Source organism: Citrobacter sp. CK180, from assembly GCF_030333655.1.
GTDB classification, from domain to species: Bacteria; Pseudomonadota; Gammaproteobacteria; order Enterobacterales; family Enterobacteriaceae; genus Citrobacter_B; species Citrobacter_B koseri.
Map to the genome: position 1 here is coordinate 115,344 of NZ_JAOWFM010000055.1, position 48,183 is coordinate 163,526.

General features: G+C 56.5%; 53 protein-coding genes (1 of these 53 cut by a window edge). 32 read left to right on the forward strand and 21 right to left on the reverse strand.

What is annotated here, in order from left to right; translation table 11 throughout:
• From tssD to OGV50_RS19420, 4 genes are all read left to right on the forward strand, one after another.
• Positions 1 to 458, forward strand: partial view of a type VI secretion system tube protein TssD gene (gene tssD / locus OGV50_RS19405; RefSeq protein ID WP_112001445.1) — the 3' end only. The gene continues 796 nt to the left of window position 1, outside the view; the window shows 458 of its 1,254 coding nt (coding positions 797–1,254); its start codon lies off the left edge, out of view; it ends in the stop codon at positions 456 to 458.
• A 1-nt stretch (position 459) separates the two neighbouring features.
• Positions 460 to 717, forward strand: a complete 258-nt coding sequence (locus OGV50_RS19410) for a hypothetical protein (protein ID WP_012135548.1) — start codon at positions 460 to 462, stop codon at positions 715 to 717.
• A gap of 41 nt (positions 718 to 758) precedes the next feature.
• A complete protein-coding gene (locus OGV50_RS19415; protein ID WP_112001444.1) occupies positions 759 to 983 on the forward strand; it encodes a YrhB domain-containing protein in 225 nt (74 codons plus the stop codon).
• Positions 984 to 1,059: 76 nt separating this feature from the next.
• Positions 1,060 to 1,320: a hypothetical protein gene (locus OGV50_RS19420; protein ID WP_012135551.1), complete on the forward strand. Its 261-nt coding sequence runs from the start codon at positions 1,060 to 1,062 to the stop codon at positions 1,318 to 1,320.
• A gap of 87 nt (positions 1,321 to 1,407) precedes the next feature.
• On the opposite strand, the gene ggt is transcribed toward OGV50_RS19420, so the two are convergent.
• Positions 1,408 to 3,153, reverse strand: a complete 1,746-nt coding sequence (gene ggt, locus OGV50_RS19425; RefSeq protein ID WP_049009224.1) for a gamma-glutamyltransferase — start codon at positions 3,151 to 3,153, stop codon at positions 1,408 to 1,410.
• A gap of 120 nt (positions 3,154 to 3,273) precedes the next feature.
• Between ggt and OGV50_RS19430 the strand changes: the two genes are divergently transcribed.
• Positions 3,274 to 3,654: a DUF2756 family protein gene (locus tag OGV50_RS19430; protein WP_012135554.1), complete on the forward strand. Its 381-nt coding sequence runs from the start codon at positions 3,274 to 3,276 to the stop codon at positions 3,652 to 3,654.
• On the opposite strand, the gene ugpQ is transcribed toward OGV50_RS19430, so the two are convergent.
• The 10 genes from ugpQ to livK form a co-directional block, all read right to left on the reverse strand.
• On the reverse strand, positions 3,635 to 4,384 hold the full coding sequence (ugpQ, locus tag OGV50_RS19435) for a glycerophosphodiester phosphodiesterase (RefSeq protein ID WP_200093158.1): 750 nt from the start codon (positions 4,382 to 4,384) through the stop codon (positions 3,635 to 3,637). The two genes, OGV50_RS19430 and ugpQ, sit on opposite strands and share 20 nt — an antisense overlap.
• The gene (locus tag OGV50_RS19440; protein WP_012135556.1) at positions 4,381 to 5,451 is read right to left on the reverse strand and encodes a sn-glycerol-3-phosphate import ATP-binding protein UgpC; all 1,071 of its coding nucleotides are present in this window, start codon (positions 5,449 to 5,451) and stop codon (positions 4,381 to 4,383) included. Before OGV50_RS19440 ends, ugpQ begins: the two co-directional genes overlap by 4 nt.
• 8 nt (positions 5,452 to 5,459) lie before the next feature.
• Positions 5,460 to 6,305 carry a sn-glycerol-3-phosphate ABC transporter permease UgpE gene (ugpE, locus tag OGV50_RS19445; protein ID WP_200093157.1) on the reverse strand — a complete coding sequence of 282 codons (846 nt, stop codon included), beginning with the start codon at positions 6,303 to 6,305 and terminating at the stop codon, positions 5,460 to 5,462.
• Positions 6,302 to 7,189 carry a sn-glycerol-3-phosphate ABC transporter permease UgpA gene (gene ugpA / locus OGV50_RS19450; protein ID WP_024131024.1) on the reverse strand — a complete coding sequence of 296 codons (888 nt, stop codon included), beginning with the start codon at positions 7,187 to 7,189 and terminating at the stop codon, positions 6,302 to 6,304. Before ugpA ends, ugpE begins: the two co-directional genes overlap by 4 nt.
• 100 nt (positions 7,190 to 7,289) lie before the next feature.
• The gene (gene ugpB / locus OGV50_RS19455) at positions 7,290 to 8,606 is read right to left on the reverse strand and encodes a sn-glycerol-3-phosphate ABC transporter substrate-binding protein UgpB (protein WP_024131025.1); all 1,317 of its coding nucleotides are present in this window, start codon (positions 8,604 to 8,606) and stop codon (positions 7,290 to 7,292) included.
• 260 nt (positions 8,607 to 8,866) lie between these two features.
• Positions 8,867 to 9,580, reverse strand: coding sequence for a high-affinity branched-chain amino acid ABC transporter ATP-binding protein LivF (gene livF, locus OGV50_RS19460; RefSeq protein WP_047463875.1), 714 nt, complete (start codon positions 9,578 to 9,580; stop codon positions 8,867 to 8,869).
• Between the two features lie 17 nt (positions 9,581 to 9,597).
• The gene (livG, locus tag OGV50_RS19465) at positions 9,598 to 10,365 is read right to left on the reverse strand and encodes a high-affinity branched-chain amino acid ABC transporter ATP-binding protein LivG (RefSeq protein ID WP_047460588.1); all 768 of its coding nucleotides are present in this window, start codon (positions 10,363 to 10,365) and stop codon (positions 9,598 to 9,600) included.
• Positions 10,362 to 11,639 (reverse strand): branched chain amino acid ABC transporter permease LivM, encoded by a 1,278-nt coding sequence (livM, locus tag OGV50_RS19470; RefSeq protein WP_012135563.1) that lies wholly within the window; start codon positions 11,637 to 11,639, stop codon positions 10,362 to 10,364. The genes livG and livM overlap by 4 nt, the downstream gene beginning before the upstream one ends.
• A complete protein-coding gene (gene livH / locus OGV50_RS19475; RefSeq protein ID WP_012135564.1) occupies positions 11,636 to 12,562 on the reverse strand; it encodes a high-affinity branched-chain amino acid ABC transporter permease LivH in 927 nt (308 codons plus the stop codon). The genes livM and livH overlap by 4 nt, the downstream gene beginning before the upstream one ends.
• Positions 12,563 to 12,623: 61 nt before the next feature.
• On the reverse strand, positions 12,624 to 13,733 hold the full coding sequence (gene livK / locus OGV50_RS19480) for a high-affinity branched-chain amino acid ABC transporter substrate-binding protein LivK (protein WP_012135565.1): 1,110 nt from the start codon (positions 13,731 to 13,733) through the stop codon (positions 12,624 to 12,626).
• Positions 13,734 to 14,278: 545 nt separating this feature from the next.
• Between livK and panM the strand changes: the two genes are divergently transcribed.
• The gene (gene panM, locus OGV50_RS19485) at positions 14,279 to 14,662 is read left to right on the forward strand and encodes an aspartate 1-decarboxylase autocleavage activator PanM (RefSeq protein WP_024131029.1); all 384 of its coding nucleotides are present in this window, start codon (positions 14,279 to 14,281) and stop codon (positions 14,660 to 14,662) included.
• Positions 14,663 to 14,762: 100 nt separating this feature from the next.
• On the opposite strand, the gene livJ is transcribed toward panM, so the two are convergent.
• From livJ to ftsY, 6 genes are all read right to left on the reverse strand, one after another.
• Entirely contained in the window at positions 14,763 to 15,866 is a 1,104-nt protein-coding gene (gene livJ / locus OGV50_RS19490) for a branched chain amino acid ABC transporter substrate-binding protein LivJ (RefSeq protein ID WP_024131030.1), read from the reverse strand.
• Positions 15,867 to 16,072: 206 nt separating this feature from the next.
• Positions 16,073 to 17,338, reverse strand: coding sequence for a 4-aminobutyrate--2-oxoglutarate transaminase (locus tag OGV50_RS19495; protein ID WP_071259330.1), 1,266 nt, complete (start codon positions 17,336 to 17,338; stop codon positions 16,073 to 16,075).
• A 224-nt stretch (positions 17,339 to 17,562) separates the two neighbouring features.
• A complete protein-coding gene (rpoH, locus tag OGV50_RS19500) occupies positions 17,563 to 18,417 on the reverse strand; it encodes an RNA polymerase sigma factor RpoH (protein ID WP_012135571.1) in 855 nt (284 codons plus the stop codon).
• 258 nt (positions 18,418 to 18,675) lie between these two features.
• Positions 18,676 to 19,734, reverse strand: coding sequence for a permease-like cell division protein FtsX (gene ftsX / locus OGV50_RS19505; protein WP_024131031.1), 1,059 nt, complete (start codon positions 19,732 to 19,734; stop codon positions 18,676 to 18,678).
• Positions 19,727 to 20,395 carry a cell division ATP-binding protein FtsE gene (ftsE, locus tag OGV50_RS19510; RefSeq protein ID WP_012135575.1) on the reverse strand — a complete coding sequence of 223 codons (669 nt, stop codon included), beginning with the start codon at positions 20,393 to 20,395 and terminating at the stop codon, positions 19,727 to 19,729. Before ftsE ends, ftsX begins: the two co-directional genes overlap by 8 nt.
• Positions 20,396 to 20,397: 2 nt before the next feature.
• The gene (ftsY, locus tag OGV50_RS19515; protein WP_200093155.1) at positions 20,398 to 21,900 is read right to left on the reverse strand and encodes a signal recognition particle-docking protein FtsY; all 1,503 of its coding nucleotides are present in this window, start codon (positions 21,898 to 21,900) and stop codon (positions 20,398 to 20,400) included.
• Between the two features lie 136 nt (positions 21,901 to 22,036).
• Here ftsY and rsmD point away from each other — a divergent pair, with 136 nt between their 5' ends.
• Both rsmD and OGV50_RS19525 read left to right on the forward strand, forming a co-directional pair.
• Positions 22,037 to 22,633 carry a 16S rRNA (guanine(966)-N(2))-methyltransferase gene (gene rsmD / locus OGV50_RS19520; protein WP_071259325.1) on the forward strand — a complete coding sequence of 199 codons (597 nt, stop codon included), beginning with the start codon at positions 22,037 to 22,039 and terminating at the stop codon, positions 22,631 to 22,633.
• Positions 22,623 to 22,892 (forward strand): DUF1145 family protein, encoded by a 270-nt coding sequence (locus OGV50_RS19525; RefSeq protein ID WP_012135579.1) that lies wholly within the window; start codon positions 22,623 to 22,625, stop codon positions 22,890 to 22,892. Before rsmD ends, OGV50_RS19525 begins: the two co-directional genes overlap by 11 nt.
• A gap of 88 nt (positions 22,893 to 22,980) precedes the next feature.
• Here OGV50_RS19525 and OGV50_RS19530 read toward each other — a convergent pair whose 3' ends face one another.
• Positions 22,981 to 23,340 carry a DUF2500 domain-containing protein gene (locus tag OGV50_RS19530; protein ID WP_200093194.1) on the reverse strand — a complete coding sequence of 120 codons (360 nt, stop codon included), beginning with the start codon at positions 23,338 to 23,340 and terminating at the stop codon, positions 22,981 to 22,983.
• Positions 23,341 to 23,481: 141 nt separating this feature from the next.
• Between OGV50_RS19530 and OGV50_RS19535 the strand changes: the two genes are divergently transcribed.
• Both OGV50_RS19535 and zntA read left to right on the forward strand, forming a co-directional pair.
• On the forward strand, positions 23,482 to 24,108 hold the full coding sequence (locus tag OGV50_RS19535) for a lysoplasmalogenase (protein ID WP_012135582.1): 627 nt from the start codon (positions 23,482 to 23,484) through the stop codon (positions 24,106 to 24,108).
• A gap of 76 nt (positions 24,109 to 24,184) precedes the next feature.
• The gene (gene zntA / locus OGV50_RS19540) at positions 24,185 to 26,383 is read left to right on the forward strand and encodes a Zn(II)/Cd(II)/Pb(II) translocating P-type ATPase ZntA (RefSeq protein ID WP_286488716.1); all 2,199 of its coding nucleotides are present in this window, start codon (positions 24,185 to 24,187) and stop codon (positions 26,381 to 26,383) included.
• A 90-nt stretch (positions 26,384 to 26,473) separates the two neighbouring features.
• On the opposite strand, the gene OGV50_RS19545 is transcribed toward zntA, so the two are convergent.
• Together OGV50_RS19545 and tusA are read right to left on the reverse strand one after the other, a co-directional pair.
• Positions 26,474 to 27,457 carry a TRAP transporter substrate-binding protein gene (locus tag OGV50_RS19545; protein ID WP_012135584.1) on the reverse strand — a complete coding sequence of 328 codons (984 nt, stop codon included), beginning with the start codon at positions 27,455 to 27,457 and terminating at the stop codon, positions 26,474 to 26,476.
• A gap of 176 nt (positions 27,458 to 27,633) precedes the next feature.
• Entirely contained in the window at positions 27,634 to 27,879 is a 246-nt protein-coding gene (tusA, locus tag OGV50_RS19550) for a sulfurtransferase TusA (protein ID WP_012135585.1), read from the reverse strand.
• A 170-nt stretch (positions 27,880 to 28,049) separates the two neighbouring features.
• On the opposite strand from tusA, the gene OGV50_RS19555 reads away from it, so the two are divergent.
• Entirely contained in the window at positions 28,050 to 28,715 is a 666-nt protein-coding gene (locus OGV50_RS19555; protein ID WP_012135586.1) for a 7-cyano-7-deazaguanine/7-aminomethyl-7-deazaguanine transporter, read from the forward strand.
• Positions 28,716 to 28,787: 72 nt separating this feature from the next.
• Entirely contained in the window at positions 28,788 to 29,345 is a 558-nt protein-coding gene (locus OGV50_RS19560) for a DcrB family lipoprotein (protein ID WP_024131033.1), read from the forward strand.
• A 3-nt stretch (positions 29,346 to 29,348) separates the two neighbouring features.
• Here the strand turns inward: OGV50_RS19560 and OGV50_RS19565 are convergent, their stop codons facing one another.
• On the reverse strand, positions 29,349 to 30,566 hold the full coding sequence (locus OGV50_RS19565; RefSeq protein WP_012135588.1) for an MFS transporter: 1,218 nt from the start codon (positions 30,564 to 30,566) through the stop codon (positions 29,349 to 29,351).
• 131 nt (positions 30,567 to 30,697) lie between these two features.
• Between OGV50_RS19565 and OGV50_RS19570 the strand changes: the two genes are divergently transcribed.
• The 20 genes from OGV50_RS19570 to acpT all read left to right on the forward strand — a co-directional run bounded on the left by OGV50_RS19570 (position 30,698) and on the right by acpT (position 47,906).
• Entirely contained in the window at positions 30,698 to 31,747 is a 1,050-nt protein-coding gene (locus OGV50_RS19570; RefSeq protein ID WP_012135589.1) for an AI-2E family transporter, read from the forward strand.
• Positions 31,748 to 32,071: 324 nt separating this feature from the next.
• Positions 32,072 to 32,449, forward strand: coding sequence for a hypothetical protein (locus tag OGV50_RS19575; RefSeq protein ID WP_125337100.1), 378 nt, complete (start codon positions 32,072 to 32,074; stop codon positions 32,447 to 32,449).
• 151 nt (positions 32,450 to 32,600) lie between these two features.
• Positions 32,601 to 33,662, forward strand: a complete 1,062-nt coding sequence (locus tag OGV50_RS19580) for a class I SAM-dependent methyltransferase (RefSeq protein WP_114848076.1) — start codon at positions 32,601 to 32,603, stop codon at positions 33,660 to 33,662.
• Positions 33,663 to 33,719: 57 nt separating this feature from the next.
• Positions 33,720 to 34,442: a beta-ketoacyl synthase chain length factor gene (locus OGV50_RS19585; RefSeq protein WP_200093151.1), complete on the forward strand. Its 723-nt coding sequence runs from the start codon at positions 33,720 to 33,722 to the stop codon at positions 34,440 to 34,442.
• Between the two features lie 41 nt (positions 34,443 to 34,483).
• Complete coding sequence (locus OGV50_RS19590; protein WP_228096617.1) at positions 34,484 to 35,254, forward strand: lysophospholipid acyltransferase family protein; 771 nt, start codon at positions 34,484 to 34,486, stop codon at positions 35,252 to 35,254.
• Positions 35,235 to 35,492, forward strand: coding sequence for a phosphopantetheine-binding protein (locus tag OGV50_RS19595; protein WP_024131035.1), 258 nt, complete (start codon positions 35,235 to 35,237; stop codon positions 35,490 to 35,492). The genes OGV50_RS19590 and OGV50_RS19595 overlap by 20 nt, the downstream gene beginning before the upstream one ends.
• A 12-nt stretch (positions 35,493 to 35,504) precedes the next feature.
• Positions 35,505 to 35,756 carry an acyl carrier protein gene (locus OGV50_RS19600; RefSeq protein WP_012135597.1) on the forward strand — a complete coding sequence of 84 codons (252 nt, stop codon included), beginning with the start codon at positions 35,505 to 35,507 and terminating at the stop codon, positions 35,754 to 35,756.
• 6 nt (positions 35,757 to 35,762) lie between these two features.
• Positions 35,763 to 36,344, forward strand: a complete 582-nt coding sequence (locus OGV50_RS19605; protein ID WP_199972306.1) for a COG4648 family protein — start codon at positions 35,763 to 35,765, stop codon at positions 36,342 to 36,344.
• On the forward strand, positions 36,341 to 37,702 hold the full coding sequence (locus OGV50_RS19610; protein WP_200093150.1) for a class I adenylate-forming enzyme family protein: 1,362 nt from the start codon (positions 36,341 to 36,343) through the stop codon (positions 37,700 to 37,702). Before OGV50_RS19605 ends, OGV50_RS19610 begins: the two co-directional genes overlap by 4 nt.
• A complete protein-coding gene (locus tag OGV50_RS19615) occupies positions 37,689 to 38,042 on the forward strand; it encodes an ApeI family dehydratase (RefSeq protein WP_049011356.1) in 354 nt (117 codons plus the stop codon). Before OGV50_RS19610 ends, OGV50_RS19615 begins: the two co-directional genes overlap by 14 nt.
• Positions 38,033 to 39,724 carry a glycosyltransferase family 2 protein gene (locus OGV50_RS19620; protein WP_200093149.1) on the forward strand — a complete coding sequence of 564 codons (1,692 nt, stop codon included), beginning with the start codon at positions 38,033 to 38,035 and terminating at the stop codon, positions 39,722 to 39,724. The genes OGV50_RS19615 and OGV50_RS19620 overlap by 10 nt, the downstream gene beginning before the upstream one ends.
• A 3-nt stretch (positions 39,725 to 39,727) precedes the next feature.
• Positions 39,728 to 40,150, forward strand: coding sequence for an acyl-CoA thioesterase (locus OGV50_RS19625; protein ID WP_012135602.1), 423 nt, complete (start codon positions 39,728 to 39,730; stop codon positions 40,148 to 40,150).
• Positions 40,147 to 40,752: a LolA family protein gene (locus OGV50_RS19630; protein ID WP_047460500.1), complete on the forward strand. Its 606-nt coding sequence runs from the start codon at positions 40,147 to 40,149 to the stop codon at positions 40,750 to 40,752. The genes OGV50_RS19625 and OGV50_RS19630 overlap by 4 nt, the downstream gene beginning before the upstream one ends.
• Positions 40,721 to 43,045: an MMPL family transporter gene (locus OGV50_RS19635; RefSeq protein WP_200093148.1), complete on the forward strand. Its 2,325-nt coding sequence runs from the start codon at positions 40,721 to 40,723 to the stop codon at positions 43,043 to 43,045. The genes OGV50_RS19630 and OGV50_RS19635 overlap by 32 nt, the downstream gene beginning before the upstream one ends.
• Positions 43,046 to 43,167: 122 nt before the next feature.
• On the forward strand, positions 43,168 to 43,719 hold the full coding sequence (locus OGV50_RS19640) for a DUF3261 domain-containing protein (protein WP_198448740.1): 552 nt from the start codon (positions 43,168 to 43,170) through the stop codon (positions 43,717 to 43,719).
• 1 nt (position 43,720) lies between these two features.
• On the forward strand, positions 43,721 to 44,890 hold the full coding sequence (locus OGV50_RS19645) for a beta-ketoacyl-[acyl-carrier-protein] synthase family protein (RefSeq protein ID WP_200093147.1): 1,170 nt from the start codon (positions 43,721 to 43,723) through the stop codon (positions 44,888 to 44,890).
• Positions 44,887 to 45,363: a hotdog family protein gene (locus OGV50_RS19650; protein WP_200024246.1), complete on the forward strand. Its 477-nt coding sequence runs from the start codon at positions 44,887 to 44,889 to the stop codon at positions 45,361 to 45,363. The genes OGV50_RS19645 and OGV50_RS19650 overlap by 4 nt, the downstream gene beginning before the upstream one ends.
• Positions 45,360 to 46,091, forward strand: coding sequence for a 3-ketoacyl-ACP reductase FabG2 (locus OGV50_RS19655; RefSeq protein ID WP_012135608.1), 732 nt, complete (start codon positions 45,360 to 45,362; stop codon positions 46,089 to 46,091). Before OGV50_RS19650 ends, OGV50_RS19655 begins: the two co-directional genes overlap by 4 nt.
• Positions 46,088 to 47,317 carry a beta-ketoacyl-ACP synthase gene (locus tag OGV50_RS19660; RefSeq protein WP_200093146.1) on the forward strand — a complete coding sequence of 410 codons (1,230 nt, stop codon included), beginning with the start codon at positions 46,088 to 46,090 and terminating at the stop codon, positions 47,315 to 47,317. Before OGV50_RS19655 ends, OGV50_RS19660 begins: the two co-directional genes overlap by 4 nt.
• A 1-nt stretch (position 47,318) precedes the next feature.
• Positions 47,319 to 47,906, forward strand: a complete 588-nt coding sequence (gene acpT / locus OGV50_RS19665; RefSeq protein ID WP_012135610.1) for a 4'-phosphopantetheinyl transferase AcpT — start codon at positions 47,319 to 47,321, stop codon at positions 47,904 to 47,906.
• The last annotated feature ends 277 nt before the right edge of the window (positions 47,907 to 48,183 follow it).

Genomic DNA, 48,183 nt, shown 5'->3' on the forward strand with positions numbered 1-48,183 from the left:
CCATTGCAACAACAGGACAAAATTACCGCGCAATTGCCGCTGGTGCTGAAGACTTGAGTGTTGCACAAACAAAAACGCTGACACAATTGCCCAAAATGGGCTCAAGAATTATTGTAACCAAAGGCTTTGGGCAGAATGATTTAGCAGCGCTTAGTGCAGCTACAGGTGACGAGTTTGCAATGTTTACAACAGGTGGTAGAAGATTGATTATTCGCGGAAATGCAACCGGAGTACCAATAGGTATTGTTGAAGCTGAAGAGCTTGCTGCTAAAGGTTGGCGATGGTCCAGCCATGTTCATCCAGATGGAACATTAAGATCTTCTCTTGGTGATAGAGCGATTTTGAAGATATTTAAGGATCACAATTTGAATAGTAAGAGTTCTATATCTGATCCTTATGGACGCAGGTTCAACTTTTCACCTGATGGCGATTTAATTAGCCCAGAATGGAGACCATAGAATGAAAAAAATACCTTTAGACATTTTAGAACGAAAAGCAAAAGAAATTAGCAGAAAGACATTGGGTGATTATATATTGCCAGACAATATATTTTCACAATTGGCTTCAGGAGTAATTATTGATGGTGACGACAGAGTTTTTGTGCTGTTCATTCCTAAAGAGCTAGCAAAAGATACAATAGATATACTTAGAATAAGAATGAATATTTATTCAGGAGAAGGTTTTGTAGAATATATTGGGCTTGAGCGGAAAAAGTAGAAATCCAGATAATAAAGTTATGCGCTTTAAGGGGAATGCTAATGATCACTTACAAAGAAGCCATAAACAAAGCCAATAAGTATCTTCACGATGCAGATACTCCTGTCGTCATCACACTCCACGGAAGATTTACAGAAGGTTGGTTTTTTTGTTTCGAATCAATGGAGTATCTCAAAACCGGAGACAACGCTTCCCGTCTGGCAGGAAACACTCCTTTCATCATCGATAAAGATAGCGGTGAAATCTTTGATTTAGGTACTACCTAGCCGCTGGAGAAATATTTAAAAGACTACGAAGAGAGCAAAAAAGCACGAAGCTAAGCTTACCCGGATACAATTAACTATGATAACTGAAACTGAACTTAACGTACTAAAAGTTATGGCCGAAAAAGATATTAACTGGAACTGGATGAATCTGGATCGCACGCTTTCCATGAAAAGAATCCCGGGGTTCAGCAATGTCGTTAATATTGTGAATAAATTGGCTAGCGAGTGTCTGGTAAATATTGAAGATAGTGGGCATAAGTCCATGCCTTACTATCGCGTATCTGAAAAAGGATACAGGCTAATCAAGAATACTGATACTGACAATAACGTACCATAACCGCCGTGCAGAATAATGCTGTTGAAAAACAAGGTCACAGCCAGAACTCCCTGATAAGCCCCCTTCCACCGAAGAGGGCCGTTATCCTTAGTATCCCGCCGTTAAATCATCGACTGAGCGCGGGTCAGATGCGCCGTACAGCGAACCATCCGGCCCGACCATGATGCTCTGGGTGCTGCCCATCGCTTCTTTCAGCGCGACTTTTTGCCCACGCTGTTCCAGGAGTTTCAGCGTATCCGGGCTAAAGCCCTTTTCCACGCGCAGCTCATCCGGCAGCCACTGATGATGGAAACGCGGTGCGTTGGTCGCCTCAGCGACATTCATCCCGAAATCGATGCTGTTGACCACCATTTGCAGCACGGTAGTGATAATACGACTTCCGCCAGGGCTGCCTGTCACCAGCCAGGTTTTGCCGTCTTTCACCACAATGGTCGGCGACATTGACGACAGCGGACGTTTCTTCGGCCCTACAGCGTTAGCATCGCCGCCCACCAGACCGTAAACGTTTGGTACGCCAGGTTTCGCGGAGAAGTCATCCATCTCATTGTTGAGCAGAATTCCGGTGTTTCCCGCCACAATCCCGGTACCAAACGTGGTGTTCAGGGTGTAGGTGACGGCCACCGCGTTGCCGTCTTTATCCACCACCGAGAAATGGGTGGTCTGATTGCTTTCGTACGGCGCCAGTTTACCGGGGCGAATCTCGCTGGACGGTTTGGCTTTATTAATATCTATCTGATCGGCAATGGATTTCGCATACGCTTTACTGGTCAGCGCCTGCCACGGCACCTTCACAAAATCCGGGTCGCCGAGATACTCCGACCGATCGGCATAGGCATATTTCTCCGCTTCAGCCATTATCTGCATGGCATCGGCGCTGCCAAACCCGTATTTCTTCATGTCGAAGTTTTCAAGGATATTGAGGATCTGCACGATATGAATGCCGCCGGAGGACGGAGGCGGCATCGAAAAGACCTGATACCCGCGATAGTCGCCGCTAATCGGCGTGCGTTCTACCGCTTTGTAAGCCGCCAGATCCTCTTTGGTGATAAGCCCCCCGTTCTTCTGCATCTCCTGTGCGATCTGGTCGGCTATTGCCCCTTTGTAGAAGGCATCCGGGCCATTCTCAGCAATCATCTCCAGACTTTTCGCCAGGTTTTTCTGCACCAGCTTGTCGCCCTTCTTCAGCGGTTCGCCGTCTTTCCAGAAAATGGCCTTGCTGTTTTCATAATTCGGCAGCACCTCACTACCGTAGGTTTTCAGGTCATCCGCCAGCGCATCGTTGACGACGAATCCCTCATCCGCAAGTTTCATCGCCGGGCGTATCACTTTGTTGAGCGGCAGGGTGCCGTATTTCTCCAGCGCCAGCGAGAATCCGGCCACGGTGCCCGGCGTACCGGTCGCCAGGTGCGACGTCAGCGATTTTTTACTGTCAGGATTGCCCTGATCGTCCAGGAACATATCGCGGGTGGCATTGGCTGGCGCCATTTCGCGGAAGTCGATCGCCGTGGTGTTCCCGTCTTTGGTGCGCAGCAGCATAAAACCCCCGCCGCCGAGGTTCCCTGCCTGCGGATGCGTCACCGCCAGCGCATAGCCAACGGCAACCGCCGCATCGACGGCATTTCCCCCTTGCTTAAGGATATCGACGCCAACCTGGGTCGCCATCGCATCCACGGATGCCACCATCCCCTGCTTCGCACGAACAGGGTGGAAAACATCCTCTTCAACACCGTATGACACCGGAGGTGGCGCAGGCGGCGCGGCAACAACACTAAAACAACTTCCTGAGAGCAGAGCAGCAATGGCTACCCGGCGCAAAAACGTCGGTTTCATCATCGTTATTCTCCAGAGATACGGGGTCAGCCCCCCACTAAGCCTGGTGCATAACTCTGAAATAATCATCGTTGCGGCGGGAAAGGAGTAAACTTAATAGATCCCCCCAGAGGAGGAAAGACGATGAAACGACTCTTAATTTTAGCGGCGCTACTGCCGTTTTCCGGCTTTGCGCAGCCCATCAACACCATGAATAACCCGAATCAGCCGGGGTATCAGATCCCGAGTCAACAGCGGATGCAAACCCAAATGCAGACGCAGCAGACCCAGCAGAAAGGGATGCTTAACCAGCAGTTAAAAACGCAGACCCAGCTTCAGCAACAGCATCTGCAAACGCAGATGAACAATAACGCGCAGCGGGTCCAGCAGGGCCAGGTGCGTGAGCAGGTTTTACCAAACAACAATGGCGGTATGTTAAGCGGTGGAACCCGCCAGAGCAGCGGTCAGCAACATCTGCTGCCCCAGCGACAGAGTGGCGATATGCTCAATAACTCGCCGCAGTAAAATCCGGCCCAATCACATCAATGGCATCGGTACAGATGCAGTCCACGCCCCAGCGCAGCAGTTCCGCCGCGCGCTGGGGTTTGTTGACGGTGTAAACCAGAATGCGCAGTCCCGCCGCCTTGAGCACTTTTACCCGCGCTTCATCAAGCAATTTATGGTTGAGATGAACAGAGACGCAGCCCAGCCGGGTCGTCAGCGTATGCCAGTCGTCACGCCAGTCATCCAGCAGTAAACCGCGCGGTAGCTCTGGCGCCGCCTGTTGCGCCGCTTCCAGCGCATCAATTTCAAACGATGAAAGTAAAGGCGCGGTCATTCCAGACCACAGCTCCCGCGCAGCCAGCGCCACCACTCTCCCCGTCAATGGCCCGGTGCCGGTCGTCGGTTTAATTTCAATATTCGCCATCATGCCGTGCTCGCGGCAGCGTTCCGCTACCTGAGACAACAGCGGCAACGGCTCGCCTTTAAACTTGCCGCTAAACCAGCTCCCGGCATCAACGCGCAGCAGATCCTGCCAGTTGACTTCCCCCGCCACGCCCCAGCCGTTACTGGTGCGCTCCAGGTTGTCGTCATGCAGCAGAAAGATCTCGCCGTCTTTCGACAGCTTCACGTCAAACTCAATCATCGTGTGTCCGCACCGCGCCCCCACGTCAATCGCCGCCAGCGTGTTTTCCGGTGCGAGTTTTCCGCCGCCGCGATGCGCGACGATGTGGGGATAAGGCCAGTTACTCATACTCGTTGTCCTGTTTCGCCATCGAAAAGATGCAGATGATTTTCCGGCAAATGCAGCCATAGCGTGCCGCCTGCCGTCGGGCGTTGCTGATGCGCCAGCCGCACGACCATTTTTTGATCGCCCCAGCGTCCGTGCGCCAGGTTATCCGCCCCCAGCATCTCCAGCGTGTCCATCACCAGCGGTACGCCGCCTTCCGCCTGCGAGCTTAGCGCAATATGCTCAGGACGGATACCCAGCGTCATTTTCCGCCCGGCATAGCGGCGATAGTTCCAGTTAACGGGCAGCGCCATCCCGCTCTCCAGCTCAAAATGGGTGCCTGCGGCGCTGATGCGCCCCTCCAGCAGGTTCATCGCCGGGCTGCCGATAAAGCTCGCCACAAAGCGGCTGGCAGGCTTCTCATACACCTCTACCGGCGTACCGATTTGCTCCGCCACGCCTTTGTTCATCACCATCACCCGCTGGGCGAGCGTCATCGCTTCGACCTGATCGTGCGTCACGTACAGCGAGGTGGTTTTCAGGCGGCGATGCAGATGTTGTAACTCAAGGCGCATCTGGACGCGCAATTTAGCGTCAAGGTTAGACAGCGGCTCATCAAACAGGAAGACGGCCGGATCGCGCACAATCGCACGCCCCATTGCCACACGCTGGCGCTGGCCGCCGGAAAGCTCGCGTGGACGGCGTTTGAGCAAACCGTCCAGCTCCAGAATCCGCGCCGCCTCTTTCACCCGTTCAGCAATATGCCCTTTGCCCATGCCGCGAATCTTCAGCCCCCACGCCATGTTCTCCTCTACGCTCATGTGTGGGTAGAGCGCGTAGTTCTGGAACACCATCGCAATGCCCCTGTCTTTCGGCTCCATCTCCGTAACGCGCTGGCGGTCAATCCAGATATCGCCGCTCGTTACCCGCTCAAGCCCGGCCACCATACGCAGCAGCGTCGATTTACCGCAGCCGGACGGCCCAACCATCACAATAAACTCGCCATCCGCCACATCCAGCGTTAACGGCTGTATGACCTGGGTTTTGCCGTCCCAGCTTTTGGTTACTGCCTGTAATTTCAAACCAGCCATAAAATTTCCTACTTCTCACTGTCCACCAGGCCGCGTACAAACGCGCGCTGCATGGCTAAAACGATAACGACGGGGGGAATCAGGGTCAGCAGCATCGCCGCCATCACCTGATTCCACTGAGTAGTGCCTTCCCCGGTGGCGATCATGCCTTTAATCCCCGCAACGGCAGTGCCGAGATCAACGTCGGTAATAATCAGCAACGGCCACAGGTACTGGTTCCAGCCGTAGATGAAGGTGATGACGAACAGCGCCGCGAGATTGGTTTTCGACAGCGGCAGCACGATGTCGCGGAAAAAGCGCATCGGTGAAGCACCGTCGATGCGCGCCGCTTCGATCAGCTCGTCCGGCAGCGTCATAAAGAACTGGCGAAACAGAAAGGTGGCGGTCGCTGAAGCCATCAGCGGCAGGGTCAGACCCGCGTAGCTGTCGAGCATTTTCAGATTGGCAATCACTTCCACCGTCGGGAAAATACGCACCTCAACCGGCAGCATCAGGGTGATAAAGATCATCCAGAAAAACAGATTACGCAGCGGAAAACGAAACCAGACAATGGCAAACGCTGACAGCATAGAAACGGTAATTTTCCCCACCGTAATGCTAAAAGCCATGATGAAACTGTTAAGCATCATCAGCCAGAACGGCGCGCTGTTCACGCCCACGCCGTTAACCCAGATCGTTGCCATGTTTTCCAGCAGATGCGTTCCGGGAATGAGCGTCATCGGCGTATCGAACACCGCGCTGTTGTCCAGCGTCGCCGCCACAAAGGCGACATACAAGGGAAACAGGATCACCACAATCCCCAGAATCAACATAGTGTGGCTGAATATCGTCAGCCCGCGACGGTTCTCAATCATTGGTAACGCACCTTACTTTCCACATAGCGGAACTGGATAACCGTCAGAATGATGACGAGGAACATCAGCACCACCGACTGTGCGGCAGAGGCGGAGAGATCCAGTCCGGCAAAGCCTTCGCGGTAAATCTTATAAATCAGCGTGGTCGTCGCCTGTACCGGTCCGCCTGCGGTAGCGGCGTCGATCACCGGGAAGGTGTCGAAGAAGGCATACACCAGATTGACCACCAGCAGGAAGAAACTAACCGGCGCAATCAGCGGTAGCGAAAGTTTAAAGAAGCGCCGAACCGGACCCGCCCCATCAATCGCTGCCGCTTCCGTCAGCGAGCGGGGAATGGATTGCAACGCGGCAAAAAAGAACAGGAAGTTGTAACTAATCTGCTTCCAGACTGAAGCGAACACCACCAGAAACATGGCCTGGCCGCTGTGTTGCGCATGGTTCCAGTCATAGCCGAACCCGGCAAGAAAATGGGTGATTAGCCCGCGCCCAGGGTTGAACAGGAAGATCCACAGTACGGCGGCCACCGCTGGCGCAACGGCGTAAGGCAGCAGCATCAGCGTTTGATACAGGCGGCTTGCGCGTACCACGTAATCCACCAGCGCGGCGAAAAACAGTGAGACCAACAGGCCGCTTACCGTCACCAGCGCACTGAATTTCATCGTCGTCCAGAAGGAGTCGAGGTAGTAGCTGTCATGGAATAAGGCGACAAAGTTATCCAGACCGACAAACTGGCTGGACAGCCCAAACGGATCGACGCTTTGCAGCGAATACCACAGCGCTTCGCCCGCAGGCCAGATAAAGAAAATGACGGTGATCGCCAGTTGCGGCGCAACCAGCAAATACGGCAGCCAACGCGAGCGAAACACCGGACGGGATGATGACATGAAGATTTGATTCCTGAACAGTGCCGGGTGGCGGCTTCGCCTTACCCGGCCTACGGTCTTGTAGGCCCGGTAAGCGCAGCGCCTCCGGGCATATCATGCGTTACGATTTCGTTGACTGCTCAAAGCGACGCAGCAGCTGATTACCACGCTCAACGGCGGCATCCAGCGCCTGCTGCGGGGATTTCTTCCCGGTCCACACGCTTTCCAGCTCCTCATCCACAATGGTGCGGATCTGCGGCATGTTGCCCAGACGCAGACCTTTGGTGAACGGCAACGGCGGCTTGTTCAGCATCTGGCGCGTGGCAATATCCGCGCCGGGGTTCTTATCATAGAATCCCTGCTCGCGGGTCAGGTCGTAAGCCGCTTTGGTGATCGGCAGATAGCCGGTTTTCTGATGCCATTCAGCGGCATTTTCCGGCTTCGCCAGGAAGTCGAGGAATTTCGCCACGCCGGTGTAGGTCTCTTTGTCTTTACCCTGCATCACCCACAGGCTCGCCCCGCCGATAATGGCGTTTTGCGGCGCATCTTTGGCATCCGCGTCATAAGGCATCATGCCTACGCCGTAATTAAATTTGGCATAGTGGCGGATATCCGCCAGAGAACCGGAAGAGGCGGTGGTGATGGCGCAATCGCCGTTGTAGAACTTCTCAGTGGATTCGTCTTTACGCCCGAAGTAGCTGAAATCACCCTTCTTGTTCAGTTCTTCCAGCAGCGCGATATGTTTCACCTGCTCCGGCTTGTTAAATTCCAGCACCGCGTCAGTACCGTCAAAGCCGTTATTTTGAGTGGCGACCGGCAGACCATGCCAGGCGCTGAAGTTTTCAATCTGAATCCAGCCCTGCCAGCCGCTGGCGTAGCCGCACTTCATTCCCGCCGCCTTCAGCTTCGCGGTGTACTCCGCCAGATCCTGCCAGGTTTTCGGCGGCTGCTCTGGATCTAAACCGGCCTTTTTGAAAGCGTCTTTGTTGTAGTACAGCACCGGCGTGGAGCTGTTAAACGGCTGGGACAACAGATGTCCGCTTTTGGAATCGGTGTAGTAACCGGACACCGTCGGTACAAACTGCGACTCATCGAAACTGATGCCCGCGTCGCTGAACACTTCATAGACCGGTTTAATCGCTTTCGACGCCATCATAGTCGCGGTGCCGACTTCATAAACCTGCAACAGCGCCGGAGCGTTGCCGGTACGAAACGCGGCGATACCCGCGCTCAGGCTCTGTTCATAGTTGCCCTTATACACCGGCACAATCTTGTAATCAGGATTGGCCGCATTGAAACGTTGCGCCAGAGAATCAACCTCTTTCCCCAGCTCGCCTTCCATAGAATGCCAGAATGGAATGGTGGTAACGGCCATGGCGTTTCCCACGAATGCCAGGCTTAACGCCAGTCCTAACGCTGTATGTCGTAACGATGTCATTCGCTTATCTCTCTTGTTGTGCCGGATGCGCGATATCACGCGTTTTATGCTCGCGAGGTAACATGACATGCGCGAATGACAGAAAAATAACTTTTTAGTTACAAATAAATGACAGCCAAACGTCAGCAGGATGATAAGAAGATGATGGAATGGTGAAGATAATATGGAAGAAACAAAAAGCCGGGTGGCGGCTTCGCCTTACCCGGCCTACAGGATCGAGTAGGCCCGGTAAGCGTAGCGCCACCGGGCACACAGACGGTTTAGCCTCCGAGGTATGCGCTGCGCACCGCTTCGTTGGCCAGCAACGCATCGCCGGTATCTTCCAGCACCACATGACCGTTTTCCAGCACGTAGCCGCGATCCGCCAGCTTCAGCGCCTGATTCGCGTTCTGCTCGACGAGGAAGATGGTCATTCCCTGCTCGCGCAGCTGTTCGATGGTATCGAAAATCTGCTGGATAATGATCGGCGCCAGACCCAGGGACGGCTCATCCAGCAGCAGCAAACGCGGCTGGCTCATCAATGCGCGGCCAATCGCCAGCATCTGCTGTTCACCGCCGGACATGGTGCCCGCACGCTGGATACGACGCTCATGCAAGCGCGGGAACAGCGCGTAAACCCACTTAATGCGCTCCTGAAACTGGTCGCGCTCGGCGAAAAAACCGCCCATCGCCAGGTTCTCTTCTACCGTCATACGGGAAAAGACGCGACGCCCTTCCGGGACAATCGCCACCGCTTCACGCATGATTTTCGCCGTCTGCCAGTCGGTAATGTCTTTGCCATCAAACACAATCCGACCACTGGTGGCGCGCGGATCGCCGCATAACGTGCCGAGCAGCGTGGTTTTACCCGCGCCGTTGGCGCCAATCAGGGTGACGATTTCTCCCTGACGAATATGCAGGCTCACCTCGTGCAGCGCCTGGATTTTGCCGTAGTGGGCACTGACTTTGTCAAAGGACAACATGACTTTTTCCATCTTATGCGTCACCACCATTATGCTTCACCTAAATAGGCGCGGATCACGTCCGGGTTGTTGCGAACTTCTTCCGGCGTCCCGTTCGCCAGCGGCGTTCCCTGGTTCACCACGTAAATGCGATCGGAAATCCCCATCACCAGCTTCATATCATGCTCAATCAGCAGAATGGTGGTGTTGTGATGATTACGCAGCTCCGCAATTAATTCGTCCAGCTCTTTGGTCTCTTTCGGGTTCAGACCCGCCGCCGGTTCATCCAGCATCAGGATCTCCGGCTGCGTCACCATGCAGCGGGCGATCTCCAGACGACGCTGGTCGCCGTAGGCCAGGTTGCTGGCCTGGCGGTTGGCGTGCTCCAGCAGGCCGATACGCTCCAGCCAGGTGGCGGCGCGATCGAGCGCTTCACTCTGCGCCCGACGGAACGCCGGAGTCTTCAACAGACCCGAAAAGACGCCGGTTTTCAACTGCTGATGTTGCGCCACCAGCAGGTTTTCAATCACCGTCATCTCACGGAACAGGCGGACGTGCTGGAAGGTACGCACCACGCCCATACGGGCAATCTGCTGACCCGGCAGCCCTTCCAGATGCTGATCGCGCAGCATAATGGTGCCGCCGGTCGGTTTATAGAAACCGGTCAGGCAGTTAAAGACCGTGGTTTTCCCGGCGCCGTTTGGCCCGATCAATGAGACGATTTCGCGTGGATGCAGCTCCAGTTCAACGTTGTTTACCGCCAGCAGACCGCCAAAGCGCATCATCAGGCCGTTAACGGATAATAATGGCTGACTCATGCCTGCTCTCCTTTCGCTTCCCCGTTTTTCAGTTTCAACTGCGGACGGGTCATCGGCAGCAAGCCCTGCGGACGCCAGATCATCATCAGTACCATCAAACCACCGAGCATCAACATGCTGTATTCGTTGAAGTCACGCATCAGCTCGCGCGATACCACCAGCAGGATGGCGGCGAGAATAACCGCGAACTGCGAACCCATGCCGCCAAGCACCACAATCGCCAGTACAAAAGCGGATTCGGCAAAGGTGAACGACTCCGGGCTGACAAAGCCCTGGCGCGCGGCGAACAGCGTTCCGGCGAACCCCGCAAACGCGGCGCTGATGGTAAACGCCGTCAGCTTAATGCGCGTCGGGCTTAAGCCTAATGAACGGCAGGCAATTTCATCTTCACGCAGCGCTTCCCATGCCCGCCCCAGCGGCATACGCAGCAGACGGTTGATCACAAACAGCGAGAAGACGACCAGCAGCAACGCCACCAGGTAAAGCCAAATCACGCGGTCGGATGGATCGTATTTCACGCCGAAGAAGTTGCTGAAGGTATCCCAGCCGCCTTCACGGGCGGTACGGCTGAACTCCAGACCGAAGAATGTCGGTTTCGGGATCTGGCTGATACCGTTCGGCCCGCCGGTCACTTCGGTGTTATTGAGCAGCAGGATGCGCACAATCTCGCCAAAGCCTAAGGTCACAATCGCCAGGTAGTCGCCGCGCAGGCGCAATACCGGGAAGCCGAGCAGGAAGCCCGCCGCCGCCGCAACCAGCCCCGCCAGCGGCAGGCAGGTCCAGAACCCCAGACCGTAATAGTGGTTCAGCAACGCGAAGGTATACGCGCCAATGGCGTAGAAACCGCCGTAGCCCAGTACCAGCAGACCAGACAGCCCCACCACCACGTTCAGCCCAAGACCGAGGATGATATAAATCATGGTCAGCGTGGCGATATCAACGGTGCCGCGCGACACCATAAACGGCCACACAACGGCGATGACCAGCAGCGCAATCAGGAACAGCTTCTGCTTCACGGTTGAGCCATCAATCGCTGGCAGAACAAATTTAGGCCCGGAAATGCCCTTCAGGCTTTTCTGGAAAATCGGTCGCAGCAACTGGAAGAAAAAGACCACGGCAGTACCGATAAACACCCACTGCCAGCGAATATCCGCAGCAGTCCCCACCACCAGTTTGGTGCCATCGAGTTCCAGTTGAACGCCCATAAAGACGCCCGCCAGCACGAAGAACATGGCGGCAGAGAGCAGCGCCATCGCAAAATGCATCGGTTTCATACTTTCTCTACCTCCGGGCGGCCCAGGATACCGGTCGGCATGACCAGCAGCACCAGAATCAGCAGCGCAAACGACACCACATCTTTATATTCGGTACTCAGGTACGCAGAGGAGAGCGCTTCGGCGACGCCCAGAATCAGGCCGCCAATCATCGCGCCAGGAATGCTGCCGATGCCGCCAAGCACCGCGGCGGTGAAGGCCTTCATCCCGGCCATAAAGCCAATATACGGGTTGATAACGCCATAGAACTGACCGAGCAGCACGCCCGCCACCGCCGCCATCGCCGCGCCAATCACAAAGGTCAGCGCAATCACGCGGTCGGTATTAATGCCCAGCAGACTCGCCATTTTCAGGTCTTCCGCACAGGCGCGGCAGGCGCGTCCCATACGGGAGTAACGGATGAACAGCGTCAGCGCCAGCATCGCCAGGAAAGTGACAATCCAGATGACCAACTGCATGGTGGTAATGCTGGCGGCGAAGTTCTCGCTGCTGCCGATAATCCACTGGCCGTTAAACAAACTGGGGAGCGCCACGTCACGCGAACCTTCGGTAAGACTGACGTAGTTTTGCAGGAAAATAGACATCCCGATCGCGGAGATGAGCGCAATCAGTCGCTTGGAACTGCGCACTGGCCGATAGGCCACCCGTTCAATACTCCAGCCATAGGCGCTGGCGATAATGATAGCCCCGACGAATCCGGCGGCGACCAGCAGCCAGCTGGTATCAATGCCCATCATCATCAGCGCGGCGATGATCATGAAAGAGACATAGCTGCCGATCATATAGACCTCGCCGTGGGCGAAGTTGATCATGCCGATAATGCCGTAAACCATCGTATAGCCGATAGCGATCAGCGCATAGGTGCTTCCCAGCGTGACGCCGTTAAACATCTGCTGCAAGAAATAGAGAAACTGCTCGGACATAAGGTAACCTTTCTCAACCCGCCCGTTTTGCGCGGGCGGAGGGATAACTTGTCTTCAGGCGTTATTTGGCAACGGTCGATGAGCCGTCGGCATGCCACTGGAAGACACCAAACTCAAATCCCTTCAGATCGCCTTTTTCATCCCAGTTCAGCGGCCCAATCACGGTATCAGCCCCGTGTGCTTTCAGATCTTTCACCAGATCGAGCGGCGCTTTGCTGCCGGTACGATCCATTGCGGTTGCCAGCGACTGCACCGCAGCGTAGGTGATCCACACGTAAGGGCCGGTAGGATCTTTTTTGTCGGCTTTAAGGGCATCGACAATGCCTTTGTTCGCCGGGTCCTGGTCATAGCGTTTTGGCATCGTCACCAGCATGCCTTCTGCCGCCGCGCCAGCAATGTTGGACAGTGAGGCATTGCCCACGCCCTCTGGCCCCATAAACTGGGTTTTCAGGCCGATAGCGCGCGCCTGGCGCAGCATCTGGCCCATTTCCGGGTAGTAACCGCCGTAATAAACGAAGTCGATATTCTCTTTTTGCAGGCGGGCAATCAGCGCGGAAAAGTCTTTCTCGCCAGCGGTAATCCCGTCAAAGAACACGATATTGGCGTTGCCCGCTTTCAGGCTGTCCTGTACGGAACGCGCCAGACCTTCGCCGTACTGCTGCTTATCATGAATAATGGCGATACGCTGCGGCTTCACTTTCTCAAGAATGTATTTCGCCGCCGTTGGCCCCTGGGAGGAGTCCAGGCCCGCCGTACGCATGATGTGTTCGTAGCCGCGCTGCGTCAGTTCCGGGTTTGTGGCGCCCGGGGAGATCATCAGGATGCCTTCATCTTCATAGATATCAGACGCGGGCTGTGTGGAAGAGGAGCACAGGTGGCCGATAACGTACTGAATGCCGTCGTTGACGATTTTGTTCGCCACCGCGACAGCCTGTTTCGGGTCACAGGCGTCGTCATACTCAACGCCCACCAGCTTATCGCCTTTGATGCCGCCTTTGGCGTTGATGTCTTTAATGGCCTGACGCGCGCCGTTAAATTCCATATCGCCCCACTGCGCTACCGGGCCGGACATCGCCCCGACAACGGCGACTTTAATATCGTCCGCCATTGCCGTATGCGACATCGCCAGTGCAACCACTCCTGCGATGATCGTTTTCGCATTCCGTTTCATTTACTGAATCCCCATTCGTGACGTTATTACACTTCATCCTTCACGCTGCCCCGGTGTTGGCTACGTGCGTTCACCCCAGTCACTAACTTATGTAAGCACCTGGGGATTCACGCTCTTGCCGCCTTGATGCACCTTGAATGATTTTGTGTATATATTTTGTATTTATGTGGTTAAAAAGCAGACTGTGCTTTTTTTGAACTATGCTATTTTTACCTGTTGCATTAATGGTTTAGCACAGCTTTTTATGCAAAATCAGAGCAAACACTCTATTTTTCAGTCGATTAAGAAAAGATAATATTCTGATTTCAGCTATAGATAAACAAAAAAAAGCGCACTTGTCAGCATAAAATAACGGCACAAAGAGCGGAATAAAACGCTGCCTCCCAGGGGATTATCCTGCCTGTTTTTCATTCTCTGATGTTTCAAACTGTACTTATCGTTGCCAAAAAACTAATCGCCTGGTAAATGAAATAAAAAAGAGAAAGTGTCGGAACACATTATTTCGGTACACTGGTTCTCTCTTTGGTGATTTGGACATGCTGTCGATGAAGCTGACCATCGTTCGTTTAGAAAACTTTAGCGCCCAGGATCTCATCGATCTGGGTAAAATCTGGCCGGAATACTCCGCCTCGTCTTTAAGCGTAGATGATACTCACCGGATCTACGCGGCGCGTTTCAATGAGCGTCTGTTGGGCGCTGTGCGGGTAACGCTAAGCGGTACGCAAGGCGCGCTGGACTCATTGCGGGTTCGCGAGATCACGCGTCGTCGCGGCGTGGGGCAGTATCTGGTGGAAGAGGTGATCCGCAATAATCCGGGCGTTTCAGCCTGGTGGATGGCAGATGTCGGCGTCGAAGAGCGAGGCGTAATGGCGGCGTTTATGCAGGCATTAGGGTTTACGGCGCAGGCGGACGGCTGGGAAAAACGGTAATAAAAAAGCCGGATGGCGCTAACGCTTATCCGGCCTACGTGTTTCGCAACTCTCACGCAATTTTCCAGGGGGTAAGGCGAAGCCGCCACCCGGCACTCAATTACCTGGCGTCGGTTGCCGTACCGTCGGCATGCCAGGTAAAGACGCCGAACTCAAAGCCTTTCAGATCGCCCTTCTCATCCCAGGACAACGGCCCCATAACGGTTTCCACGGTATTCGCTTTCAGGTATTTGGCGATTTCAGCCGGATCGTCGGACTGATTCAGACCCGCCTGCAATGACTGCAACGCCGCGTAGGTGGTCCACACAAACGCGCCGCTTGGGTCCTGTTTCTTCGCTTTGATAGCGTCTACGATCGGTTTGTTCGCCGGAACCTGATCGTAGTTCTTCGGCTTGGTGACCAGCATCCCCTCGGCAGACTCACCGGCAATGTTAGACAGCGACACGTTCGCTACCCCTTCCGGCCCCATAAACTTCGTTTTCAGGCCAGCAGCGCGAGCCTGGCGCAGGATCTGCCCCATCTCAGGGTGGTAGCCGCCGTAATACACAAAATCGATGTTCTCTTTCTTCAGGCGCGCCACCAGGGTGGAGAAATCTTTCTCGCCGGCGGTAATCCCGTCGAAGAACACCACGTTGGCGTTGCCTTTTTTCAGGCCATCCTGCACCGCGCGCGCCAGGCCTTCACCGTACTGCTGCTTATCGTGAATAATGGCGATGCGCTGCGGCTTCACGCTTTCCAGAATATATTTCGCCGCCGTCGGCCCCTGATCGGAGTCCAGACCGGTGGTGCGCAGGATCAGCTGATAACCGCGCGCGGTCAGTTCCGGTGCGGTCGCAGCCGGAGTAATCATCAGAATGCCTTCGTCTTCATAGATATCAGACGCAGGCTGCGTGGATGAGGAGCACAGGTGGCCGATAACATATTTAATGCCGTCGTTGACCACTTTGTTGGCTACGGCTACCGCTTGTTTCGGGTCGCAGGCATCATCATATTTCACGGCAACCAGCTTATCGCCCTTGATGCCGCCTTTCGCGTTGATATCGGCAATCGCCTGCTCCGCGCCGGTAAATTCCTGATCGCCGTACTGCGCTACCGGACCAGACATCGCGCCGACAACGGCCACTTTGATATCCTTAGCAAACGCCATATTGCTCAAAGACAGGGCGATACATCCTGCCAATAACGCTTTACCCTTCATATTCATCCTGAGAATCCCCATTATTGTGGTTATTACGTATGTTGTGATGTTGTTGTTCAGCACTTTATTTCAATTAATGGTAAGCCACCCGTGCTTTAGCAGCATACTCTGCTAAAACATACCCGATTTTTATGATTTTGGAATAGCTAATTTGACAGTCAGATAACAAGTTGATGACAAAACGGGGCGCCGCCGCAACGGGCGGCGTCGGTTTATCGTGTCAGCGAACGCGTAATGATCTCCAGCGCTTTACGGAACTGCGCATCGGGGATCGTCAGCGGATAGAGGAAGCGGATCACGTTGCCGTAAACACCGCAGCTGAGTAGCAGCAGACCCTCCTGCAACGCGCGATCCTGCACCTGCCGGGTAAATTCCGGGGACGGCTGACCGGTTTGCGGATCGGTAAACTCTACCGCCACCATCGAGCCCTGCGCGCGGATCTCAGCAATGGACGGGCAGGCGGCTTTCGCTTTGTTCAACACCTCAACCAGATGCTGACCAAGCTGCGTGGCGCGAGTGCAGAGATCGTCTTCTTCAATCACATCAAGCACCGCATGCGCGGCGGCCACCGCCAGCGGGTTTCCGGCGTAGGTGCCGCCAAGACCGCCCGGCGCTGGCGCATCCATCACCTCGGCGCGACCGGATACCGCCGACAGCGGCATACCGCCGGCCAGACTTTTGGCCATCGTGATGAGATCCGGCTGAACGCCGTGGTGCTCCATCGCAAACAGTTTGCCTGTACGGGCAAAACCAGTCTGCACTTCATCAGCGATCAGCAAGATGCCGTGGGTATCGCATAACGTACGCAGCGCCTGCATGAAATCCGTTGGCGCGACGTTAAAGCCCCCTTCCCCCTGCACCGGTTCCAGGATAATGGCCGCCACCTGGTCCGGCGCGATATCGGCTTTAAAAATCCGTTCGAGACTGTTCAGCGCATCCGCCGTGGTAACGCCATGCAAAGGATTCGGATATTGCGCGTGATAGACCGATCCCGGGAACGGTCCAAAGCCAATTTTGTAGGGCGCGACCTTACCGGTGAGCGCCATCGTCATAAAGGTTCGCCCGTGAAACGCGCCGCCAAAGGTAATCAGCCCCGGTCGTCGGGTACAGGCACGCGCAATTTTCACCGCGTTTTCGACCGCCTCCGCACCGGTAGAGAAGAAAGCCGTTTTCGCCGGGCCGTTGACCGGCACGCGCTCGTTAATACGCTCGGCAAGCGTAACGTAGCTTGCATAAGGCACGATTTGATACGCGGTATGGGTAAATGACTGGAGCTGTTTTTCAATTGCCGCGATGACTTTTGGATGGCGGTGCCCGGTGTTCAACACGGCAATTCCGGCGGCGAAATCAATCACCTCATTGCCTTCAATATCCCACAGCGTGGCGTTTTCCGCTCTGTCGGCATAGAAACCGCACATCACCCCGATGCCGCGCGGCGTCGCCTGCAACCGTCTTTCATTCAGTTCGTTATTTTTCACCTTCTCCCCCTAAGATGCGCACAACCCATCGGTAAGTGTTTGCCAGGGGGGAAGAATTCGCCAGAGTGGGGGAGAAAAAAAGCGTTATCCCCGTAGCCCGATAAGCGAAGCGCCATCGGGCATTTATGTCGGCCTGTTTGCCGGATGGCGGCGGTGCCTTATTCGGCCTGGAAAACAAAAAACCCCGGATTCTCATCCAGGGTTTTTCGGGCACTTCGCGGAAATTACGCTTCGATAGCGGCGCGCAGTTTCTTCATCGCGTTCTTTTCAAGCTGACGTACACGTTCAGCAGAAACGCCATAGCGGTCGGCCAGCTCCTGTAGCGTGGACTTATTGTCTTCGTCCAGCCAACGGGCGCGAATGATGTCCTGGCTACGCTCGTCCAGACCTTCCATTGCGTGGGTCAGTTTGTTTGCCGCCTGATCTTCCCAGTTATCCTCTTCAATGCCGTCGGCAAAGTTAGAGGTTTTATCCTGCAAATACAGCACTGGCGCCATCGGCTGGCTGTCAGACTCGTCGTCCGAAGACATGTCAAACGTCATGTCCTGCGCCGCCATACGGGATTCCATCTCGCGGACGTCTTTGCTGGTTACGCCCAGTTCGCGCGCCACCATTTCCACTTCATCCTGATTAAACCAGCCCAGACGCTGCTTGGTTTTACGCAGGTTAAAGAACAGCTTACGCTGTGCTTTGGTGGTTGCGACTTTAACGATACGCCAGTTACGCAATACGTATTCGTGGATCTCCGCTTTGATCCAGTGCACGGCGAAAGAAACCAGGCGCACACCCACTTCCGGGTTAAAACGGCGCACGGCTTTCATCAGGCCGATGTTACCTTCCTGAATCAGATCCGCCTGCGGCAGGCCATAGCCCGCATAGTTACGAGCAACATGAACAACAAAGCGCAGGTGAGACAGAATCAGCGTCTTAGCTGCTTCCAGATCGCCCTGGTAATGCAGCTTTTCAGCCAGTGCCCGTTCTTCGTCAGCCGATAACATCGGCCACGCGTTTGCAGCCCGGATGTAAGATTCCAGGTTACCAACAGGGGCTAAAGCTAAATTTTGCATTTCTTTGGTCATTCAAATCCTCTCAATTTATATCGTCTGGCACTGCAAATGAGCAACAAACGTGCCAGCGTTTATGAGCAACGAGAATAGCACTCACTCTTTTATCAGACAGTGATTTTATCCACAAGTTCAATGCAACGTTGTGAATAAATTACGCACAAAATGTGACACCGCTATGAAAAAACACTGTGGGCAGGGGAATGAGATGTTTTGAAGCTCTTTCCCTGCGAACGGGAACTCATTGCAGGGAAAGAGTATACCACGCTTTTATTAATCGGGAGTAAAGTGACGTAAATGTTGCACAGTGGCAAGCCACGCCGCAACCCAGCCGATCATCGAGCACACCAGCAGCAGCAACAGGCACTCATCGAACGATAAGCCATTGATATCAAACTTCGTTCCGAAAACCTGCGCCACTTCCGTCACCGCTGACGACAAGCGCATCACCAAAATTTCTGACAAAATCAGTGAAAGAAATGCCCCTGAAAAACCGAGCAGCGCGCCGCCGTACAGGAACGGTCGCAGGATAAATCCATCCGTCGCGCCAATCAGTTTCTGCACGTTGATGGTGTCGCGGCGGGCGAAAATGCTCAGACGCACGCTGTTGCCGATGACGAGGAACACCGCCGCCACCATCAGCACGCCGATCATCGCGGAAACGCGCCCTACCAGCCCGGTCAGCGCCGCCAGACGGGCAAACCAGCTGTCATCCATACGCACTTCATCAATGCCGTTAATCTGCGAGATGCGATCGCGTAGCGTATTCAGCGACTCCGTTCCCTGGAAATCCAGTTTCGGGATCACCACCGCCACTGCCGGAAGCGGATTCTCTTCCAGCATGTCCAGCGCGCCGCCAAAGCCGGACCAGTTGCGGAACTCGCCAAGCGCATCGTCGCGGGAGAGATAGTTGACCTTCTCCACCCCCTGCTCGGCCTGGAGCTGTGCGACCACCCCGGCGGCCGCGTCATCATCCAGCGTCTTTTGCAGGTAAACGGTGATCTGCGGGGACGGATAGTACTGCGTCGCCGCCTGGTTGACGTTCTTATAGACCATGTAGCAAACGCTTGGCAGCGTCAGAGAGATGGCAATCACCATCACCGTCAGAAACGTCGCCAGCGGCTTGCTTTTCAGATCCTGTAACGCGCCCTGGAACGCATAGCGCACCTGCTCGTTAAAGACGTTGGTTTTACGCGAGTTCGGCTTTGGCGAGGGTTTTGCGCGTCTCGGCGCATTGCGGCCGCCGTCGCCGGACGAACCGCCAGATTTACGAAAACGATCCAGTCTGCCGCCAAACTGCCTGATTTGGTTGATAGCGTCACGCTTATTCACTGACCAGGCCTCCATGCAAATGACCTTCGCTCAGGGTGAGCATACGGTACGAACGACGGGAGATAAGCCCGATGTCGTGCGTCGCCATCAATACCGTCACCCCAACGCGGTTAAACTCTTCAAACAGACGTAAAATCCCTTCCGATAAGGCATCATCCAGGTTCCCGGTCGGTTCATCCGCCAGCAGCACCGCAGGCTTGTTCACCACCGCACGGGCAATCCCCACGCGCTGCTGCTCACCGCCAGAGAGTTGAATGGGAAAATTCCTCGCTTTGTCCAGCAGCCCGACTTTATCCAGCGCCGCCGACACACGACGACGGATGTCGTCCCCGCTGGCGCCAGCGATAATCAACGGGATCGCCACGTTGTCATAGACCGTACGATCCATCAGCAGGTGGTGATCCTGGAAAATCATTCCGATCTGACGACGCAGAAACGGCACTTCACGGTTTTTCAGGCGCGTAATGTCATGCCCGCTGAAGAAGATTTTCCCGGCGCTCGGCCGTTCAATCCCACAGATAAGCTTCAGCAGGGTACTTTTCCCCGCGCCTGAGTGACCGGTCAGAAACGCCATCTCGCCTGGCTGCATGTGGAATGTGACTCCTTGCAGCGCTTGTCTCCCACCGAGATAGGCCTTGCTGACATGTTCAAAGCGAATCATTGTTAATCCTCTCGGGCAAAAAGTGCCTCTATAAAATCGTCCGCCTTAAACGGACGTAAATCCTCGATACGTTCGCCCACACCAATATAGCGGATAGGAATGCCAAACTGATCGGCAACCGAGAAGATAACCCCACCCTTCGCCGTGCCATCCAGCTTGGTCAGGGTGATACCGGTCAGGCCAACCGCTTCATGGAACAGTTTGGCCTGGCTTATCGCATTCTGCCCGGTGCTGGCGTCGATGGTCAGCATCACTTCATGCGGCGCATCTTCGTCGAGTTTCTTCATCACGCGAACGATTTTTTTCAGTTCTTCCATCAGGTGCGCTTTGTTCTGCAAGCGACCTGCGGTATCGGCAATCAGCACATCCACATTACGCGCTTTCGCCGCCTGGATGGCGTCAAAGATAACGGAAGCGGAATCCGCGCCGGTATGCTGGGCGATAACCGGAATGTTGTTACGCTGGCCCCAGACCTGCAACTGCTCTACCGCCGCCGCACGGAAGGTATCCCCCGCCGCCAGCATCACGGATTTGCCCTGCTGCTCGAACTGACGCGCCAGCTTACCGATCGTGGTGGTTTTCCCCACGCCGTTAACGCCAACCATCAGAATAACAAACGGCGTTTTGCCTTCAATATTAAGCGGTTCGTCAACTTTTGCGAGGATATCGCCCATCTCGTCTTTCAGCAGGCCATACAGCGCTTCGGCGTCATGCAGCTGTTTACGGCTGGCGCCCTCTGTCAGGTTAGCGATGATCTTGCGGGTGGTTTCCACGCCCACATCGGCAATCAGTAACTGCTCTTCCAGTTCTTCAAACAGATCATCGTCGATTTTCTTACCACGGAACAGACTGATAAATCCTGAACCGAGATTTTCTTTTGTTTTCAGAAGACTACGTTTCAGGCGCGCAAAGAAACCCTCTTTTGTCGGCTTCTCTTGCTCCTGAATCACCTCCTCAACCGGCGTCTCTTCTTCTGCCGCCGGCACGACAACCACCGCGTCTTCCGCCGCTTCCGTCGCCAGCGCCTGCGCTTCCCGTTCTTCGTCGGTCAGTTGCGGTTCGTTTTGCGCCTCTTCTTCTACCGCCTCCACGATCTCTACCGTTTCCGCTTCGGCCTGCCACTCTTCAGGCGACGTCTCTTCGACGTTCACCTCCTCCGGCAGCGGCAGTTCTTCATGTTCCACCACCGCCTGCGGCTCAACGATGTCTTCTTCAACCACGGGGTCAACAACAGGCTCTACGACAGGCTCTGGCTCAACCGGCTGCGGTTTTTCGCTTTCCTGAACCTGTTCGGTGACGTTCACCACGGCTTCGGCGAAAGCGTCGGTCTCCGCCTTGCCGTGGGCGTGCGTTTCCGCGTCGGCCTCTGCCGCCGTCTCAACCGGCGTTTCTGGCGCTAACGGTTCTTCAACACGCTGTTGTTCTTCGGTTTTTTGTTCCTGTTCCTGCTCTTTTTCACCAAAGCCCAGCCAGGAAAAGAAGCCACGTTTTTTCTGTTTTGCCATCTGCGACTGTACTCCTCGCGGTTAATATCTGGCGCTATATACATGGAAGCTAAAAAAATGATGAAATAGTCTACCACTTAACTTAATTCACATCACCGCCTGGAATGACACGTCAGCAGCGGATTGAGCAATAGAAATGAAAAAACCGAATCACTCTGGCAGCGGTCAAATCCGCATTATTGGCGGACAATGGCGGGGCCGTAAACTTCCGGTTCCCGACAGCCCAGGGCTGCGCCCGACAACCGACCGGGTTCGCGAGACGCTGTTTAACTGGCTGGCGCCGGTCATGGTAGACGCCCACTGTCTGGATTGTTTCGCCGGAAGCGGCGCGCTGGGGCTGGAAGCGCTTTCCCGCTATGCGGCGGGCGCGACGTTGCTGGAGATGGATCGCGCCGTGTCACAGCAGTTACAAAAGAATCTTGCTACGCTAAAGGCAGGCAACGCCCGCGTGGTCAACGCCAATACGCTGGCCTTTCTGGCGCAGACCGGTACGCCGCACAGCGTGGTGTTTGTCGATCCCCCGTTTCGCAAAGGGCTGCTGGAAGAGACGTTAAGCCTGCTGGAAACGCACGGCTGGCTGGCTGATGACGCGTATATTTACGTCGAAAGCGAAGTCGAAAACGGTCTGCCGCCCGTCCCGGCAAACTGGTCGTTGTATCGTGAAAAAGTGGCCGGGCAGGTCGCATACCGCCTGTATCAACGGGAAGCACAAGGAGAAAGCGATGCTGATTAATCTGGGACGTCTGCTGATGCTGTGCGTCTGGGCATTTTTACTACTGAATATTTTCCAACCCTTTCCACGCCCGCTGAATATTTTCGTCAACGTCGCGCTGGTCTTTATGGTGCTGATGCACGGTATGCAGCTGGCGCTGTTAAAAAGCACCATGCCTAAAGATGGCCCGCAGATGACCACCGGCGAGAAAATCCGTATTTTTCTGTTCGGCGTCTTTGAGCTGCTGGTGTGGCAGAAGAAATTTAACGTTAAAAAATAACCTTTTGCCGGATGTCGGCTGCGCCTTATCCGACCTACAACCCCCTCAGACCGTAGGCCCGATAAGCAACACGCCATCGGGCGAAATCTTATGGCTGGGCGACAAAATCGACAAACCGCGAACCTTTGTAGCTCAGCGTGCCTTTATCCCCGACCGTTAACGCATGGTACTGTTGGGCATCCAGCCGGAACGTCTGCTCAAGCCCGCCGCGCTGCGGTTTAAAGCTGGCTTCATAACGCATACTGGTGCCCGCTGGCGCCACCTGCTGCTGACGCGAGCGCCGATCGTTGATCGGCTTTTCGCGCTTATTGCTCACCACCACCTGCTTTTGCTGCAATGGCGCGGCATCGTTATCGGCTTTTTCTCGCCGCTGCGAAACAAAGCGAAACGACGCGGCGATAACAATCAAGCCAATGATAACAATGAAAAAAAGTGGTGGTTTACTCATCATTTTAACCCATCAGAAAATGCGGAAATAAGCATACCCTGCCCGTTATGGTGTTGTCATCTGCCTGCGCCGACCTCTACACTGGACAACAGGGCCGTGAGCATACCGCTCGCGAAAAAATAACGAATTCAAGGAACTAAGATGCTTTGGTCGTTTATCGCTGTCTGTCTTTCCGCATGGCTATTTGTGGACGCATCGTATCGTGGGCCAGCGTGGCAGCGCTGGGTCTTTAAACCTCTCACCCTGATTCTCCTTCTTTTACTCGCCTGGCAAGCGCCGATGTTCGACGCGATCAGCTACCTTGTGCTGGCGGGCCTGTGCGCCTCGTTGCTGGGCGATGCGTTGACGCTGTTGCCGCGCCAACGTCTGCTGTACGCCATTGGCGCATTCTTCCTGTCGCACCTGCTGTACACCCTCTATTTCGCCAGCCAGATGACGCTGTCGTTCTTCTGGCCATTGCCGTTAGTGCTGCTGGTGTTGGGCGGGTTGCTGATTGCAGTGATCTGGACGCGTCTGGAAGAGCTGCGCTGGCCGATATGCACCTTTATCGCCATGACGCTCATGATGGTCTGGCTGGCCGGTGAACTGTGGTTCTTCCGCCCGACCGCCCCGGCGCTCTCTGCTTTTATGGGCGCATCGTTGTTATTCCTCGGCAACATCGTCTGGCTGGGCAGCCATTACCGCTGCCGCTTCCGCGCGGATAACGCTATTTCCGCCGCCTGCTACTTTGCCGGGCACTTCCTGATTGTCCGCTCACTTTATCTTTAATAACGCTTGACTCTGGAGTCGACTCCAGAGTGTATCCTCCGGTTAATGAGAAAATTATCATCAACCGGAGGATGCCATGTTGACACCCGATACTGATGGCAAAAAAGTCCCACAATTTTCATCCTTCAAACTGGCGCCAGCCCCCCGGAAGGTAGATGACTGCTGCTGTGAGGGCGCCTGCGCAACGGAGGCTCTCATCCCCGACACCATCGAAGGGACGCGTTACACCTGGAAAGTCGCCGGTATGGACTGCGCCGCCTGCGCCCGTAAAGTCGAAAACGCCGTGCGCCAGGTCGGGGGCGTCAATCAGGTACAGGTGCTGTTCGCCACCGAGAAACTGGTGGTGGATGCGAATGCCGATATCCGCCAACACGTTGAACGCGCCGTACAAAAGGCGGGCTATACCCTGCGTGATGAACAGGCCACAGCAGAGGCGCGCGAATCCCGGCTGCAAGAAAACCTGCCGCTGATCACGCTCATCATTATGATGGCGATTAGCTGGGGGCTGGAGCAATTCAACCATCCGTTCGGCCAACTGGCGTTTATCGCCACCACGCTGGTCGGCCTGTATCCCATTGCCCGTCAGGCGCTGCGTCTGATGAAAACCGGTAGCTGGTTCGCCATCGAAACGCTGATGAGCGTGGCGGCGATTGGCGCGCTGTTTATTGGCGCGACGGCGGAAGCGGCGATGGTGCTGCTGTTATTTCTGATCGGCGAACGCCTCGAAGGGTGGGCTGCCAGCCGCGCCCGCAGGGGGGTCAGCGCGCTGATGGCCCTCAAACCGGAAACCGCCACGCGCCTGTGCGATGGCGTGCGCGAAGAGGTGGCGATCAACACCCTGCAACCCGGCGACATTATCGAAGTGGCGGCAGGTGGGCGCTTACCCGCCGACGGCAGGCTGGTCTCCGGTTTCGCCAGTTTTGATGAGAGCGCGCTCACCGGCGAGTCGATTCCGGTCGAGCGCTCAACGGGCGAGAAAGTCCCCGCCGGCGCCACCAGCGTGGATCGGCTCGTCACACTGGAGGTGCTGTCAGAACCGGGCGCCAGCGCGATTGACCGCATCCTGAAGCTGATTGAAGAAGCCGAGGAACGCCGCGCGCCCATTGAGCGTTTTATTGACCGCTTCAGCCGGATTTACACCCCGGTGATTATGGCCGTCGCGCTGCTGGTCACGCTGGTGCCGCCGCTGCTGTTTGCCGCGTCCTGGCAAGAGTGGATTTATAAGGGACTCACGCTGTTACTGATTGGCTGCCCGTGTGCGCTGGTCATTTCCACCCCGGCGGCCATCACCTCCGGGCTGGCGGCGGCGGCACGTCGCGGGGCGTTGATTAAAGGCGGCGCAGCGCTGGAGCAGCTAGGCCGAGTCACTCAGGTGGCGTTCGATAAAACCGGTACCCTGACCGTAGGGAAACCGCGCGTCACCGCCATCCATCCGGCAAGCGGGATCGGCGAAGCAGAGCTGCTGGCGCTGGCGGCGGCGGTGGAACAAGGCGCGACGCACCCACTGGCGCAGGCCATTGTGCGTGAAGCGCAGACGCGTGAACTGACCATTCCGCCAGCGCTGGAGCAGCGCGCGCTGGTCGGTTCGGGTATCGAAGCTCAGGTTAATGGCGAGCGCATCCTGATTTGCGCCGCAGGCAAACGCCCGGCGGAAGCCTTTGCCGGGCAAATCAGCGAACTGGAAAGCGCCGGACAGACGGTCGTGCTGGTGCTGCGCAACGACGACGTACTCGGCGTGCTCGCCCTACAGGATACGCTGCGCGATGACGCCCGCACCGCGATCGGCGAACTTAATCAGTTAGGGGTGAAAGGCGTGATCCTGACCGGCGATAACCCACGCGCGGCTGCGGCCATTGCCGGAGAGCTGGGCCTGACGTTTAAAGCGGGCCTGCTACCAGAAGATAAAGTCCGGGCGGTGACGGCGCTCAATCAGCACGCCCCGCTGGCGATGGTGGGTGACGGCATTAACGACGCCCCCGCAATGAAAGCCGCCGCGATAGGTATTGCGATGGGAAGCGGAACGGATGTCGCGCTGGAAACGGCAGACGCCGCCCTGACGCATAACCGCCTGCGCGGGCTGGTACAGATGATCCAGCTGGCGCGCGCCACCCACGCCAATATTCGTCAGAACATCGCGATTGCCCTGGGGCTGAAAGGGATCTTCCTCATCACCACGCTGCTCGGCATAACCGGCCTGTGGCTGGCCGTGCTGGCGGATACCGGGGCGACAGTGCTGGTGACCGCCAACGCGCTGCGGCTGTTGCGTAAAGGGTAGATTGTCGCCTGATGGCGCCAGGCTTATCAGGCCTACGGGGATCATGGCACGAACCCACGCAGGCCTGCTCATCCGGCGAAGCGAAGGCGCTTACTGCACGTCGGCAATCGCCTTCATCAACGCCTGGTGTTTTTCGCCATACTGCGCGCGTACCGGCTCGGTGGCCTTCACGAAATACGCTTTATCAATTTCGTGGAACTGCACGCCGCCAGCCTTCATCTTCGCTAATGCCTCCTGGTTGTAGGCATCCCACAATTTACGCTGCTCAAACTGCGCTTCGCGCGCCAGCGTCAGGATCTTCTGCTGCTCATCCGCAGTCAGCTTGTCCCACTTCACTTTGGAATAGAGCAGCATTTCCGGGGTGATAAAGTGCCCGCTGAGGGTGTAATTCTTCGCAACCGGCATGTAGTTATGCGCGACAAAAGTCGGCGGGTTGTTTTCCGCACCGTCAATCACGCCGGTCTGCATACCGCTAAACACCTCGCTCACCCCCATCGCCACCGAGTTCGCCCCCATGTCTTTCAGCGTATCCAGCGCCACCGGGCTTCCCTGCACGCGAATCTTCATACCGTGGAGATCTTCCGGCTTTTCCACCGGGTTTTTGGTAATCAGGTTGCGCGTCCCGGAGTCCATCCAGCCAAGAAACACCAGACGTGATTTCGGGTTGTTCGTCAGCTTATCGCCAATGCTTTTCCCGATATCGCCATCAATAATTTTGTGCATGTGGTCTTCGTCGCGGAACACATAGGGCAGCGTAAAGACTTCGATATCCGGCAGAATAGCCGCCACCGGCGCCATCGATACGCGAATCATATCAATCGCGCCGATTTGCGCCTGTTCAATCATCTGTTTCTCATCGCCCAGCACGCCGCCCGGGAACACTTTAATTTCCAGCTTACCGTCGGTTTGTTGTTTGAGTTTTTCGCCCATTTTCTGCACGGCGACGACATTCGGATAGCCCTGCGGATGGACATCCGCCGCTTTAATGACCTGCGCGAAAACAGAATGGGAAAACAGTATTGACGCGGTAGCCAGGCACAGGGAAGCCGCGAGCGGCTTGAGAGTCACTTTCATCGGGTCAGCTCCAGAGGTTGAGAGGGTAGCGTTAAAACATTGTTTTAGTTTTTACGCTTAAACCGTAGCCGATGCCCTGAAAGATGAAGGTGAAGTGCTTCACAAAAAAGCAGGAAAAATTGAAACGATGGTTTAAAAATGTCGCAGCGGTCACGCCGGTTTTATCCGGCTGAGACTCAATGCTTTTTACGCAGCAAATAACGATACGGCAGCGAATCCGTCTCTTTCGCCATCAGCTCATGTTCCATAAACGTACAAAAGCCAGGAATATCACGGGTTGTCGCCGGATCGTCGGCAATAATCAGCAGCGTTTCGCCCGTTTGCATGTTACGCACGGTTTTACGCACCATCATTACCGGTTCCGGGCAGCGTAGCCCCTGGGCATCAAGCGTATGGTCGGGGGAGGAAAACAGATCGGTCATCTTCGTCTCATTCACTAAAAAAACGGCTGTAGTTTACGCCCTGTTTGCCCGTAAGCAAATCAAGTTAACGATTGCGTGAAAAACAACCATTGCAATACGTTTTCAAAGCAGTATGATGCGGCGGTTTTATTGGGTTCCCTCACCCCAAATATCGATCAAAAAGGTACAATATGAACTCCTTTACTCAAATACAGCGCGTAAAAGCGTTGTTCTGGCTATCGCTATTCCACTTACTGGTGATCACCTCCAGTAACTATCTGGTACAGCTTCCGATCTCTGTTTTCGGGTTCCACACGACGTGGGGCGCCTTTAGCTTTCCCTTTATTTTTCTCGCGACCGACCTGACCGTGCGCATTTTTGGCGCGCCGCTGGCACGACGGATAATCTTTGCGGTGATGATCCCGGCGCTGCTCATCTCCTATGTCATCTCATCGCTGTTTTATATGGGTTCCTGGCAGGGATTTGGCGCGCTGCTGCACTTCAACCTGTTTGTCGCGCGTATCGCCACCGCCAGCTTTATGGCGTATGCGCTGGGCCAGATTCTGGATGTACACGTCTTTAACCGCCTGCGCCAGAATCGCCGCTGGTGGATGGCTCCTACGGCCTCCACGCTGTTTGGCAACGTCAGCGATACCCTCGCCTTCTTCTTCATCGCCTTCTGGCGCAGCCCCGATGCCTTTATGGCCGAGCACTGGATGGAAATCGCCCTTGTCGATTACTGCTTCAAGGTGCTCATCAGCATTATTTTCTTCCTGCCGATGTATGGCGTATTGCTGAATATGTTGCTGAAAAGGCTGGCAGATAAATCTGAAATCTCGGCATTGCAGACGAGTTAAAGGTTCATTTTCCGAGTTGTGATAAGATGGATGAATGAGCCGTTATGGCCGTTTATCGAAAGGAAGAAGTCAATGCGCAATCTGGTTAAATATGTCGGTATTGGCCTGCTGGTTATGGGGCTTGCGGCCTGTGATAACAACGATACCAATGCTCCGGCAGAGGGAACCTCTACGGAAAGCAACGCAACCGGACAACCTGTCAGCCTGCTGGACGGTAAGCTGACGTTCTCACTGCCAGCGGATATGACCGACCAGAGCGGCAAGCTGGGCACTCAGGCCAATAATATGCACGTCTACTCTGACGCGACAGGCCAGAAAGCGGTGATCGTGATTGTTGGCGATAACACCAATGAAGACCTCGCCGTGCTGGCGAAACGTCTGGAAGATCAACAGCGCAGCCGCGACCCGCAGTTGCAGGTCGTGACCAATAAAGCCATCGAGCTGAAAGGCCACACGCTGCAACAGCTGGACAGCATTATCTCTGCGAAAGGCCAGACCGCGTACTCTTCCGTACTGCTGGGCAAAGTGGATAACCAACTGCTGACCCTGCAAATCACGCTGCCAGCAGACGATCAGCAGAAGGCGCAAACCGCCGCTGAAAACATCATTAACACGCTGGTTATCCAGTAACGGTTAAGACGATGACACGGCCTCCTGCGATACCGCCGGAGGCCGTTTTTTTAACCGCCAGGTCAGCAACAGCGCAATCGCCACCAGACCCGCCGCCGCCAGATAGATAACCGGCACGCCCGCCCAGGTCATCAGCAGCCCCGCCAGCGGCCCGGTCACGCCCAACGATAAATCCATAAACACCGTATAGGTCGCCAGCGCCGCCCCCTGATTCTGCTGCGGCACCGCCTTTACCGCTACCACGCCCAACGCCGGGAAGACCAGCGAGAACCCTGCCCCCGCCAGTAACACGCCAATTTTCGCCATCCACGGCATCAGCGCAACGCCCACCAGCAGCAGCCCGATAATCTCCACGCTAAAGCAGATCATCGCCACGTTTAAGCCGCCTAACCGATTGATGCCATTGGGGAACAATAAACGGGCGCCCACAAACGCACAGCTAAACAGCGTGAGCGCGAAGGCGGCGCCATCCCACCCTTTCGCGTCATAAAACAGCGTGATGAAGGTGGCGATAACGCCGAATCCCGCGGATGCCAGCGCCAGCGCCATTCCATACAGCCAGACGCGCCCAAGCACAGCGCGAAACGGCAGCGGTTTGCCCTTACTGGCTTTCACCGCCGGGCGCGGGAGCGCAAACAGCACGGCCAGCAGCGCCACGCCCATGATCGTCAACGCCAGCCCCTGTAACCCGCCCCAGGCGTAAAACAGCACGCCAAGCGGGGCGCCCATCGCCATCGCGCCATACGTGACAATACCGTTCCACGAAATTACCCGGCCAATATGCAGCGACCCCACCACGCCTACGCCCCAGAGCGTTGATCCGGTTCCGGCGAAGCTTTGTCCAATACCCAGAATGACACGCCCCAGGCATAACAGCAGCAGGCTTGCAATCGGCCAGCCGCTGGCGAATCCCGCCAGGAGATAGCTCAGGCCGCTCAGAAAGCAGCCGCACAAACCAAAGACGACAACCTTTTTCGGCCCCAGCAGGTCAGCGTAGCGCCCCGCATGAGGGCGGCTCACGAGCGTCGCAAAATATTGTAAGCTTATGACCAGCCCCGCCCAGAAGGCGCTAAACCCCATCACATCATGGACATAGCCCGGCAGGACTGCGAGCGGCAAACCGATCGTCAGATAACTGGCGAAGTTAAAAATCACAACAGAAACGATACGCAGATTGAGGCGCAATCCGCTAAGCGCCGGTTCAGCGACGGGTTCGGGCATGGGAGGTCACCACGTTTTTACAACAGTGTTTCATTTTTATCATGCTGAGTCGCGAAAATCAGTAGCAAGATTAAGAATATTGGTCTCAGGCCAGGCGCTACACTTAGAAAAAATGCAAAAAGGAAGATGACATGACAACCCCTCACCCCGACAAAACGGGGATGCATATTCTGCTCAAACTGGCGTCGTTGGTCGTCATACTGGCAGGGCTCCATGCCGCAGCAGATATTATTGTGCAGCTCTTACTGGCGCTCTTTTTCGCCATTGTCCTCAACCCGCTGGTAACCTGGTTTATTCGTCGCGGCGTTAACCGCCCGGTGGCGATTACCCTCGTGGTGGTCGTGATGCTTATCGTACTGACGGCGCTGATCGGCGTGCTGGCTGCGTCAATCAATGAATTCGTCGCCATGCTGCCGAAATACAACAAGGAGCTGACGCGTAAGGTTCTGCATTTGCAGGAGATGCTGCCCTTCCTCAACCTGCACATGTCGCCGGAACGCCTGCTGCAACGCATCGACTCCGATAAACTGATGACCTTCACCACCACACTGATGACCGGCCTTTCCGGGGCGATGGCAAGCGTAGTCCTGCTGGTGATGACGGTGGTGTTTATGCTGTTCGAAGTTCGCCACGTTCCCTACAAACTGCGTTTCGCGCTGAACAACCCGCAAATTCACATTGCGGGTTTACACCGGGCGCTCAAAGGCGTGTCGCACTATCTGGCGCTGAAAACGCTGCTGAGCCTGTGGACCGGCGTGATTGTCTGGCTGGGGCTGGCGCTGATGGACATCCAGTTTGCGCTGATGTGGGGCGTGCTGGCGTTTTTACTCAACTATGTCCCTAATATTGGTTCGGTCATTTCAGCGGTGCCGCCGATGATTCAGGCGCTGCTGTTCAACGGTTTCTACGAATGCGTTCTGGTCGGCGCGCTCTTTCTGGTGGTGCATATGATCATCGGCAATATCCTGGAACCACGCATGATGGGCCACCGCCTGGGAATGTCCACGCTGGTGGTGTTCCTCTCTTTACTGGTGTGGGGATGGTTGTTAGGCCCGGTAGGGATGCTGCTTTCCGTTCCGCTTACCAGCGTCTGTAAAATCTGGATGGAGACCACCAAAGGCGGCAGCAAGCTGGCGATTTTACTGGGGCCGGGTCGCCCGAAAAGTCGGTTGCCCGGATAATTAATTTACCTACCAACCAGGGTAGTTTTTATCTACGCACCTGCCCGGTAAACTGTCATGCGTTTTAAATATATGTGGCAGTTTACCTTAAATGAAATATGTCCTGCCGCCCGTTATTTAATAAATAAGAAACAGCATTCACCGGAATAAAGCGACTTAACTCAAACAGATATAACAATACCGCATTCAGTCGGTTTTCGCGTGAAATGAAAAATGCATAAAATAAAAACCGACGCCATTATGGCTGGCGTTCGTTATTAATAAATTAATAAGCACATTATTAGTCAACTAGTTAATTGATAGGGAGTTTTCATGAAACAATTCATTAAATGGTTTGCCGCTATTGCGGTTGTGGGTGCTCTGGCGGGTTGCGCGCGTACTGCGCCTATCGATCAGGTTCACTCCAGCGTGAGCGCGGGCCATACTCAGGAGCAGGTCAAAAACGCCATTCTGAAGGCCGGCGTTCAACGTCAATGGATCATGTCTGAAGTCGGGCCTGGCGTTATCAAAGGACGTCAGCAGACGCGCAACCACGTCGCTGAAGTGCGCATTACCTACTCCGCCACCGGCTACGACATCAAATACGACAGCAGCCTCAATTTGCAGGCTTCCGGCGGCAAAATTCACAAAAACTACAACCGCTGGGTACATAACCTGGACAAAGACATCCAGGTTAACTTGTCCGCAGGCGCGGGTCTGTAATTCAGGCGGTACGCACTTTCATTCAGGCGGCATTGAGCTGAACGTTCACGCGTCAAAAGCGGCGGCCTGAAAGATGACGCGGATTATTAAAGTCGGGTCGAAGACGGCCCGATAACTCGCTTTTACCCCCTCTTAACAGGTTGTCCCCATTATGTACGAACAGGACTCGCTCAGCGCACTGGATGCCATCACGGAAGCACAACGTATCGCCTTCGCCCCCATGCTTTTCCAGGCCGCATTGTGTCTGCGTAACGCGGGTGTGCTGACATATCTGGATCGGCAGGGTAAACGCGGCGCAACGCTCGACGATATCACTGCAAACAGCAGTATCAATGAATATGCCGCCAGCGTACTGCTGGATATGGGATTAAGCGGACGTATTATTACTCACAAAGAGGGGCATTATTATCTCGCGAAGGTGGGGCATTTTCTTCTGCATGACGCCATGACCCGCATAAATATGGATTTCACCCAGGATGTTTGCTATCAGGGGCTGTTTTATCTGGAAAATGCGCTAAAGGAAGGCAAACCGTCAGGACTGAAAATATTCGGCGACTGGCCAACGATTTATCCCGCGCTGTCGCAATTACCGCAGGCGGCGCGTGACAGTTGGTTCGCCTTCGATCATTACTATTCCGACGGCGCATTTGACGCCGCACTGCCTTATGTATTCGCCAGTCGCCCGGCAACCCTGTACGATGTGGGCGGAAATACCGGGAAATGGGCATTACGCTGCTGCCAGTACGATGAAAATATCGCGGTCACTTTATTAGATTTGCCACAACAAATTGCACTTGCCCGTAAAAATATCGAAAATGCAGGATTATCTCATCGCATAGATTTCCATGCAGTGGATATGCTGGGTGATACGCCTTTACCTGGAGAGGCCGATATCTGGTGGATGAGCCAATTTCTGGACTGCTTTTCACCGGAACAGATTATCACCATGCTCAGTAACGTTGCCCGCGTGATGAAACCCGGCGCAAGGCTGTGCATTATGGAGCTGTTCTGGGATGCGCAGAAATTTGAAGCGGCCTCTTTTAGCCTGAATGCGTCTTCGCTTTATTTTACCTGTATGGCAAATGGCAACAGCCGTTTCTACAGCGTAGAGAAGTTTTATCACTATCTGGACATGGCAGGGTTCCAGGTGGATGAACGCCATGACAACCTGGGCGTTGGGCATACTTTATTGATATGCCAAAAGAAAAAATAACAAAGTGACGTTAAAAAAACGTCACTGGTATCACCGGATTACCGCGGACGCGCGTTGATGAAATTTGCACTAAACATAACAGACTGGCAGGCCAGAGCCCCAGGACTTAGCGAAGCGACCCACTGGCAGCAGTGGTCGCGGGAGCCGTACGCCATCGATCCCGCCGCGCCGCAGGCAAAACTGCACGAACTCCCGATGATGACCGCCCGGCGGCTCAGTTCCGGCAGCAAACTGGCGGTAGAGTGCGGGTTGGCCATGCTGCGTCGCCACGATATCGACGCGGTGCTCTATACCAGCCGCCACGGCGAACTGGAGCGTAACTACCGCATCCTGCACGCGCTGGCGATGGAACAGGCTCTCTCTCCCACCGATTTCGCCCTGTCAGTACACAATTCCGCGGTCGGTAATCTGACCATTGCCGCAAAACAGCCGATTGTCTCATCCTCGCTTTCCGCCGGGAGAGACACCTTCCAGCAAGGATTGTGCGAAGTGATGTGCCTGCTTCAGGCGGGTTATCAGCGGGTACTGATGGTCGATTTCGACGGCTTTCTGCCCGAGTTTTACCATCCGCGATTACCACCGCAGATGCCGACCTGGCCTTACGCCGTCGCCTTTATCATTGAAGCGGGGAATTCGCTGTCCTGCGCCACGCGTCCCGGCGCGCCTCAGGATGAAACACCGCTTCCGCAAAGCCTGCTGTTTTTACAGCGTTACTTACAAAACGCCGACGCCTTTACGCTACCGGGCGAGCGGGTAGAGTGGCAGTGGAGCCGCGCGTGAATACGCTTCTGGCGCGCCTGGATTGGGCATGGCGACTGGTGATGACCGGTTTTTGTTTTGCCCTGTTCGGCATCGGCGGGCTGTTGCTTTCTGTCGTGTGGTTCAACTTATTGTTACTATTGGTATGGAACCCCGTCAGACGCCGCCGCCTGGCCCGTCGCAGCATTGCGGCCAGTTTTCGCGCCTTTTTAACGGTAGCGAAAACGCTTGGCGTTCTGGACTACCGCATTGAGGGGAGCGACGTGCTGCGACAGGAGAAAGGGTGTCTGGTGGTGGCGAACCATCCCACGCTTATCGATTACGTGCTGCTGGCTTCCGTCATGCCCGAAACCGACTGCCTGGTGAAGAGCGCACTGCTGAAAAACCCGTTCGTCAGCGGCGTTATTCGCGCAGCGGATTACCTGATCAACAGCCAGGCCGACGCGCTGTTACCGGCCTGCCAGCAGCGTCTGGATCAGGGCGACACAATATTGATTTTCCCCGAAGGGACGCGAACGCGACCCGGTGAAAAAATGACGCTGCAACGCGGCGCGGCCAATATCGCCGTACGCTGCGGCAGCGATTTACGCGTAGTGACTATCCACTGTAGCGAGCATCTGCTGGATAAGCAGAGCAAATGGTATGACGTGCCTCCCGCGAAACCTCTGTTTACCGTAGAGGTGCGCGAGCGGATCGCGATCGACCCGTTTAACGACGCAAATTTACAAGAACCGGCGCTGGCGGCAAGGCAGTTGAACCGGCATCTTTTGCTTCAATTACAACCAGGTGCTACACCTCTTTCAGGAATTAATGATGCAAGCGCTCTACCTTGAAATTAAAAATCTCATAATAAATACGCTGAATCTGGACGAGCTGTCCGCTGACGATATCGATACCGAGGCAGCGCTCTTTGGTGATGGTTTAGGACTGGATTCGATCGATGCCCTTGAGCTGGGGCTGGCGGTGAAAAACCAGTATGGCGTGGTGCTCTCCGCAGAGAGCGAAGAGATGCGTCAGCACTTCTTTTCCGTCGCCACGCTGGCATCTTTCATTCACGCTCAACGAGCCTGAGGCGAGTCCGTTATGACAGAACAACATGCCATTTATGAAGAAGTCTCCGCGCTTCTGGTCAAACTGTTTGAAATCGACCCTCAGGACATCAAACCTGAGGCGCGCCTGTATGAAGATCTGGAGCTGGACAGCATCGACGCCGTTGACATGATCGTGCATCTGCAAAAGAAAACCGGTAAGAAAATCAAGCCGGAAGAGTTCAAAGCGGTGCGTACCGTGCAGGATGTCGTCGACGCCGTAGAACGCCTGCTGAAAGAAGCGTAATACGCCATGTCAGGCGCTCACGCGCGTATGGGTATTCAGTTGCTGACCGGCCTGATGCTGCTGGCCTGGCCATTTTTGATCTGGTTTGGGCTGACGCATAACAGCCTCCACTGGCTGCTGCCGCTGATGGCGTTGCTGCTCTTTTTACGCTTTCGTCAGACCCGGCGACAGGCGGGGCCGCTGCGCGTCGTCACTCAGGTGGCGGCGGTGGCGGGCATAGCGCTTTGCGTCGCCAGCTATCTGCTTAAAACACATCAACTGCTGCTGTTTTACCCGGTCGTTGTTAACGGCGTCATGCTTGCCGTTTTTGGCAGCTCGCTGTGGACATCCATGCCGATTGTCGAACGCCTGGCGCGACTGCGTGAACCTGCGCTGCCGGAAGCCGCAGTGCGCTACACCCGTCGCGTAACACAAATCTGGTGCGCCTTTTTCATCGGCAACGGCGGTATTGCGCTCTTTACCGCGCTACACGGCGACATGGCGCTATGGACTGCCTGGAACGGCATGATTGCCTATCTGCTGATGGGCGCGTTGATGGCGGGCGAGTGGCTGGTGCGCCGCCAGGTGATTAAACGAGAAACACAATGAAGCAGACCCTTCCGCTCTCCCGCTGGCTCACCGCGCCACGCCCGGATGAAACGCCTGTTGCCTGGCTGGGTGAGGACACCTGGACGCTGGGCCACCTGCGCCATGACGTCGCGCAGTTGGTGAAACACCTGCAACAGCAGGAGGGCAAGCGCTGGGCGCTGTGTTTTGAGAACAGCTATCTGTTTATTGTTGCGCTGCTGGCAACGCTGCATAGCGGAAAAACGCCCGTTATTCCTGGGCATAACCGCGTCTCTCTGCTGGATGAGCAGCGCGCGCTGTTCAACGGCGTGCTCAGCGATAAGACGTCTGGCTGGCACGGCCCGCTGCTGGTGGTCAATACATCACGACAGTTCAGCACAGAAGCCTTCACATTCGACGATATTGCCGCCGATGCCTTCGTTGAATTGTTTACCTCTGGCTCCACCGGTCAGCCCAAGCGCATCATCAAACCTATCGCGCGGCTGGATTGCGAGGCCGAACTGCTGGCGATGCGTTTTGCCGACCGCCTGGCAGGCTGTCGCGTCGTGGCGTCAGTCGTTCCTCAGCATCTGTACGGTCTGACTTTCCGTATTTTCCTGCCGATGGCGCTCGGCCTGCCGCTTCATGCCGCAATGCTCTACTACGCAGAGCAGCTTGCCGCGCTAAGCCACGACCACCGCTATGCGTTTATCAGCAGTCCGGCGTTCCTGAAACGCCTCGACCACCGGCTCACGCCGCCGCCGATCAACATGATCCTTTCCGCAGGCGGTATGCTGCCCTGGGGCGATGTCACGCAAACCGCCGCCTGGCTCAATATCTGGCCGGATGAAATCTATGGCAGCACCGAAACCGGCATTCTCGCCTGGCGCTACCGCCAGCAGGAGGAGATCGCCTGGCTCCCCTTCCCCGGCGTACATTTCCAGCCGGAGGGCGAAGCATTTCGCGCCTTTTCGCCGCTGATCGTGCAGCAGGACGGCCTGTTGCTCGACGATATCCTCCAGTTTGATGAGAACGGCCAGTTCCGCCTGATGGGACGCCGGGGGCGCGTCGTCAAAATTGAAGAGAAACGGATCTCGCTCAGCGAAGTTGAACAGCGGCTGCTGGAGCTGAAGGGCATCCGCGAGGCGGTCGCGTTGCCTGTTTCACGCGGCGGTCGCCAGGGCATTGGCGTTCTGCTGGTGCTGGATGACGAAACCCGCCAACAATGGCAGCGCTGCGGCGGCAAAGCCCAGGAGCTGACCTGGCGTCGTTCGCTGCTGCCGTGGCTGGAGCCGGTTGCCGTACCTCGCTACTGGCGCGTGATCGACGAGATCCCGGTCAACAGTATGAACAAGCGTGTCTATGCGCAATTACAGGAGTTATTTCATGATACCCCATGAAATTGAGCGCCATCAGGCACAACCCCAACAGCTTGAGATCGTCCTGCATCTCGACCCTTCCCTGTTCTGGTTCAGCGGCCACTTTACCGTGCAGCCGCTGTTGCCTGGCGTCGCGCAGCTGGACTGGGTGATGCATTACGCCACCACGCTGCTCACGCCCGGCTGGCGTTTTCACAGCATCCAGAACGTCAAATTCCAGGCGCCGCTGCTGCCTGAAACCACGGTGACGCTGACCCTGAGCTGGCAGGAAACCCGCCAGCTCCTGACGTTTAGCTATCAGCGCCACGATGGCGACGCGCGGCATACCGCCAGCAGCGGGAAGATCCGGTTATGCCGTTGACCTTCACTCCCTGCGTGCTCATCCCCTGCTACAACCACGGCGCGATGATGGCGCGGGTGCTGGCGCGGCTACAGCCGTTTAATCTGCCCTGCATTGTGGTGGATGACGGCAGTGACGAAACAACACGTCGGGAATTAGCACAGCTGGCGGCTCAGGAACCGAACCTGACGCTGATCCGCCTGCCGGAAAACGCGGGCAAAGGCGCTGCGGTGATTCGTGGGCTACAGGCAGCCTCAGACGCGGGATTTACCCACGCGGTGCAGGTGGACGCCGACGGTCAGCATGCCATTGAAGATATTCCGAAGCTGCTCAAACTGGCGCAGGAAAACCCAGCCGCGCTGATCTCCGGGCAGCCGATCTATGACGATTCCATTCCCCGTTCGCGCCTGTACGGTCGCTGGATAACCCACGTCTGGGTATGGATTGAAACGCTTTCGTTCCAGCTGAAAGACAGCATGTGCGGGTTTCGCGTGTATCCGGTCGCCCCTGTGCTGCAACTGGCGCAGCGCGTCACGCTCGGCAAACGGATGGACTTCGACACCGAAGTCATGGTGCGCCTCTACTGGCAGGGCAACACCAGCTATTTTGTCCCGACCCGCGTTACCTATCCGCTGGATGGACTGTCCCATTTTGACGCGCTAAAAGACAACTGCCGAATTTCACTGATGCACACCCGTTTGTTCTTCGGCATGCTGCCGCGCATCCCGTCTTTGCTGTTTCGCCATTCGTCGCCGCACTGGGCGCGCCAGCAGGAAGTTAAAGGGCTGTGGGGAATGCGTCTGATGCTGCTGGTCTGGCGTCTGCTTGGGCGTAAGGCGTTCTCGCTGCTGCTTTATCCGGTGGTCGGCGTCTACTGGCTGACGGCAGCGCACGCCCGCAACGCGTCGCAACACTGGCTGGCCCGCGTGCGAACGCAACTGATGTCACGCCAGCGCCCCGTTCCGTCCCGGCTGACCAGCTTCCACCATTTTCTGCGTTTTGGCGAAGCGATGCTGGATAAAATCGCCAGCTGGCGCGGGGAGCTACAGTTTGGCCGCGATGTGGTCTTTGCGCCGGGCGCAGAAGCGACGCTCAACATCACGGCGCCAACGGGCAAACTGCTGCTGGCCTCGCATCTGGGCGATGTCGAAGCCTGCCGTGCGCTGGCGCAATTGCAGGGCAGCAAAACCATCAACGCTCTGGTGTTCAGCGACAATGCCCAACGTTTTAAACAGATCATGGACGAGATGGCGCCGCAGGCCGGGCTGAACCTGATGCCCGTCACCGACATCGGCCCGGACACCGCCATCCTGCTGAAAGAGAAGCTGGAACGCGGCGAGTGGATCGCCATTGTTGGCGACCGCATTGCGGTTAACCCACAGCGTGGCGGCAAGTGGCGCGTCTGCTGGAGCCATTTTATGGGCCAGCCCGCGCCGTTTCCGCAGGGGCCATTTATTCTGGCCTCCATCCTGCGCTGCCCGGTTCAGCTTATTTTCGCTCTGCGCCAGAACGGGAAACGGCATATCCACTGTGAACCGTTCGCCGACCCGCTGCTGTTGCCGCGCGCCGAACGCCAGCAGGCATTACAGCAGGCCATCGACCGCTACGCCGAACGCCTTGAGCACTACGCGCTACAGTCGCCGCTCGACTGGTTTAATTTTTTCGATTTCTGGCAGTTGCCGGATGCCAAAAACAAGGAGTAAAAGGTGCTTAACGATCCCCGTTTTACTGCTGAAGTAGAGCTGACCATTCCGTTCCACGACGTCGATATGATGGGCGTCGCGTGGCACGGCAACTATTTCCGCTACTTCGAGATTGCCCGTGAGGCGCTGCTCAACCAGTTCGACTACGGCTACCGCCAGATGAAAGCGTCCGGCTACCTGTGGCCCGTGGTCGATACCCGCGTGAAGTACCGCAACGCGCTGACATTCGAACAACGCATTCGGGTGCGCGCCCGTCTTGAAGAGTACGAAAACCGCCTGCGCATCGGCTACGAAATTTTTGATGCGCAGACGGGAAAGCGCGCCACGACGGGTTACACCATCCAGGTAGCGGTAGAAGAGAAAAGCCGCGAGATGTGCTTCGTCAGCCCGGATATTTTGTTTGAACGTATGGGAGTAACGCCATGAGATTCCTGCCGCTGCTGGCGCTGATCATCAGCCCGTTCGTGAGCGCTCTGACGCTCGACGATCTGCAACAGCGCTTTACCGAACAGCCGGTTGTCCGCGCCCACTTCGATCAAACCCGGACGATTAAGGATCTGCCGCAGCCGCTGCGATCCCAGGGCAGGATGCTGATCGCTCGCGACCAGGGGCTGCTGTGGGATCAAACCGCCCCGTTCCCGATGCAGCTGCTGCTGGACGACAAACGGATGGTGCAGGTGATCAACGGCCAGCCGCCGCAGGTCATCACCGCCGAAAACAACCCGCAGATGTTCCAGTTTAACCATCTGCTGCGCGCGCTGTTCCAGGCTGACCGCAGCGTGCTGGAGCAGAACTTCCGCGTCGATTTCGCCGATAAAGGCGAGGGGCGCTGGGCGCTGCGGCTGACGCCGATCACCACGCCGCTGGACAAGATTTTCGCCACGATTGACCTGGCCGGACAAACGTATCTGGAGTCAATCCAACTGAATGATAAACAAGGCGATCGCACGGATATCGCACTCACTCAACACCAACTGACGCCCGCTCAACTGACCGATGACGAACGCCAACGTTTTACCGCGCAATAACCGTAAAAGCCTCGCGCTGCTATGGGGTGTCGCCTGCCTGATTATGTTGGGCGCATTGCTGACGCTGCTGCCCCAGTCACGGCTGAACAGCAGCGTGCTGGCAATGCTGCCAAAACAGGCTTTAGGGGACATTCCGCCTGGCCTGAACGACGGTTTCATGCAGCGCCTCGACCAACAGTTGGTCTGGCTGGTAAGCCCGGGTAAACAGGCCGATCCGCAGGTGGCGCGCGACTGGCTCGCGCTGTTGCAAAAATCCCACGCGCTGGCGGACGTCAAAGGCCCGATGGACGCCGACAGCCAGCAGGCATGGGGCGCCTTTTTCTGGCAGCATCGCAACGGCCTGATCGATGAGGCCACCCGCACTCGTCTGCAAAACGGCGGCGACGCGCAGGCGCAGTGGATTCTGTCTCAGCTGTATTCCGCCTTCTCCGGGGTGAGCGGTAAAGAGCTGCAAAACGATCCGCTGATGCTGATGCGCGGTTCGCAGCTGGCGATGGCGAAAAACGGCCAGCGTCTGCGGCTGATGGACGGCTGGCTGGTCACTCAGGATGAGCAGGGGCACTACTGGTATCTGCTGCACGGCGAGCTGGCCGGTTCGTCGTTTGATATGCAGCAAACGCACCAACTCGTCACCACGCTCAGCGCGCTGGAAGGTGAACTAAAAACGCGTTATCCACAGGCGCAGCTGCTGTCGCGCGGTACGGTTTTTTACAGTGATTACGCCAGCCAGCAGGCGAAACAGGATATCTCCACCCTTGGCGTGGCGACGGTTCTGGGCGTGATTCTGCTGATCGTGGCGGTCTTTCGCTCGCTGCGCCCGCTGCTGCTGTGCCTGATATCAATTGGCGTCGGCGCGCTGGCCGGAACCGTCGTCACCCTGCTGATTTTCGGCGAGCTGCACCTGATGACGCTGGTGATGAGCATGAGCATCATCGGCATTTCGGCCGACTATACGCTTTATTACCTGACCGAGCGCATGGTGCACGGCAACGACGCGTCGCCGTGGCAGAGCCTCGCCAAAGTGCGTAACGCCCTGCTGCTGGCGCTGCTGACCACCGTCGCGGCGTATCTGATCATGATGCTCGCCCCTTTCCCCGGCATTCGCCAGATGGCGGTATTTGCCGCCGTGGGATTAAGCGCCTCCTGCCTGACGGTCATTTTCTGGCATCCGTGGCTGTGTCGCGGGCTGCCTGTGCGCCCCGTTCCGGCAATGGTGCTGATGTTGCGCTGGCTGGCGGCGTGGCGGCGCAATAAAAAACTGTCCATCGGCCTGCCTGTGGCGCTGGCGATCTTCTCGCTGGCGGGCATCGCAACGCTGCATGTGGATGACGATATTTCACAGCTACAGGCGCTGCCGCAGCAAATACTGGCGCAGGAAAAAGCGATCACCGCCCTGACCGGGCAGAGCGTCGATCAGAAATGGTTTGTGGTTTACGGTCAGTCCGCACAGCAAACGCTGGAGCGGCTGGAAGCCTTTACCCCAGCGCTGGAACAGGCAAAGCGTGACGGGCTGCTCAGCGGCTATCGCACGCTTCCGATCAACTCGCTCGCCCGTCAGCAGCAGGATCTGAAGCTACTGAAAAACGCCGCTCCGGCGGTGAGCCGCGCGCTACAGAATGCCGGGCTTTCCACGGTTAACCCGGATCTGAACGCCATGCCGGTAACGGTGGACGCCTGGCTTGCCAGCCCGGCCAGCGAAGGCTGGCGGCTGCTGTGGCTGACGCGGGAGAGTGGCGAAAGCGGCGTGCTGGTGCCGGTAGACGGCGTGAAGCGGAGCGCCGCGCTGAACGCCCTCGCCACGCAATATTCCGGCGTGGCGTGGGTTGACCGAAAAAGCACCTTTGACACGCTGTTCGCCCTCTATCGCAATGTGCTGACGGGACTGCTGTTTGTGGCGCTGGCGGTCATTGCCTGCGGCGCGATGATCAGGCTTGGCTGGCGCAAAGGGCTGGTAAGCCTGGTGCCGTCAGTGCTGTCGCTGGGCTGCGGTCTGGCGGCGCTGACATTGAGCGGCCATGCGGTCAATCTGTTCTCGCTATTAGCACTGGTGCTGGTGCTGGGGATTGGCATCAACTATACGCTGTTTTTCAGCAACCCACGCGGAACACCGCTGACCTCGCTGCTGGCGATTACGCTGGCGATGATGACCACGCTGCTGACCCTCGGCATGCTGGTCTTTAGCGCCACCCAGGCCATCAGCAGTTTCGGTATCGTACTGGTCAGCGGGATTTTCACCGCATTTCTGTTATCGCCTCTGGCAATGCCCGGTAAAAAAGAGAAAAAAAGAAGATGATCAAACAAACAGCGCGCTGGTTGAGACACCTTTTGCCGGATGGCGGCTTTGCCTTATCCGGCCTACGCCAGCGCACAAACCGCAGGCCGGATAAGCATAGTGCCATCCGGCAGTTTTTGCTGATGACCGCGGCACTCGTTCTGACCGGATGCAGCCACTCGCAGAAAGCGCCGGAAGGCCGCCCGCAGGCGTGGCTGGAACCCGGCGCGCGCGTCACGCTGCCTGCGCCGGGCATCTCTCCGGCGGTCAGTTCGCAACAACTGCTCACCGGCAGCTTTAACGGCAAAACCCAGTCGCTGCTGGTGATGCTCAATGCCGACGAGCAAAAAATCACCCTTGCCGGACTGTCGTCGGTTGGCATCCGCCTGTTCCTGGTCACCTATGATGAGAAAGGGTTGCACACCGAGCAGTCCATCGTGGTGCCGCAGTTGCCGCCCGCCAGCCAGGTTCTGGCCGACGTAATGCTCAGCCACTGGCCGATTAGCGCCTGGCAGCCGCAGTTGCCGACGGGCTGGACGCTCACCGACAACGGCGACAAACGCGAGCTGCGCAATGCCAGCGGTAAGCTGGTGACGGAAATTATCTATCTGAACCGCAAAGGCAAACGCGAGCCAATCAGCATTGAGCAGCATGTGTTCAAATACCACATCACCATTCAATATCTGGGTGACTGATATGATCTATATTTCTGCGGTCGGTATGATCAACGCGCTGGGCAACGATACGGATGAGATCGCCACGAACCTGACGCGCGGCGTGGCGCCTGGCATGCGCCCTCGCCCCGGCTGGCTACAGGGGCATCCACAGGCGGTGCTCGCCGGTGTTGACGGCGAACTGCCCGCCATCCCCGATGACTTTGCCGCTCACCGTTCGCGCAACAATCAGCTGCTGCTGGCCGCGCTCGCGCAGATCCAGCCCCGGGTGGATGAAGCCATCGCGCAGTATGGCCGCGATCGCGTCGCCGTGGTACTCGGCACCAGCACCTCCGGCCTCGACGAGGGTGATGCCCATGTCAACCTGACGCTAAACGGCCAGGAAAGCCTCTCCTGGCAGTACCCGCAGCAGGAGCTGGGCGATCCGTCGCGCTTTCTCAGCCACTGGCTGGCGCTTGATGGCCCGGCGTTTACCCTTTCCACCGCCTGTTCCTCCAGCGCCAGAGCGATCATCAGCGGGCGCCGACTGATCGAAGCCGGTCTGGCGGACGTGGCGATTGTCGGCGGCGCGGACACCTTAAGCCGGATGCCGATTAACGGCTTCCACAGCCTGGAGTCGCTCTCTCCAACACGATGCCTGCCGTTCGGCCGGGATCGCAGCGGCATTACCATCGGCGAAGGGGCCGCGCTGATGCTATTGACCCGCGAACCGCAGCCTGTCGCGCTGCTGGGCGTCGGCGAGTCCAGCGACGCGTACCATATTTCCGCGCCGCATCCGCAAGGTGAAGGCGCGATTCGCGCGATTACCCAGGCGCTCAATGACGCAGGAATCACGCCGACGCAGGTGGGTTATATCAACCTGCACGGCACCGCCACGCCGCTCAACGACCAGATCGAATCGAAAGTCGTGAGTGAACTGTTTGGCGAGAACGTGCCCTGTAGCTCCACCAAACATCTGACCGGGCACACACTGGGCGCAGCAGGAATCACCGAAGCCGCCCTCAGCATGTTGATTCTGCAACGCGACTTGCCGCTGCCGCCGCAGGATTTCAGCGATTCGCCGCGTGACCCGGCGTTGCCGCGCTGCGGCATCATCGAACAACCGCGCGCGCTTGAACGCCCGGTGATCTTATCTAACTCGTTCGCCTTTGGCGGCAACAACGCCAGCATTCTGCTCGGGAGGGTTTCATGAGTCGCTATTTATCACCCGGCGAGTATCTGCCGCATGACGCCCCCATGTTGCTGCTCGAAGACGTCGAGTGCGTCACGGACGAGTCCGCCGCCTGCCGCGTCACCGTGGCGCCAGGCGGCGTGCTGGCCCCGTTTCTTGACCCGCAGGGCAATCTGCCCGGCTGGTTCGCGCTGGAACTGATGGCGCAAACCGTCGGCGTCTGGTCAGGCTGGCATCGTCATCAACAGGGTCAGAGCGCCATCTCTTTGGGCATGGTGCTCGGCGCGCGTGAACTCGTCTGCGCCGCAGGCGCCCTCCCCGCCGGGGAAACGCTGACCATCAGGGCCACATTACTCATGCAGGATGAGCGTTTCGGCAGCTTTGAATGCACAATCGACGCGGGGGATGACACGCTGGCGACAGGCCGCGTAAATACGTTCCAGCCCACGCAGGAAGAACTCACCACGCTATTTCAACAGGGAGCTGCAACATGAGTCGTTCCGTTCTGGTTACCGGGGCCAGCAAAGGCATCGGTCGCGCCATCGCCCGTCAACTGGCGGCTGACGGCTTTGTTGTCGGGGTTCACTATCACCGTGACGCGCAGGGCGCGCAAGAAACGCTGGATGCCATTCTCGCCGTCGGCGGCGCAGGCCGTCTGCTCAGTTTTGACGTCGCCAGTCGCGAGCAGTGCCGCGAGGTGCTGGAGCAGGATATCGACGCGCATGGCCCGTGGTATGGCGTGGTCAGCAACGCCGGGATCACCCGCGACGCCGCCTTTCCGGCGCTGAGCGACGACGACTGGGATGCCGTGATCCACACCAATCTCGACAGCTTTTACAATGTGATTCAGCCGTGCATCATGCCGATGATTAGCGCACGTCAGGGTGGACGGATCATTACCCTGTCATCCGTTTCCGGCGTGATGGGCAACCGTGGTCAGGTTAACTACAGCGCCGCAAAAGCGGGCATTATCGGTGCGACAAAAGCGCTGGCGATTGAGCTGGCAAAACGTAAAATCACCGTCAACTGCATCGCGCCGGGGCTGATTGACACCGGCATGATCGCAATGGAAGAGGCCGCGCTGAAAGAGGCGATGTCCATCATCCCAATGAAACGTATGGGCCAGGCAGATGAAGTGGCAGGGCTGGCCAGTTATTTAATGTCGGATATTGCGGGTTACGTTACCCGCCAGGTCATATCCATCAATGGAGGGATGTTATGACGCGTCGCGTTGTGATTACAGGCATGGGCGGCGTCACCGCGTTTGGCGAGAACTGGCAGGACGTTTCCACCAGACTGAAAGCTTACGAAAACGCTGTGCGCCAGATGCCGGAATGGCAGGTTTATGACGGACTGCATACGCTGCTTGGCGCGCCAGTCGATGATTTCACCCTACCGGCACACTATACCCGCAAGCGTATTCGGGCGATGGGCCGCGTGTCGCTCATGTCCACCCGCGCCACCGAACTGGCGCTGGAACAGGCAGGGCTTATCGACGATGCGGTGCTGACCAACGGCGAAACCGGAATTGCCTATGGTTCTTCTACCGGCAGTACCGGCCCGGTGAGCGAATTCGCCACCATGCTGACGGAAAAACACACCAACAACATCACCGGCACCACTTACGTGCAGATGATGCCGCACACCACCGCCGTCAACACCGGGCTGTTCTTTGGCCTGCGGGGTCGCGTGATCCCGACGTCCAGCGCCTGCACCTCCGGCAGTCAGGCGATTGGTTATGCCTGGGAAGCGATTCGTCACGGCTACCAGACGGTGATGGTCGCCGGCGGCGCAGAAGAGTTATGCCCGTCTGAAGCGGCGGTTTTTGACACGCTGTTTGCCACCAGCCAGCGCAATGACGAACCGAAAACGACGCCTTCGCCGTTCGATGAAAAGCGCGATGGGCTGGTGATTGGCGAAGGCGCAGGAACGCTGATTCTCGAAGAGCTGGAACATGCCAAAGCCCGAGGGGCGACCATTTACGGCGAAATCATCGGCTTTGCCACTAACTGCGACGCCGCGCATATCACCCAGCCACAGCGTGAAACCATGCAGATTTGCATGGAACAATCGCTGAAAATAGCAGGCTTAAGCGCGCGGGATATGGGGTACATTTCCGCCCACGGCACGGCGACCGATCGGGGCGATATCGCAGAAAGTCAGGCAACGGCCGCAATTTATAGCGATAATGTGCCGATCTCCTCGCTAAAAAGCTACTTTGGGCATACCCTTGGCGCCTGCGGGGCACTGGAAGCCTGGATGAGTCTGCAAATGATGCGTGAAGGTTGGTTTGCACCTACGCTAAACTTGAGTCAGCCGGATACCCAATGCGGCGCGCTGGATTACATCATGGGTGAAGCCCGCAAGATTGATTGTGAATTTTTGCAAAGCAACAACTTTGCGTTTGGCGGCATCAATACTTCTATCATTATTAAACGTTGGCCCTGATATGTACCGGATTGTTCTGGGAAAAGTTTCGACACTGAGCACAGGCGCGCTGCCGTCGCCACTGTACGCACAGGCGCCGCAGGGCGCTCGCCGCGCGCGCTGGCTGGCCGGTCGCGTACTGCTTTCCCATGCCCTTTCGCCATTGCCGGAGATTGTGTATGGCGAACAGGGAAAACCTGCTTTTTCTCCTGACACCCGGCTCTGGTTTAACCTGAGTCATAGCGGGGACGATATCGCCCTGCTGCTGAGCGACGAGGGCGAAGTCGGCTGCGACATTGAAGTGATCCGCCCGCGAGATAACTGGCGGTCGCTGGCCAACGCGGTGTTCAGCCTTGGCGAACATGCGGAAGTAGAAGCCGAACATCCCGAACAACAGTTGACGGCGTTCTGGCGCATCTGGACGCGCAAAGAGGCTATCGTAAAACAGCGCGGCGGCAGCGCCTGGCAAATCGTCAGCGTGGACAGCACGCTCAACTCGGCGTTGTCGGTCAGCCAGTGCCAGCTCGATACCCTGAGTCTGGCGGTCTGCACGCCGACACCGTTCACGCTGACCGCCGATTGCGTGCAGCGCCTGGAATCCATCGCGTAAATTTGTATGTCATGCCTGCCGTTAAATCTTTACGGAGAACATTTCATTCTGACGCGTGATTCCGTTCACTTTAGGTTCAGCATTTCTCTGGAATTTCATCACCCGTGAACGCGTTAAGGGGGCTATCGCTGCCCCCTTAACAATCCCCGCTCCCGGCAGGAAAATTGTTGCTTCGCAATACCCTCCGCTTATTCCTTCAGGCTACCGGGGCGGGCGCGAGGTAGCGTCCCTGCAAAACGCGCCCTGAACCCGCATCCATGCGGGTTCCTCCGGCCTT

Bases quoted from the DNA above. Each gene is read 5' to 3' on its own strand.
- OGV50_RS19410 (WP_012135548.1), top strand. From the start codon at position 460: ATGAAAAAAATACCTTTAGACATTTTAGAACGAAAAGCAAAAGAAATT.
- OGV50_RS19415 (WP_112001444.1), top strand. From the start codon at position 759: ATGATCACTTACAAAGAAGCCATAAACAAAGCCAATAAGTATCTTCAC.
- OGV50_RS19420 (WP_012135551.1), top strand. From the start codon at position 1,060: ATGATAACTGAAACTGAACTTAACGTACTAAAAGTTATGGCCGAAAAA.
- ggt (WP_049009224.1), bottom strand. From the start codon at position 3,153: ATGATGAAACCGACGTTTTTGCGCCGGGTAGCCATTGCTGCTCTGCTC.
- OGV50_RS19430 (WP_012135554.1), top strand. From the start codon at position 3,274: ATGAAACGACTCTTAATTTTAGCGGCGCTACTGCCGTTTTCCGGCTTT.
- ugpQ (WP_200093158.1), bottom strand. From the start codon at position 4,384: ATGAGTAACTGGCCTTATCCCCACATCGTCGCGCATCGCGGCGGCGGA.
- OGV50_RS19440 (WP_012135556.1), bottom strand. From the start codon at position 5,451: ATGGCTGGTTTGAAATTACAGGCAGTAACCAAAAGCTGGGACGGCAAA.
- ugpE (WP_200093157.1), bottom strand. From the start codon at position 6,305: ATGATTGAGAACCGTCGCGGGCTGACGATATTCAGCCACACTATGTTG.
- ugpA (WP_024131024.1), bottom strand. From the start codon at position 7,189: ATGTCATCATCCCGTCCGGTGTTTCGCTCGCGTTGGCTGCCGTATTTG.
- ugpB (WP_024131025.1), bottom strand. From the start codon at position 8,606: ATGACATCGTTACGACATACAGCGTTAGGACTGGCGTTAAGCCTGGCA.
- livF (WP_047463875.1), bottom strand. From the start codon at position 9,580: ATGGAAAAAGTCATGTTGTCCTTTGACAAAGTCAGTGCCCACTACGGC.
- livG (WP_047460588.1), bottom strand. From the start codon at position 10,365: ATGAGTCAGCCATTATTATCCGTTAACGGCCTGATGATGCGCTTTGGC.
- livM (WP_012135563.1), bottom strand. From the start codon at position 11,639: ATGAAACCGATGCATTTTGCGATGGCGCTGCTCTCTGCCGCCATGTTC.
- livH (WP_012135564.1), bottom strand. From the start codon at position 12,562: ATGTCCGAGCAGTTTCTCTATTTCTTGCAGCAGATGTTTAACGGCGTC.
- livK (WP_012135565.1), bottom strand. From the start codon at position 13,733: ATGAAACGGAATGCGAAAACGATCATCGCAGGAGTGGTTGCACTGGCG.
- panM (WP_024131029.1), top strand. From the start codon at position 14,279: ATGAAGCTGACCATCGTTCGTTTAGAAAACTTTAGCGCCCAGGATCTC.
- livJ (WP_024131030.1), bottom strand. From the start codon at position 15,866: ATGAATATGAAGGGTAAAGCGTTATTGGCAGGATGTATCGCCCTGTCT.
- rpoH (WP_012135571.1), bottom strand. From the start codon at position 18,417: ATGACCAAAGAAATGCAAAATTTAGCTTTAGCCCCTGTTGGTAACCTG.
- ftsE (WP_012135575.1), bottom strand. From the start codon at position 20,395: ATGATTCGCTTTGAACATGTCAGCAAGGCCTATCTCGGTGGGAGACAA.
- ftsY (WP_200093155.1), bottom strand. From the start codon at position 21,900: ATGGCAAAACAGAAAAAACGTGGCTTCTTTTCCTGGCTGGGCTTTGGT.
- rsmD (WP_071259325.1), top strand. From the start codon at position 22,037: ATGAAAAAACCGAATCACTCTGGCAGCGGTCAAATCCGCATTATTGGC.
- OGV50_RS19525 (WP_012135579.1), top strand. From the start codon at position 22,623: ATGCTGATTAATCTGGGACGTCTGCTGATGCTGTGCGTCTGGGCATTT.
- OGV50_RS19530 (WP_200093194.1), bottom strand. From the start codon at position 23,340: ATGAGTAAACCACCACTTTTTTTCATTGTTATCATTGGCTTGATTGTT.
- OGV50_RS19535 (WP_012135582.1), top strand. From the start codon at position 23,482: ATGCTTTGGTCGTTTATCGCTGTCTGTCTTTCCGCATGGCTATTTGTG.
- zntA (WP_286488716.1), top strand. From the start codon at position 24,185: ATGTTGACACCCGATACTGATGGCAAAAAAGTCCCACAATTTTCATCC.
- OGV50_RS19545 (WP_012135584.1), bottom strand. From the start codon at position 27,457: ATGAAAGTGACTCTCAAGCCGCTCGCGGCTTCCCTGTGCCTGGCTACC.
- tusA (WP_012135585.1), bottom strand. From the start codon at position 27,879: ATGACCGATCTGTTTTCCTCCCCCGACCATACGCTTGATGCCCAGGGG.
- OGV50_RS19555 (WP_012135586.1), top strand. From the start codon at position 28,050: ATGAACTCCTTTACTCAAATACAGCGCGTAAAAGCGTTGTTCTGGCTA.
- OGV50_RS19560 (WP_024131033.1), top strand. From the start codon at position 28,788: ATGCGCAATCTGGTTAAATATGTCGGTATTGGCCTGCTGGTTATGGGG.
- OGV50_RS19565 (WP_012135588.1), bottom strand. From the start codon at position 30,566: ATGCCCGAACCCGTCGCTGAACCGGCGCTTAGCGGATTGCGCCTCAAT.
- OGV50_RS19570 (WP_012135589.1), top strand. From the start codon at position 30,698: ATGACAACCCCTCACCCCGACAAAACGGGGATGCATATTCTGCTCAAA.
- OGV50_RS19580 (WP_114848076.1), top strand. From the start codon at position 32,601: ATGTACGAACAGGACTCGCTCAGCGCACTGGATGCCATCACGGAAGCA.
- OGV50_RS19585 (WP_200093151.1), top strand. From the start codon at position 33,720: ATGAAATTTGCACTAAACATAACAGACTGGCAGGCCAGAGCCCCAGGA.
- OGV50_RS19590 (WP_228096617.1), top strand. From the start codon at position 34,484: ATGACCGGTTTTTGTTTTGCCCTGTTCGGCATCGGCGGGCTGTTGCTT.
- OGV50_RS19595 (WP_024131035.1), top strand. From the start codon at position 35,235: ATGCAAGCGCTCTACCTTGAAATTAAAAATCTCATAATAAATACGCTG.
- OGV50_RS19600 (WP_012135597.1), top strand. From the start codon at position 35,505: ATGACAGAACAACATGCCATTTATGAAGAAGTCTCCGCGCTTCTGGTC.
- OGV50_RS19605 (WP_199972306.1), top strand. From the start codon at position 35,763: ATGTCAGGCGCTCACGCGCGTATGGGTATTCAGTTGCTGACCGGCCTG.
- OGV50_RS19610 (WP_200093150.1), top strand. From the start codon at position 36,341: ATGAAGCAGACCCTTCCGCTCTCCCGCTGGCTCACCGCGCCACGCCCG.
- OGV50_RS19615 (WP_049011356.1), top strand. From the start codon at position 37,689: ATGATACCCCATGAAATTGAGCGCCATCAGGCACAACCCCAACAGCTT.
- OGV50_RS19620 (WP_200093149.1), top strand. From the start codon at position 38,033: ATGCCGTTGACCTTCACTCCCTGCGTGCTCATCCCCTGCTACAACCAC.
- OGV50_RS19630 (WP_047460500.1), top strand. From the start codon at position 40,147: ATGAGATTCCTGCCGCTGCTGGCGCTGATCATCAGCCCGTTCGTGAGC.
- OGV50_RS19635 (WP_200093148.1), top strand. From the start codon at position 40,721: ATGACGAACGCCAACGTTTTACCGCGCAATAACCGTAAAAGCCTCGCG.
- OGV50_RS19640 (WP_198448740.1), top strand. From the start codon at position 43,168: ATGACCGCGGCACTCGTTCTGACCGGATGCAGCCACTCGCAGAAAGCG.
- OGV50_RS19645 (WP_200093147.1), top strand. From the start codon at position 43,721: ATGATCTATATTTCTGCGGTCGGTATGATCAACGCGCTGGGCAACGAT.
- OGV50_RS19650 (WP_200024246.1), top strand. From the start codon at position 44,887: ATGAGTCGCTATTTATCACCCGGCGAGTATCTGCCGCATGACGCCCCC.
- OGV50_RS19655 (WP_012135608.1), top strand. From the start codon at position 45,360: ATGAGTCGTTCCGTTCTGGTTACCGGGGCCAGCAAAGGCATCGGTCGC.
- OGV50_RS19660 (WP_200093146.1), top strand. From the start codon at position 46,088: ATGACGCGTCGCGTTGTGATTACAGGCATGGGCGGCGTCACCGCGTTT.
- acpT (WP_012135610.1), top strand. From the start codon at position 47,319: ATGTACCGGATTGTTCTGGGAAAAGTTTCGACACTGAGCACAGGCGCG.